At 56.4% G+C, this 57,105-nt stretch carries 52 protein-coding genes and 1 pseudogene (1 of these 53 only partly in view); 31 read left to right on the top strand and 22 right to left on the bottom strand.

All coding sequences use genetic code 11. From position 1 onward, the window contains the following. Positions 1–35 precede the first annotated feature (35 nt). Positions 36–905, top strand: coding sequence for a crotonase/enoyl-CoA hydratase family protein (locus IEX01_RS07805; protein WP_024556131.1), 870 nt, complete (start codon positions 36–38; stop codon positions 903–905). A gap of 79 nt (positions 906–984) precedes the next feature. Here the strand turns inward: IEX01_RS07805 and pdeR are convergent, their stop codons facing one another. The 11 genes from pdeR to pspF all read right to left on the bottom strand — a co-directional run bounded on the left by pdeR (position 985) and on the right by pspF (position 16,885). Then, on the bottom strand, positions 985–2,976 hold the full coding sequence (pdeR, locus tag IEX01_RS07800) for a cyclic di-GMP phosphodiesterase (RefSeq protein WP_048887456.1): 1,992 nt from the start codon (positions 2,974–2,976) through the stop codon (positions 985–987). A gap of 317 nt (positions 2,977–3,293) precedes the next feature. Further along, positions 3,294–5,228: an exoribonuclease II gene (locus IEX01_RS07795; RefSeq protein WP_188723610.1), complete on the bottom strand. Its 1,935-nt coding sequence runs from the start codon at positions 5,226–5,228 to the stop codon at positions 3,294–3,296. Between the two features lie 99 nt (positions 5,229–5,327). Further along, positions 5,328–6,482, bottom strand: coding sequence for a CMD domain-containing protein (locus IEX01_RS07790; protein WP_024560141.1), 1,155 nt, complete (start codon positions 6,480–6,482; stop codon positions 5,328–5,330). 189 nt (positions 6,483–6,671) lie between these two features. Further along, positions 6,672–7,460, bottom strand: coding sequence for an enoyl-ACP reductase FabI (gene fabI, locus IEX01_RS07785; RefSeq protein WP_024556135.1), 789 nt, complete (start codon positions 7,458–7,460; stop codon positions 6,672–6,674). Between the two features lie 388 nt (positions 7,461–7,848). Then, entirely contained in the window at positions 7,849–10,284 is a 2,436-nt protein-coding gene (locus tag IEX01_RS07780; protein WP_188723609.1) for a glucose/quinate/shikimate family membrane-bound PQQ-dependent dehydrogenase, read from the bottom strand. Between the two features lie 259 nt (positions 10,285–10,543). Next, a complete protein-coding gene (gene sapF, locus IEX01_RS07775; protein ID WP_024556137.1) occupies positions 10,544–11,350 on the bottom strand; it encodes a putrescine export ABC transporter ATP-binding protein SapF in 807 nt (268 codons plus the stop codon). A 1-nt stretch (position 11,351) separates the two neighbouring features. Continuing rightward, positions 11,352–12,344, bottom strand: coding sequence for a putrescine export ABC transporter ATP-binding protein SapD (gene sapD, locus IEX01_RS07770; RefSeq protein WP_024556138.1), 993 nt, complete (start codon positions 12,342–12,344; stop codon positions 11,352–11,354). Then, positions 12,344–13,234, bottom strand: a complete 891-nt coding sequence (gene sapC / locus IEX01_RS07765) for a putrescine export ABC transporter permease SapC (RefSeq protein WP_024556139.1) — start codon at positions 13,232–13,234, stop codon at positions 12,344–12,346. The genes sapD and sapC overlap by 1 nt, the downstream gene beginning before the upstream one ends. Then, positions 13,221–14,186, bottom strand: coding sequence for a putrescine export ABC transporter permease SapB (sapB, locus tag IEX01_RS07760; protein ID WP_188723608.1), 966 nt, complete (start codon positions 14,184–14,186; stop codon positions 13,221–13,223). Before sapB ends, sapC begins: the two co-directional genes overlap by 14 nt. Further along, complete coding sequence (gene sapA / locus IEX01_RS07755; RefSeq protein ID WP_024560143.1) at positions 14,183–15,820, bottom strand: ABC transporter substrate-binding protein SapA; 1,638 nt, start codon at positions 15,818–15,820, stop codon at positions 14,183–14,185. Before sapA ends, sapB begins: the two co-directional genes overlap by 4 nt. An 87-nt stretch (positions 15,821–15,907) precedes the next feature. Further along, the gene (gene pspF, locus IEX01_RS07750) at positions 15,908–16,885 is read right to left on the bottom strand and encodes a phage shock protein operon transcriptional activator (RefSeq protein WP_188723607.1); all 978 of its coding nucleotides are present in this window, start codon (positions 16,883–16,885) and stop codon (positions 15,908–15,910) included. A gap of 176 nt (positions 16,886–17,061) precedes the next feature. Between pspF and pspA the strand changes: the two genes are divergently transcribed. The 14 genes and pseudogenes from pspA to IEX01_RS07680 all read left to right on the top strand — a co-directional run bounded on the left by pspA (position 17,062) and on the right by IEX01_RS07680 (position 30,530). Continuing rightward, positions 17,062–17,730: a phage shock protein PspA gene (gene pspA, locus IEX01_RS07745; protein ID WP_024556143.1), complete on the top strand. Its 669-nt coding sequence runs from the start codon at positions 17,062–17,064 to the stop codon at positions 17,728–17,730. A 59-nt stretch (positions 17,731–17,789) separates the two neighbouring features. Further along, positions 17,790–18,011, top strand: a complete 222-nt coding sequence (gene pspB, locus IEX01_RS07740; RefSeq protein WP_024556144.1) for an envelope stress response membrane protein PspB — start codon at positions 17,790–17,792, stop codon at positions 18,009–18,011. Next, positions 18,011–18,370, top strand: coding sequence for an envelope stress response membrane protein PspC (gene pspC / locus IEX01_RS07735; RefSeq protein ID WP_024556145.1), 360 nt, complete (start codon positions 18,011–18,013; stop codon positions 18,368–18,370). Before pspB ends, pspC begins: the two co-directional genes overlap by 1 nt. 31 nt (positions 18,371–18,401) lie before the next feature. After that, positions 18,402–18,644, top strand: coding sequence for a phage shock protein PspD (pspD, locus tag IEX01_RS07730; protein WP_024556146.1), 243 nt, complete (start codon positions 18,402–18,404; stop codon positions 18,642–18,644). 187 nt (positions 18,645–18,831) lie between these two features. Continuing rightward, on the top strand, positions 18,832–20,514 hold the full coding sequence (locus IEX01_RS07725; RefSeq protein WP_188723606.1) for an alpha-amylase family glycosyl hydrolase: 1,683 nt from the start codon (positions 18,832–18,834) through the stop codon (positions 20,512–20,514). Between the two features lie 12 nt (positions 20,515–20,526). Continuing rightward, the gene (locus IEX01_RS07720; RefSeq protein ID WP_188723605.1) at positions 20,527–21,816 is read left to right on the top strand and encodes an ABC transporter substrate-binding protein; all 1,290 of its coding nucleotides are present in this window, start codon (positions 20,527–20,529) and stop codon (positions 21,814–21,816) included. A gap of 24 nt (positions 21,817–21,840) precedes the next feature. Continuing rightward, a complete protein-coding gene (locus IEX01_RS07715) occupies positions 21,841–22,722 on the top strand; it encodes a carbohydrate ABC transporter permease (protein ID WP_188723604.1) in 882 nt (293 codons plus the stop codon). Beyond that, positions 22,709–23,551, top strand: a complete 843-nt coding sequence (locus IEX01_RS07710; protein WP_024560148.1) for a carbohydrate ABC transporter permease — start codon at positions 22,709–22,711, stop codon at positions 23,549–23,551. The genes IEX01_RS07715 and IEX01_RS07710 overlap by 14 nt, the downstream gene beginning before the upstream one ends. A gap of 28 nt (positions 23,552–23,579) precedes the next feature. Further along, positions 23,580–24,631 (top strand): annotated as a pseudogene (gene ycjQ, locus IEX01_RS21700) (D-guloside 3-dehydrogenase). Positions 24,632–24,649: 18 nt separating this feature from the next. Further along, a complete protein-coding gene (ycjR, locus tag IEX01_RS07700) occupies positions 24,650–25,438 on the top strand; it encodes a 3-dehydro-D-guloside 4-epimerase (RefSeq protein WP_188723603.1) in 789 nt (262 codons plus the stop codon). A gap of 15 nt (positions 25,439–25,453) precedes the next feature. Continuing rightward, the gene (ycjS, locus tag IEX01_RS07695) at positions 25,454–26,506 is read left to right on the top strand and encodes a D-glucoside 3-dehydrogenase (RefSeq protein ID WP_048887463.1); all 1,053 of its coding nucleotides are present in this window, start codon (positions 25,454–25,456) and stop codon (positions 26,504–26,506) included. Further along, entirely contained in the window at positions 26,503–28,758 is a 2,256-nt protein-coding gene (locus tag IEX01_RS07690; RefSeq protein WP_188723602.1) for a glycoside hydrolase family 65 protein, read from the top strand. The genes ycjS and IEX01_RS07690 overlap by 4 nt, the downstream gene beginning before the upstream one ends. Then, complete coding sequence (gene pgmB, locus IEX01_RS07685; protein ID WP_024556154.1) at positions 28,755–29,438, top strand: beta-phosphoglucomutase; 684 nt, start codon at positions 28,755–28,757, stop codon at positions 29,436–29,438. Before IEX01_RS07690 ends, pgmB begins: the two co-directional genes overlap by 4 nt. Before the next feature lie 9 nt (positions 29,439–29,447). Further along, on the top strand, positions 29,448–30,530 hold the full coding sequence (locus tag IEX01_RS07680) for an ABC transporter ATP-binding protein (RefSeq protein WP_188723601.1): 1,083 nt from the start codon (positions 29,448–29,450) through the stop codon (positions 30,528–30,530). A gap of 53 nt (positions 30,531–30,583) precedes the next feature. On the opposite strand, the gene IEX01_RS07675 is transcribed toward IEX01_RS07680, so the two are convergent. Beyond that, entirely contained in the window at positions 30,584–31,603 is a 1,020-nt protein-coding gene (locus IEX01_RS07675; protein WP_188723600.1) for a LacI family DNA-binding transcriptional regulator, read from the bottom strand. A gap of 142 nt (positions 31,604–31,745) precedes the next feature. Then, positions 31,746–32,627 carry an alpha/beta fold hydrolase gene (locus IEX01_RS07670; protein WP_188723599.1) on the bottom strand — a complete coding sequence of 294 codons (882 nt, stop codon included), beginning with the start codon at positions 32,625–32,627 and terminating at the stop codon, positions 31,746–31,748. A gap of 273 nt (positions 32,628–32,900) precedes the next feature. On the opposite strand from IEX01_RS07670, the gene IEX01_RS07665 reads away from it, so the two are divergent. The 4 genes from IEX01_RS07665 to tyrR all read left to right on the top strand — a co-directional run bounded on the left by IEX01_RS07665 (position 32,901) and on the right by tyrR (position 37,731). Further along, positions 32,901–33,491, top strand: a complete 591-nt coding sequence (locus tag IEX01_RS07665; protein WP_188723598.1) for a CGNR zinc finger domain-containing protein — start codon at positions 32,901–32,903, stop codon at positions 33,489–33,491. A 99-nt stretch (positions 33,492–33,590) separates the two neighbouring features. Next, positions 33,591–34,988: a YcjX family GTP-binding protein gene (locus tag IEX01_RS07660; protein WP_034882076.1), complete on the top strand. Its 1,398-nt coding sequence runs from the start codon at positions 33,591–33,593 to the stop codon at positions 34,986–34,988. Continuing rightward, complete coding sequence (locus tag IEX01_RS07655) at positions 34,985–36,037, top strand: YcjF family protein (RefSeq protein WP_188723597.1); 1,053 nt, start codon at positions 34,985–34,987, stop codon at positions 36,035–36,037. Before IEX01_RS07660 ends, IEX01_RS07655 begins: the two co-directional genes overlap by 4 nt. A gap of 131 nt (positions 36,038–36,168) precedes the next feature. Further along, on the top strand, positions 36,169–37,731 hold the full coding sequence (gene tyrR / locus IEX01_RS07650; protein ID WP_028019910.1) for a transcriptional regulator TyrR: 1,563 nt from the start codon (positions 36,169–36,171) through the stop codon (positions 37,729–37,731). A gap of 64 nt (positions 37,732–37,795) precedes the next feature. Here tyrR and tpx read toward each other — a convergent pair whose 3' ends face one another. Beyond that, positions 37,796–38,302 (bottom strand): thiol peroxidase, encoded by a 507-nt coding sequence (gene tpx, locus IEX01_RS07645; RefSeq protein ID WP_024561294.1) that lies wholly within the window; start codon positions 38,300–38,302, stop codon positions 37,796–37,798. 135 nt (positions 38,303–38,437) lie between these two features. Between tpx and ycjG the strand changes: the two genes are divergently transcribed. Then, positions 38,438–39,403, top strand: a complete 966-nt coding sequence (gene ycjG / locus IEX01_RS07640; protein WP_188723596.1) for an L-Ala-D/L-Glu epimerase — start codon at positions 38,438–38,440, stop codon at positions 39,401–39,403. On the opposite strand, the gene mpaA is transcribed toward ycjG, so the two are convergent. Further along, positions 39,394–40,107 carry a murein tripeptide amidase MpaA gene (gene mpaA / locus IEX01_RS07635; RefSeq protein WP_048887470.1) on the bottom strand — a complete coding sequence of 238 codons (714 nt, stop codon included), beginning with the start codon at positions 40,105–40,107 and terminating at the stop codon, positions 39,394–39,396. The genes ycjG and mpaA overlap by 10 nt on opposite strands. A 200-nt stretch (positions 40,108–40,307) precedes the next feature. Here mpaA and IEX01_RS07630 point away from each other — a divergent pair, with 200 nt between their 5' ends. Next, on the top strand, positions 40,308–41,927 hold the full coding sequence (locus IEX01_RS07630; protein WP_188723595.1) for a peptide ABC transporter substrate-binding protein: 1,620 nt from the start codon (positions 40,308–40,310) through the stop codon (positions 41,925–41,927). A gap of 158 nt (positions 41,928–42,085) precedes the next feature. Here IEX01_RS07630 and IEX01_RS07625 read toward each other — a convergent pair whose 3' ends face one another. Both IEX01_RS07625 and IEX01_RS07620 read right to left on the bottom strand, forming a co-directional pair. Then, the gene (locus tag IEX01_RS07625; RefSeq protein WP_024561296.1) at positions 42,086–42,295 is read right to left on the bottom strand and encodes a YdgH/BhsA/McbA family protein; all 210 of its coding nucleotides are present in this window, start codon (positions 42,293–42,295) and stop codon (positions 42,086–42,088) included. A 27-nt stretch (positions 42,296–42,322) separates the two neighbouring features. After that, positions 42,323–43,252 carry an aromatic alcohol reductase gene (locus IEX01_RS07620; protein WP_188723594.1) on the bottom strand — a complete coding sequence of 310 codons (930 nt, stop codon included), beginning with the start codon at positions 43,250–43,252 and terminating at the stop codon, positions 42,323–42,325. Between the two features lie 144 nt (positions 43,253–43,396). On the opposite strand from IEX01_RS07620, the gene IEX01_RS07615 reads away from it, so the two are divergent. Then, complete coding sequence (locus IEX01_RS07615) at positions 43,397–44,311, top strand: LysR family transcriptional regulator (RefSeq protein WP_188723593.1); 915 nt, start codon at positions 43,397–43,399, stop codon at positions 44,309–44,311. Positions 44,312–44,415: 104 nt separating this feature from the next. Here IEX01_RS07615 and IEX01_RS07610 read toward each other — a convergent pair whose 3' ends face one another. Beyond that, positions 44,416–45,351: an AraC family transcriptional regulator gene (locus tag IEX01_RS07610; protein WP_188723592.1), complete on the bottom strand. Its 936-nt coding sequence runs from the start codon at positions 45,349–45,351 to the stop codon at positions 44,416–44,418. A 98-nt stretch (positions 45,352–45,449) separates the two neighbouring features. On the opposite strand from IEX01_RS07610, the gene IEX01_RS07605 reads away from it, so the two are divergent. Next, positions 45,450–46,193: an SDR family oxidoreductase gene (locus IEX01_RS07605; RefSeq protein ID WP_188723591.1), complete on the top strand. Its 744-nt coding sequence runs from the start codon at positions 45,450–45,452 to the stop codon at positions 46,191–46,193. Between the two features lie 105 nt (positions 46,194–46,298). Here the strand turns inward: IEX01_RS07605 and IEX01_RS07600 are convergent, their stop codons facing one another. After that, positions 46,299–46,517, bottom strand: a complete 219-nt coding sequence (locus tag IEX01_RS07600; RefSeq protein ID WP_024557711.1) for a KTSC domain-containing protein — start codon at positions 46,515–46,517, stop codon at positions 46,299–46,301. A 235-nt stretch (positions 46,518–46,752) separates the two neighbouring features. On the opposite strand from IEX01_RS07600, the gene IEX01_RS07595 reads away from it, so the two are divergent. The 4 genes from IEX01_RS07595 (at position 46,753) to ynaL (ending at position 49,165) form a co-directional block, all read left to right on the top strand. Then, positions 46,753–46,938, top strand: a complete 186-nt coding sequence (locus tag IEX01_RS07595; protein WP_024557710.1) for a hypothetical protein — start codon at positions 46,753–46,755, stop codon at positions 46,936–46,938. Between the two features lie 295 nt (positions 46,939–47,233). Continuing rightward, positions 47,234–47,407, top strand: a complete 174-nt coding sequence (locus IEX01_RS07590; RefSeq protein WP_071788484.1) for a GhoT/OrtT family toxin — start codon at positions 47,234–47,236, stop codon at positions 47,405–47,407. Positions 47,408–47,750: 343 nt separating this feature from the next. Continuing rightward, positions 47,751–48,734 (top strand): zinc transporter ZntB, encoded by a 984-nt coding sequence (zntB, locus tag IEX01_RS07585; RefSeq protein WP_024557709.1) that lies wholly within the window; start codon positions 47,751–47,753, stop codon positions 48,732–48,734. 278 nt (positions 48,735–49,012) lie between these two features. Next, the gene (ynaL, locus tag IEX01_RS07580) at positions 49,013–49,165 is read left to right on the top strand and encodes a proline-rich small protein YnaL (RefSeq protein ID WP_154663427.1); all 153 of its coding nucleotides are present in this window, start codon (positions 49,013–49,015) and stop codon (positions 49,163–49,165) included. A 51-nt stretch (positions 49,166–49,216) separates the two neighbouring features. Here ynaL and ttcA read toward each other — a convergent pair whose 3' ends face one another. Next, complete coding sequence (ttcA, locus tag IEX01_RS07575) at positions 49,217–50,152, bottom strand: tRNA 2-thiocytidine(32) synthetase TtcA (protein WP_188723590.1); 936 nt, start codon at positions 50,150–50,152, stop codon at positions 49,217–49,219. Positions 50,153–50,667: 515 nt separating this feature from the next. Here ttcA and cspE point away from each other — a divergent pair. The 3 genes from cspE to dbpA all read left to right on the top strand — a co-directional run bounded on the left by cspE (position 50,668) and on the right by dbpA (position 52,656). Next, positions 50,668–50,880, top strand: coding sequence for a transcription antiterminator/RNA stability regulator CspE (gene cspE, locus IEX01_RS07570; protein ID WP_024557707.1), 213 nt, complete (start codon positions 50,668–50,670; stop codon positions 50,878–50,880). 16 nt (positions 50,881–50,896) lie between these two features. After that, on the top strand, positions 50,897–51,079 hold the full coding sequence (gene ymcF, locus IEX01_RS21545; protein WP_071788483.1) for a cold shock small protein YmcF: 183 nt from the start codon (positions 50,897–50,899) through the stop codon (positions 51,077–51,079). A gap of 197 nt (positions 51,080–51,276) precedes the next feature. Continuing rightward, the gene (dbpA, locus tag IEX01_RS07565; RefSeq protein WP_188723589.1) at positions 51,277–52,656 is read left to right on the top strand and encodes an ATP-dependent RNA helicase DbpA; all 1,380 of its coding nucleotides are present in this window, start codon (positions 51,277–51,279) and stop codon (positions 52,654–52,656) included. Between the two features lie 41 nt (positions 52,657–52,697). Here dbpA and nifJ read toward each other — a convergent pair whose 3' ends face one another. Together nifJ and fumD are read right to left on the bottom strand one after the other, a co-directional pair. Continuing rightward, positions 52,698–56,228 carry a pyruvate:ferredoxin (flavodoxin) oxidoreductase gene (gene nifJ / locus IEX01_RS07560; protein WP_188723588.1) on the bottom strand — a complete coding sequence of 1,177 codons (3,531 nt, stop codon included), beginning with the start codon at positions 56,226–56,228 and terminating at the stop codon, positions 52,698–52,700. A 170-nt stretch (positions 56,229–56,398) separates the two neighbouring features. Further along, positions 56,399–56,614 carry a fumarate hydratase FumD gene (fumD, locus tag IEX01_RS07555; RefSeq protein WP_024557704.1) on the bottom strand — a complete coding sequence of 72 codons (216 nt, stop codon included), beginning with the start codon at positions 56,612–56,614 and terminating at the stop codon, positions 56,399–56,401. 282 nt (positions 56,615–56,896) lie between these two features. Here fumD and IEX01_RS07550 point away from each other — a divergent pair, with 282 nt between their 5' ends. Continuing rightward, positions 56,897–57,105: the 5' portion of a putative hemolysin gene (locus IEX01_RS07550; RefSeq protein ID WP_024557703.1), read on the top strand. Its footprint extends 58 nt past the window's final position; 209 of the gene's 267 nt are visible here — the first part of the coding sequence; it begins with the start codon at positions 56,897–56,899; the stop codon falls past the right edge of the window.

The following is a 57,105-nucleotide window of genomic DNA, read 5'->3' as shown; positions in this document are numbered from 1 at the left end:
TGCGTCTAACGCATTCACTCACATGAGGAAAGACTATGACAGTATTAAACCAACCAACTTGCAAACTCTTTACCGATACTGCTCGTTTCACCCAGTTGTCTGGTTATTATGAAGAAGAGCGCCGCACCGTCTGGATGATGCTGCGCTCGCAACCGCGCCCCTGCTTTAATCATGCGCTGATAGAAGAGATCATGAATCTTGCTTATCTGGTGCAACAAGCCGGATTCCGGGTGGACTTCTGGGTGACCGGCTCACTGGTCCCCGGCATGTACAACACGGGCGGCGATTTAGGTTTCTTCGTCGATTGCATCCAGAACGGTCGCCGCGAGGCGCTGCGGGCTTATGCCCGCGCCTGTGTGGACTGCGTGCATGCTGCATCGCGCGGTTTCGATACAGGGGCCATTTCGCTGGCGATGGTGGAGGGCAGCGCCCTGGGCGGCGGATTTGAAGCCGCGCTGGCGCACCATTTCGTTCTGGCTCAGCGGGATGCGCGGCTTGGATTTCCGGAAATTGCTTTTAACCTGTTTCCCGGTATGGGGGGATATTCGCTGGTGGCGCGTCGCGCAGGGATGAAGCTTGCCGAAGCGCTGATCTATAAAGGTGAATCCCATACGGCGGAGTGGTATGAACAGCATGGGCTGGTCGATGAATTATTTGAACCAGGCCAGGGTTATGTCGCCACGCGTACCTTCATCGATACGCTACAGCCTCGCTTAAACGGTGTCAGAGCCATGCTGCGCGCGCGTCAGCGGGTGCTGCAACTGCCGCGTTCCGAGTTGATGGATATTACTGAGGATTGGGTAGACGCGGCATTTTGCCTGGAGCCTAAAGATATCGCTTATATGGAGCGTCTGGTGCAACTGCAAAACCGCCACACCGCGTCGGTGTTGCGTAAAGTTGGCTAACCTCATAACCCGTCCCGGGTTGCTGTAGAGTGTTAACTGGCAAAGACGTCGTTGTTTGCGACGTCTTTTATGGCCGCCATTACCCCATTTTTCGCGTCTGATAGCGCTTATACCATCGTTCAAAAGCGCTCGCAGGCATGGGCTTCGCAAAGTAAAAACCCTGACGTTCTGTAACGCCGTTTTTGGTAAGAAAGGCATCCTCTTTAATGCTTTCCACCCCTTCGGCAATAACTTGCAAATTCAGCGCCTGTGCTACCGCCACGATGGCTCGCACCAGCGATTGTGAAATGGATTGCTTATGAATATCGCGCACAAAGCTCTGGTCAAGCTTGATGGCGTCTATCGGAAAGCGCGCTAACTGAGAAAGAGAAGAGTAACCAGTGCCGAAATCATCAAGGTGGATCTGCGCACCTAACTGGCTGAACTGTTCAATCACCGACAGCGCCAGTTCTTCATTCTCAATTAAACAGCTCTCAGTTAACTCCACGTCTATCGGGCAGTATTCAAAGCCAAGATCGTGCAGGGCCTGTTTCAGGTCGCTGAATATGGTTTGATCCGCCAGCTGGCGAGCAGATACGTTCACGGCTACCCGTAAATTAATTCCTTTATCGCGCCATTTCGCCACCTGGCGCACCACGTCCAGCATTACCCAGCGTCCGAGCGGCACAATCAGCCCGGACTCTTCGGCATAAGAGATAAAATCGAGCGGCGGGATAAGTCCGCGCTCTGGTGACTGCCAGCGCACCAGCGCTTCAAGACTGCGTATTTCGCCGCGCCAGGTCACTTTGGGCTGGTAGTGAATCACCAGTTGATCGTTATCCAGCGCTTTACGCAGGTTGGTATCAAGCCATAAATATTCAAACACACGCTGGTTCATCTCCGGAGAGAAGACGCAGAATTTGCCGCGCCCGCCTTCTTTTGCGGTATACATCGCGGTGTCGGCGTTACGAATAACGCTTTCCCGGTCAGTGCCGTGTTGCGGCGCCAGCGAAATCCCGAGGGAGCAGCCAGAATAAATCTCAATCAGACCGATGCGGAACGGTTTTTTCAGGCGGGTAAGAATACGTGACGCCATGGCTTCCAGCGCGCCTTGCGACGTATTGGTCGCAAGCACGATAAATTCGTCGCCGCCAAGGCGCGCCAGCAGTTGCCCATCTTCAAGACAGCTCAGAATGGCCAACGACACCGCCTGCAACAGCTGGTCGCCAAACATATGGCCATAGGCGTCGTTCACTTTCTTGAAGTTATCCAGGTCGAGATACACTACACCCACCTGCGTTTCGCCCCGCTGGGCGATGGCTTCGGTTATCATGTCATGAATGGCGTTACGATTTGGCAGCCCGGTGATAGTGTCGGTGTTAGCCAATACCCGTAAGCGTTCTTGTGCGCGACGCTCTTCGGTAATATCTGTGCCGGAGCAAATCAGGAATATTTCATTTTTACCGCTGCCGCTGTGCACAAATTTATTTCGGAATAAAAAAAGCCGCTGGCCTTTGCGCGTTTTAATCCAGCGCTCTACCTCATAAGAGTTACCATTACGGAAAAAGCCGGAAATATTACGCCTGGACGCTGCAGCTTCCGTCGGGCTCATAAAGAGTTTAAATACATTCTGGCCAATAACTTCCTGCTCTTTCATCCCGGTATATTCTTCCGAAAGCCGGTTGAAGCGCTGAATATTGCCAAGACGGTCGAGAATAACAATGACGGAATTGGCCTCAGAAACGACCTGCTCAGCAAATGAGAGGCCCTGCACCAGATCGCGGGCGACGGAGGAGGTGTCATGCCAGCTCGACGCGGTACCCGCCCATTCGCGTTTCGACACTTTGCGTCCCACCAGATGCAGCGGCACTTCGCAGCCGAAAATTGAAACTGACATCGTGACGCTGGAGGTAATAACTGTCATCGACCGGATGTGTTCCGCCTGTTCTGGCGTGAGGGTTACCACCTGACTAATATCGGAGTTTTCGCTTGCGGCCAATTGCAAAGCGTTGCTGTCGGCGGGTAAACGCCAGTACGGGCTGGTTGTCCCTAAATAACGATAAAGCAGGTTTTGCTCCTGTTCGTCTTTCATTCTTTCTCCCGACCCAACCAATAAGCGCACATGTTATTTCCCACAGGCAGGCTCTGGACAGCGAGCGCCTTCAGGAGACGCAAAACAACCTTGTTTTCATAAAAAGATAGTCAAAAAAACGTAATATTCGCAGCAGCTTATTTTACCACTCACAATCAACATGCCTTAACCTGACGTGAAGAATACCTCTTATTGTGGGCGTTTTTTGCTTTTTTTGCGTGGTCAGAAAGAGAAAAAGTGTTAATGCTCACGAAGCGGAACTAAGAAGAAGGGCTGAAGAAAGTTTCCCCGGCGCAGCCGGGGAAAAAGGGAGGGAATTATACGGCAGGACGAGCGATAACGCTGCGGGTTTCCATACGCACTTCGGCGATCGTTACGTCGATAACATCCGTCACTTTATAAACGGTTTCGCCTTTGATTTGCACGGTGCCGTTTTCCTGGCTGCAAACCAGCTCGTCACGCACGGCATGGAGGAACGGCGCCGGAATAAACGCTACGGCGCCATTATCAACAAGACGCACGCGCATGCCGCCGCGGCTGACATCGATAATCTCAGCTGCGTAACGGGTATCTGTACCCGCTTTATCATTAAGGAAGCGAGCATAGAGCCAGTCGCCGACATCGCGCTCCGCCATGCGGTTCAGGCGGCGACGTTCAGCCATCTGTACGGTCACTTCATCCTGCGGACGCTGCGCCGTTTCATTTTTAATGATGGCTTTCAGCAGGCGATGGTTCAGCATGTCACCATATTTGCGGATAGGCGAAGTCCAGGTGGCGTAAGCTTCCAGCCCCAGCCCAAAGTGCGGTCCCGGTTCGGTGCTGATTTCAGCGAACGACTGGAAGCGGCGAATACGGCTGTCGAGAAAACCTGACGGTTGCGCGTCCAGTTCGCGACGCAGTTTGCAGAAGCCGTCCAGCGTCAGCACTTCCTGCGCATCCACATGCATGCCGTGGCTCTTCAGCAGCGCCGCAAGCTGTTCAGTATTCGCGGGATCAAAGCCTGAGTGCACGTTGTAAACGCCAAAGCCCAGCGAGTCGCGCAGTACGCGAGCGGCGCAGACGTTAGCGGCGATCATCGCCTCTTCTACCATGCGGTTGGCGATACGGCGAGGTTCGGCCACGATATCCAGCACTTCGCCTTTCTCACCGAGAATAAAGCGGTAGTCGGGACGATCTTTAAAGACCAGCGCATGGTTATGACGCCATTCGCCGCGGCGCGCGCAAACAGTCTGCAACAGGCGGATCTGCTGAGCGATGGCATCGCTTTCCGGCTGCCAGTCGCCGCTGTTTTCCAGCCAGTTGGAGACATTGTCATACACCAGCTTGGCTTTCGATTCGATAGTCGCGGCGAAAAAGCGAATCTCGTCGCCAATAGCGCCATTCGCATCGATGGTCATGCGGCAGGCGAGCACCGGGCGACGTTCATTCGCGCGCAGCGAACAGAGGTCGTCAGAAAGCTCACGCGGCAGCATTGGGATATTAAAGCCCGGCAGATAGTTGGTAAAAGCGCGAATGCGCGCGGCATTATCAAGCTTGCTGCCTTCGGCAATCCAGGCGGTCGGATCGGCGATAGCCACGGTTAACTGGATGCTGCCGTCCGCCGCTTCTTCTGCAAACAAGGCATCATCCATATCTTCGGTGCTGGCGCTGTCGATTGTGACAAAGTCGAGCGCCGTCAGGTCTTCACGCACCAGGCCTTCGTCGAGCATTTCTGTCGCCACGCCATCCGGCGCTTCGCGCTCAAGGTTATGACGAGCGAGCGTCACCCACCATGGAGCGAAATGATCGTCGCTGAAGGTGATGAAATGCGTCAGCTCAGCGTAGAAGCTGCGGTCCCCTTTCAGGGGATGACGGCGCATCTGGGCGACAGCCCAGTCGCCCTGCTGGAAGTCGTGCTCCACGCCGCGGGCGGCGCGACAGGGGATAGCGTCTTTCAGTAGCGGATGATCCGGAATGATAGAAAGACGGTCGTCTTTTTTCTGCACCCGGCCAACAAAACGAGTGAGAAAGGGTTCGACAAGCTCTTCCGGCTCAGCGGATTCCTTTTCTTTTTCCGTGTGAATCACGGCGATGATACGGTCGCCATGCATCACTTTCTTCATCTGCGGCGGCGGAATGAAGTAGCTTTTCTGCGCGTCGACTTCAAGGAAGCCGAAGCCTTTATCCGTGGCTTTTACCACCCCTTCGGCGCGAGGCGTCTGGGAGTGAAGTTGCTGTTTAAGCTGCGCAAGCAGCGGGTTATCCTGAAACATAGTATGAATTTTCGTGGCCAAAAGAGCGGCTGACAGTTTTACGCGATTGCGCCCTTCGCGGCAAGCGCTCTTTGGCCTGAACGATGAATGTCTCAGCCCTCAGCGGTCGCTGCCAAGCCCCATCCTGAGGCGGTTGATCCAGCCGCACAGTCCGCCCCAGGCAAGCAGGCGCAGCGCGGCGTCGGCGCTGTAACCTTGATCGAGCAGGGGGGTTAACTGCGCGGCGCTAAAGCGATCGGGCGCTCGGGTGAGCTGCTGCACCGCCTGGATAATGGCGCGCTCGCGCGGATGATTGTGGCTCCATGCCAGCAACGCGCGCTCGCCGTTGCGTATCGCTTCCGGCAGATTGGGCTCGCCGCGCCAGCGTTGAAGCGTGTCGTTAAAACAAGCGGCGCTGCCGTTGATGCGCGCGGTCAACAACGTTACCAGCGAGCGATCCTCATCATCAAGACCGTCGCTCAGGCGTTCGCAAAGCTGGCGCAATAAATTCAGAACTTCCGCATCATAAACCAGCGTGTGCGAAAGCTCCCGCAAGGCCAGATGCGGCTGACAGGCGGCCAGCGCTTTAAGCTGGCTTTCGCTGGCATGGCTGATAGCGACAGGCGGTAAATCGGCGCGCCAGTGAGAATCTGACAGACCGAAATGCTCAGGCGCCGCATCCTGCAGCATATCCAGCCCCGGCACCCAGCGCACCGGTTGTCCCTGCAAGGCCTGGAAGATAGCGACCACTCGCGCCTGAAAACCGATAAAGCCGATTATCTGGGTAAACGTCACCCGGTCAAACCACGAAAGACCCACCTCATCAAGCTGCGCGCGCGCCGCGTCATCAATCACCGTAGGCGAAATGGCGAGCTGGCGGGCGAACTGGGTGATTTGGGTCAGGCGGCGGTTGCTTTCACGCGAGGAGTCGGGGCCCGGCTGCGGAGCAAGCAGGGCGGCGTAATGGTTACAGAGCCGCTGTACGCCCCATACCTGCGCGACGGTCAGCGCGGTGCTCAGACGGTCGTAACTGCTCAGGGTATGCAGCCTTGTCACCGCCACGCTTTCAGGGAAGAGCAGCGGAATCAGTTTTCTCGCTTCGTTAATCCATTCCAGCTGCGCAAGCGCAGGGGAGTGGGCAAGCGATAAATCAAGCAGCAGACGGTCATCCACCCAGGCGGCTTCGGGCACCAGCGGGAGCACGTCAGCCGGACAGCGGCTGGACTGGGTTTCATGATACCAGTGGCTTTTGCCGGAAAAACGGCGTGGTTCCATGGTCGTTCCTTGGTCAAAATTGGCGACCCGGAGCACCCTGAAATGCAGCACGCCGGGACAGATCACGCTGACTTATCCTGGCGTAACCGCTGGCGGCGATAAAAGAATGTTCGGTGATAATAAATATCAGAAAGGCATAAATGAAAAGGGCAGGTTAAAAACCTGCCCTTTGCGCGAATCAGCAGCGGATTATTTCAGTTCCAGCTCATTCATCGCGGCGATGCTAAAGCCGCCGTCAACGTGAACCACTTCACCGGTGATGCCGCCGGAAAGATCGGAGCAGAGGAACGCCGCGCTGTTGCCCACGTCTTCAATGGTGACGGTACGACGAATCGGCGTAACCGCTTCGCAATGCGCCAGCATTTTACGGAAGTCTTTAATACCGGAAGCCGCCAGGGTGCGGATCGGGCCCGCGGAGATGGCGTTAACGCGCACGCCTTCCGGACCCATTGCATTCGCCATGTAGCGAACGTTCGCTTCCAGAGACGCTTTCGCAAGCCCCATCACGTTATAGTTCGGGATAGCGCGCTCTGCGCCCAGGTAGGAGAGGGTCAGCAGGGCAGAGCCCGGGTTCAGCATCTCGCGGCAGGCTTTCGCCATCGCAACAAAGCTGTAGGCGCTGATGTCGTGGGCAATTTTGAAGCCTTCACGGGTTACGGCGTTAACGTAGTCGCCATCCAGCTGATCCGCCGGAGCGAAGCCGATGGAGTGTACGAAACCGTCAAATTTCGGCCAGACTTTGGCAAGCTCGGTGAACAGCGCGGTAATGCTCTCATCTTCCGCAACGTCACACGGCAGCACAATGCTGGAGTCCAGTTGAGCGGCAAACTCTTCCACGCGGCCTTTCAGCTTATCGTTCTGGTAGGTGAACGCCAGTTCAGCCCCTTCGCGACGCATAGCCTGTGCGATACCGTACGCGATGGACAGTTTGCTGGCAACGCCAGTCACCAGAATGCGCTTACCGGTAAGAAAACCCATAGCTTTAATCCTTATAGTCATTGCTTTTTTGGCTTAACAATCAGCAGGTTAACTCAGTTAAGCCAAAAGTATTCGAAATGAAGGCAAAATTATATCCCACTGAAGCCCTCCTGTGTCACGCTCTTTTTCCGGCGATTTTCGTGACTTAGGCTGAAAACGCGTCATCTTTAGCGCATTTTGTAACCTGTTCGCGCTAAGCCAGAGCGGAGCGGACATCCAGAGAGCGGCAGGACGTTCTGTACAGCGGGGGCAAAGAAGGGGCCCCTTGAAAGCACTCTGCACCGGATAAGTATACCTCAGCCGCGACCGCAGACTGATCCAACCTCAGGGTGATAAAAAAAGCCCCTCGCTGCGAGGCGAAGGGCTTTCAGGGCTGGCGGATAATGCCTTATTTATCCAGGGCGTACGCGATAACGTAATCGCCACGGTCCGGCGACTGGCGCGCGCCGCCTGCTGAAATCAGGATGTACTGCTTACCGTCTTTCGGTGAAACATAGCTCATCGGGCCGCCCTGGCTGCCGACCGGCAGACGCGCTTTCCACAGTTCTTTGCCCGTAGCGCTGTCGAATGCGCGCAGGTAGTAATCCTGCGTACCGGCGATAAACACCAGGCCGCCCTGCGTGGCGAGCGTGCCGCCAAGCGTCGGCATGCCTACCGGCATCTGCGCGCGCATTTTGATGCCGAACGGGCCGGTATCCTGCACGGTGCCGACCGGAACCTGCCACACCACTTTTTGGGTTTTCAGATCAATGGCGGAGAGGGTGCCAAACGGCGGCTTCTGGCAAGGAATGCCAAGCGGCGACATAAAGCGGTTCTTGTTTACGGCATACGGCGTGCCTTTGAGCGGCACCGCGCCCATACCGGTATTGATAGCTTCGCCGCCGTTGCTGCCGCGCGAGATAGCGCTGGTGTCAGCCGGGATCATCTGCACCCACAGACCCAGACGCATATCGTTAACGAAAATGTAGTGATTATTCGGGTCAGTCGAGAGGCTGCCCCAGTTCATGCCGCCGAGCGATCCCGGGAAGCTCAGGGACTTATCGGTACCCGGAACGGTGAAGAGGCCGTCATAACGCATCTCTTTAAATGCGATGCGGCAGGCGAGCTGGTCAAACGGCGTGGCGCCCCACATATCGGATTCTTTCAGCGTTTGCGCGCCGATCTGCGGCATGCCGACCGAGTGAGGCTGCGTTTTGGTGTACTGCTCGTTTGGAATGTTGCCTTGCTTCATCGGCAGCTCTTTGACTTCCGTCAGCGGCTTGCCTGTCAGGCGATCCAGCACGAAAATCTGGCCCGCTTTAGTGCCAAACACCACCGCAGGTTTGCTGCCGCCCTCTTTTTGCGGGAAATCCAGCAGGGTAGGCTGCATGGGAATGTCGAAGTCCCACAGGTCGTTATGAACGGTCTGGTATACCCACTTCTCTTTGCCGGTGGTGGCGTCAAGCGCGAGGATAGATGCGCCATATTTATGATCAAGCGGTGTGCGGTTGCCGCCCCACAGGTCAACAGACGAACTGCCCATCGGGATAAAGACGGTATTCATAGCCGGGTCGTAAGACATCGGCGCCCAGGAGTTCGGCGTACTGCGAGCGTAATTCTGGCCCGGCATCAGCACCGCGTTGGGGTTATCGTTGCCCGGGTCGAACGCCCAGCGCATTTCACCGGTGATGACGTCGAAACCGCGCAACACGCCGCCTGGCATGTCAGTCTGGACGTTATCCGCCACGCGGCCGCCGACAACCACCGTCGTGCCGGCAAGCGTAGGGGCTGAAGTAAGCTGGTATTTAGGATCCTGCGCGTCGCCAAGGCCCGCTTTCAAATCCACTACGCCGTGGTTGCCAAAGCCTTCACAGAACTCGCCGTTATCTGCGTTAATCGCAATCAGACGCGCATCAATGGTGTTCATCAGAATGCGGCGCTGGCAGCTGGCGTCAGCGGCCATGCTCACGGTTTTAACCGGTGTCGAGCCCGGCACGGTCGGCTGGCTCAGCGGTTTGGTCGCGTCGAAGTAAGCCAGTCCGCGGCAGCGGTTCCACACTTCCGCTTGCGCATTAATTTCGCGCTTCCAGAGTTGCTTGCCGCTGTTTGCTTCAACGGCGATAACGTTATTGTGCGGCGTGCAAAGGTAAAGCGTGTTGCCGATTTGCAGCGGCGTTTGCTGATCTTCCGCGCCGTTGCCGGTCGGGCTATCCGGAATGTCGCCGGTATGCATAGTCCAGGCGACTTTAAGATCTTTAACGTTATCACGCGTGATTTGATCGAGCGCGACAAAACGGCTGCCGCCGGGCGTGTTGCCATAATTGGCCCAGTCAGTCTGCGCGTTGTCTTTCGCAACCGGCACCAGCGGCAGCGGTTCGCCTTTAAAAGCGACGGGGGGATGCGGCAGGAACATCTGCCAGAAAGCCACCAACATGCCGAGCAGAATCAGCCCGCTGAAGGACCACGCCGCGCCGCGATGGGTCGGTTTGCCTTCACGTTTGCGAAGCGCGGGCCAGGTGGCGGCGATAAGCAGCATCAGGCCTGCCGGCACCATCAGGCGCGACACCAGCGGCCAGAAATCCCAGCCTGCATCGAACAGCGCCCAGATCAGCGTGCCAAAAAAGACCAGCGCGAACAGCGGACCGGCGGAAGACTTACGGCGAAAAAGCTGAATAGCCGCGAGCAGGGTGATTACGCCTGCTACCAGGAAGTAGGCGCTGCCGCCAAGCGACAGCAATTTGCCACCGCCAATGACAAAGAAAAGGCCGATGGCAAGCAACACCAGCCCCAGCAAAGCAGACCAGATACCCAGCGCGCGCGACGGCCGGGTGTAATTTTCAGACATAACAATTCTCCAGATAACGCGCCAGCGGTTAGCCGGGGCGAAGTACAGCGTTGGGATGTGATGGCGAGCAGACGGGCGTCTTCTGACCAGATAAAATAATTATACCACCTGGTTCATTGATGTGAATGGTGTCGGCAAAATTTGTTACGAATGAAAGTTAAATTGTTAAATGTGAAGGGTGACATGAACCGATTGGGTAAAGCGAGGGCGTTAAAAAAAGATTAAAAAAGCCCGGCGCGGTGCCGGGCGGAGAGAGGAATTAACGGTCTTTACGCCAGGCGTCGGCGGTCAGCGCCTCGCCGAAATGGCTGGCGATAAGCCGTTTTGTCAGTTCATGCAGCGGCGACGCCAGCACATCCGCCGTCGCGCCGCGCTCCACGACTTCGCCCTGATGCATCACCATCACCTGGTCGCTGATATGCTTCATCATGCCGATATGCTGCGTGACGTAAATATAGGCGATGCCCTGCTTTTCCTGCAGCTCGAGCATCAGGTTTATCAATTGCGAGCGCATCGACATATCGAGCGAAGCGAGCGCCTCGTCCGCCACAATCACTTTCGGGCGCAGGATCAGCGCGCGCGCCAGCCCCAGGCGCTGTTTCTGGCCGGGCGCAAGCATGTGCGGATAGTAGCTTGCGTGATCTTCCAGCAGCCCAACCATGCGCAGGGTTTCAATGATGCGTTTTTTTCGCGCCTGCGGCTCCAGGTCGGTGTTCAGGCGCAGCGGGAAATCAAGGATCTGCGAAATTCGCTGGCGCGGGTTAAGCGAGGTGGAGGGATCCTGGAAAATCATCCTGATGCGCTGGCTGCGAAAGGCGTAATCGCCAAAATGCAGCGGATGATCGTCAATCATCATATCGCCCGTGGTGGGCGCTATCATTCCGGCGAGCATTTTCGCAAGCGTCGATTTGCCCGAGCCGTTTTCGCCGATAATCGCCAGCGTCTGCCTTTCGCGCAGGGTAAAACTGAGCGGCTTTACCGCCTCTATGGTCTGACGATGGAACCAGCCGGTACGGTAGCGGAAGGTTTTACTGAGATTACGGATCTGTAAGAGGGTCTCGACCATTTCACTCTTTCTCCATGTTCAGGGGGAAATGGCAGGCGAAATAGTGGCCGCGCGGGCCATCGAGCCGCGGCGTTTCGATGCATTTGCGCTGAGCGTACGGGCAGCGAGGACCCAGACGGCAGCCAATCGGTAAATGCTCAAGCAAGGGAATCGCGCCAGGCAGCGTATTGAGGCGGCTTTTATGCGGCATCGGGCTGCCGAAGTCGGGGATAGCCCGGATAAGCGCCTGCGTATAAGGGTGATGCGGCATGGAAATTAAGTCTTCGCTCGGCGCGGTTTCCACCGTCTGCCCGCAGTAAAGCACATTGATGCGGTCCGCCCACTGGCTCAGCATCTGCAGGTCATGGCTGATAAGCAAAATCGTGGTGTTGTTGTTCTGATTAAGCCGGGTGAGCAAACGGAAAATTTGCGCCTGCGTCGTGGGCTCCATGGCGTTGGTCGGCTCATCGGCAATCAGCAGACGCGGCTGGTTCGCCAGCGCGATAGCTATCATCACCTTCTGGCATTCGCCCTCGGTCAATTCGTAAGGAAAACTGCGCATAGCGTCTTTGTGATCTTTTATCCCGACGCGGTGCAAAAGCTCAATGGCGCGACGCTTGCGCCAGCCGAAACGTTGCCACCAGCGTCCTTTATAAGTCCAGGCGGGAATGTTTTGCATCAGTTGGCGACCTACGCGTTCTGAGGGATCAAGACACGACTGCGGCTCCTGAAAAATCATTGATACATTATGGCCCACCAGGCGGCGGCGCTCGCGCGGCGACAGGCGCAGCAAGTCAATATCGGCAAAACGCATGCGGTCGGCTGTCACGCGCCAGGAGTCTTTCGTGACGCCGCAGATGGCTTTAGCGATAAGACTCTTCCCTGACCCCGATTCGCCCACCAGCCCGCGGATTTCGCCTTCGGCAAGGCTCAGGCTGACGCGATCTACCGCCTTAACCCAGCCTTCGGCCGTTTTGAGTTCAATCGTCAGATTACGGATATCAAGTAACGGCATTATTCCACCCCCGCATTGATGGCGCGGCGGATGCCTTCGCCCAGCAGGTTAATCATCAGGACGCTTATCATAATCGCCGCCCCTGGCAGCATGACGGTCCAGGGCGCAACGTAAATCAACTCCAGCGCATCGCCAAGCATCGCGCCCCATTCAGGCGAAGGCAGTTGGGCGCCCAGGTCGAGGAAGCCGAGCGCGGCGATATCAAGGATGGCCATTGAGAACGCGCGGGTGATTTCGGCAACCAGCACCGAGGCGGTATTCGGCAGCACTGCAAACCACAGAATATTAAAGGTGGTGGCGCCATCGAGACGCGCCGCCACAACATACTCTTTCTCCAGTTCGTCGTGCACCATGCCGTAGACCGAGCGAACGATTCGCGGCAGCAGGGCAAGCCAGACGGCGAACATTGCGTGCGTCAGGTGCGGCCCGGCGAAAGCGACCACGATTATCGCCAGCAAAAGGGAGGGGATGGAAAGCAGCGTATCCAGAATATGGTTCATGACCGCCGAGCGCAGGCCGTGGGTTGCTCCGGCAAGCACGCCGAGCGCCAGTCCGCATAAGGTGGCGGCGAGCGTCACGACAAACGCGCCGCCTACCGTGGGCGCCGCGCCGCTGAGCAGGCGGCTCAGCACGTCGCGCCCCAGGTCGTCAGTGCCCAGGAAAAACGAAACCTCGCCATAGCGCGACCACGACGGCGGCAGCAGTTGATAGCCTAAAAATTGTTGATCAATCCCATAGGGAGCGAAAAGCGAACCAAACAGGCAGAGCAGCACCAGCCCGGCGCAGCCATAAAGGCCGACCATCGCCGCCGTGTCGCCGTAAAACTTGCGCCACACGGTGCGCAGCGCGCCGGGGGGGCGCTTTTCGCTATAAACATTATCGTAAGGCATACCAGTCCTTATGTTTCAGCGGATTAGCGAGCGCGCCGAGAAGATCGGAGAGCATATTAATCAAAATGACCAGTGAGCCTATTACCATCACGCCCGCTGAAATAGCGGCATAGTCTTGCTGACGAATGGCGTTAACCAGCCACCGCCCGAGGCCTGGCCAGCTGAAGACCATTTCGGTAATCATCGCCAGCGTCAGCATGGTGGAAAACTGCAGACCAAGGCGAGGGATCACCGGCGGCAGCGCGTTATGCAGCACGTGGCGGCGTAAAATGGTGAAACGAGAAAGCCCGCGCGTGGCGGCCGCTTTAATATAGTTTTGCTCAAATACCTCCATGGTGCTGATGCGCATCAGGCGCACCACCTCGGTGGTCGGCGCTACCGCAAGCGTAATCACGGGCAGCACCATATGGCGCAGCGCGCTGACCATCATTTCGTGCCGCCACGGCGAGTCGGAAAGCCAGGCGTCGATAAGCGCAAAGCCAGTGACGTTTTTCACTTCATAAAGGAGATCAAACCGTCCTGAAACCGGCAGCCAGCCAAGCGTCAACGAGAAAAAGAGCGTAAAGAGCAGCGCCAGCCAGAAAACCGGAATTGAAAAACCCAGCAAGGCCAGCACGCTAATAAATTTATCCTGCCATTTGCCGCGCATGACGCCTGCCGCCATCCCCACCGGGATCCCCACCAGCAGCGCCAGGCCGAACGCCAGCAGGCAAAGCTCCATTGTCGCCGGGAAAACTTCACGCAGCTGCGTAGTGATAAGCTGGCCGTTAATGCTCGAGACGCCAAAATCCCAGTGCACGACGCTTTGCAGCCAGAAAAGCCAGGCATTCCAGAATGAGGCTCCCTGCAACGGGGCGTGCGGCGTGAAATAGCTCAGGCAAAATCCCACCTGGGTAAGAAAAAACAGGGTCACCAGAAGCAGCACAAGACGCCGAATGGTGTAAATAATCATGGTTTTTTTACCTCCGCGTTATCGCGGGATACGCCAGCGAAAGAGGCATTGCCAAAGGGGCTCAGCACCAGGCCTTTCATATCGTAACGGTAAGCCTGCAAACGAAGAGACGAGGCCAGCGGCAGTACCGGCAACTGGTCGGCCAGCATATGCTGCGCGGCGGTATAGGCCTCTATCCTGGAGGCCAACTGCTGCGAAGCCAGCGCTTTTTGCAGTAAGTTGTCAAACGGGCGGTTGCACCAGTGGGCATAGTTAGTCTGTGAATGAATCGCCGCACAGCTAAGCAGCGGGCGGAAAATACTGTCCGGGTCGTTGCTGTCGGTGGTCCAGCCGGCAAGCGTTAAGTCATGCGTCATATCCATCAGCCGCGCCTCCTGGAAGCGGCCTTCCACCGGCACGATTTTCACTTCGACGCCAACCTGCGCCATATCCGCCTGGATCAGTTCAGCGGTTTTGAGCGGGCTTGGGTTCCATGCCTGAGAGCTGGTCGGCACCCACAGCTGCAGCGTCAGGTCATGAATGCCCAGTTCGCGCAGCTTTTCCCGCGCGCGACGCGGATTGTACTCGGTCACTTTTGACTCATTGTCATAAGCCCAGGAGGCGCGCGGCAGAATAGAGGAAGCGGTTTCCGCGGTACCGTAGTAAATAGACTGCATCAAACGTTGGTTGTTGATGGCGAGCGCCAGCGCATGCCGTACTTCCGGGTTGTCCAGCGGCGGTTTGCTGGTGTTGAACGCCAGATAAGCGATATTCATGCCGGGACGCAGGTTCAGGCGCAGGCGCGGGTCGTCACGCAGAATGGTGAGCTGGCTGGCGGCGGGCCAGGCAAGCACGTCGCATTCGCCAGTCAGCAATTTGGAAAGACGCCCGGTGCCGCCGGAGCCTAAATCCACCACCACCTGCGGCATCAGCGGCTGGCCGCGCCAGTAGCCATCATGACGAACCAGCCGGATATACTGCCCGGCTCTGTATTCGCTCAGTTTAAAGGGGCCGGTGCCGACCGGCTCGCGGTCAAACTGCTCTTGTTTGTCGCTCGCGGTGAGTTTATCAGCGTATTCCGCGGACATGACCGAAGCGTAATGGGTCGCAAGATGCCACAGGAAAGAGGCATCCGGTTTCGCCAGGCGAAACTCTACCGTGCGGTTATCCAGTTTACGCACGCTTTGCACGCTTTCGGCAAACTGCAGGCTATCGAAATAGGGATAACTCGCGCCGTTAACCGCATGCCAGGGATGATTGCGGTTAAAGATGCGCTGGAAGCTGAATACCACATCATCCGCATTCAGCGGGCGGGTAGGGGTAAACCAGGCCGTAGACTGAAAGTGAACATTGTTACGCAGGCGGAACCGGTACGTCGCGCCGTTATCCAGCACTTCCCAGCTTTCCGCCAGTTCAGGCACCAGACGATAAGTATAAGGATCCACATCCAGTAAACGGTCATAAAGCTGGGCGGCGAGCGTATCGACAATAAGTCCGCTGCCCGCTTTCTGGGGAGTAAACGTATTGACCTGGCCGTTAACACAATAAACAAACCCGCTTTGACGAATATCGGCGGGCTGTTCAGCGGACGCAGCCAGCGTCTGGCCGCTCAGCAAGCCAAGCGTCAAAAGCAAGGGGGGTAAAATTGCACGCATATATTTTTAGGTTATGAAGGCTCTAGCCAAAGTGTATCGCACCTGACATAGCTTCGTAAAAAAAGTCTGACTGCGTAAGCGCGCCGCTCAGGCCGTCTGGTGTTTTTTCATCAGCGCCCGCAACTGATGGTAGGTCAGGCCGAGCAAGTCGGCGGCCCGTTTCTGGTTATATTTCGCCTGAGCAAGGCTCGCTTCCAGCAGCGTCTTCTCCTGGTCGTGCTGCCACTGGCGCAGATCCAGCGGCAGCGCGGGCGCGCCAGGAGAGGCGGTGGGCTCCGGGTCCGGCGCCCGGGTGCGATTGAACGGGTCAAGAATAATATTATCCACCGGCTCTTCGCTGCTGCCGTGGCGGTATACCGACCGCTCCACCACATTTTTCAGCTCGCGAATATTGCCAGGCCAGGCGTAGCCCAGCAGCGTATCTTGCGCATCGGGGCTAAAACCGGGGAAGAGCGGCAACCCAAGCTCGCGACACATCTGAATGGCGAATTGCTCCGCCAGCAGCATGATATCGCTGCGCCGCTCGCGCAGGGGAGGGAGTTGAACGACGTCGAAGGCGAGCCTGTCGAGCAGGTCGGCGCGGAATTTATCTTGCGCCACCAGGGTTGGCAGGTCTGCATTGGTGGCGCAAACCAGGCGCACATTCACCTGCAGCGGCTGGCTGCCGCCCACGCGCTCCAGTTCGCCATATTCAATCACGCGCAACAGCTTTTCCTGCACCAGCATCGGCGCGGTGGCCAGCTCGTCAAGAAACAGCGTGCCGCCATCGGCGCGCTCAAAACGCCCCGGGTGGCGTTTCTGCGCGCCCGTAAACGCGCCCGCCTCGTGGCCGAACAGCTCTGAATCAAGCAGATTTTCATTAAGCGCGGCGCAATTAAGCGAAATAAGCGGCCCTTGCCAGCGGCGGGAGAGGTAGTGCAGACGGTTAGCGATAAGTTCCTTGCCCGTGCCTCGTTCACCGATGATCAACACCGGTTTATCAAGCGGCGCCAGCTGTGAAACCTGCTCCAGCACCTCAAGAAAACTGTTCGCCTCGCCAATCAGATTATCTTTGTATTCAGCCATGATGAATTTCACCATTTGTTGGTGGATATCACCACTGTAGCCTGGTTTGCCGCAGCGGTAAAATTATCCATAACAAACAAAATCAAATGGTTGCGAAACTGGCATGCTAATTGAATTAAACAAGCAAGCAGGGCGACCGACGCCTCAATGCCTGAATAATGAAAGAGGATTATGTTATGGGTATTTTTTCTCGTTTTGCCGACATCGTGAACGCCAACATCAACTCGCTGCTGGAGAAAGCGGAAGATCCGCAAAAGCTGGTGCGCCTGATGATTCAGGAAATGGAAGATACGCTGGTTGAGGTGCGCTCCACTTCCGCTCGCGCGCTGGCGGAAAAGAAACAGCTGGCTCGTCGCATTGAGCAAGCTACCGCGCAGCAGAACGAATGGCAGGAAAAAGCCGAGCTGGCGCTGCGTAAGGATAAAGACGATCTGGCGCGCGCCGCCCTTATCGAAAAACAGAAGCTGACTGACCTTATCGCCGTACTGGAAGAGGAAGTCACTCTGGTTGACGAAACCCTGGAGCGCATGAAGAAAGAGATAGGCGAGCTTGAGAATAAACTGAGCGAAACCCGCGCGCGCCAGCAGGCGTTGACGCTGCGCCATCAGGCAGCCTCATCTTCCCGCGACGTCCGCCGTCAGCTGGATACCGGTAAAATTGATGAAGCCATGGCGCGTTTTGAATCTTTCGAGCGCCGTATCGATCAGATGGAGGCGGAAGCGGAAAGCCACCGCTTTGGTAAACAGAAATCGCTCGACCAGCAGTTCTCTGATCTGAAAGCGGACGATGAAATCAGCGCGCAGCTGGCGGCGCTTAAAGCCAGAGTTCAGCGCGACGAGCAGTAAAATAACAAAAAGGGCCGCGGCAGTGAGCTGCCGCGGCGACTCACCTGTAAGGAGTACACATGAGCGCACTTTTTCTCGCCATTCCGCTGACTATTTTCGTCTTGTTCGTGGCCCCTGTCTGGCTGTGGCTGCACTACAGCAACCGCTCTACAGGGAATCTGAACGCTAACGAACGTCAGCGGCTGGTACAGTTAACGGAAGAGTCCCGCCGGATGCGCGAGCGTATCCAGGCGCTGGAACAGATCCTGGACGCCGAAAACCCCAACTGGAGAAACAGCTAATGACGAGTGCATTTAACGGCCGCAAGCTCTGGCGCATTCCACAGCAGGGCATGCTTAAGGGAGTCTGCGCCGGGCTTGCCCACTATCTTAATGTGCCGGTTAAGCTGGTGCGGTTGATTGTTGTGCTGTCGCTCTTTTTCGGGCTCGCGTTTTTTACGGTAGTGGCTTACATCATCATGACTTTCGCGCTGGATCCAATGCCAGCCGACGCGATGGATAACGAGGCTCAGGCCACCAGCAGCGAACTGCTTGACGCCGTGGACGCCGAATTGGCGGCGGGGGAGAAGCGGCTGCGGGAGATGGAACGTTACGTCACCTCCGACGCCTTTACCCTGCGCGGAAGGTTCCGTCAGCTATAGTATTAACACAAGGGTTATACGAGGAGGGCCGATGAACGAAACATCCCGTTGGCAAAGACTTTCGCGCTCGGCGAAGCCGGGGCTGAAGCTCGCCACTAAACTTGTAGCGCTTACGGCGCTGCGCTACGGCCCGGCAGGCATTGCAGGCTGGGCGGTAAAATCGGTTGCCCGCCGTCCCGCTAAAATGTTGCTTGCATTTGCTCTGGAGCCGCTGCTGCGGCGTGCGGCAAATAAAATTTCTTCGCGCTACGTTGATAAACCCCGCCGCAAATAGCGGCGATTTTTTTGCGTCAATTATTTCTTGCCTGCGATACGCCAGTAATTTGGCGTATTTCACATTTATCACCTTTTTCTTTTTTTATTTAGGTCTTATTCCGAAAATGCGGCGGAAGGCGTGTTGACAGCTAATAAGGCCGGGAGTAGGCTCATTTTCCGTGGGACCGCTACCATGGAAAAGAAAAATGGATGCCATAAAAAACTCTCTCGCCGCGATATACGGTGAAAAATTTAAAGAAGAACACTACCTACGCTTATCAGAAAATATGAATAACGCCCGCCGGGAAATCAACGTTTCTCGTAAAAGAGGGTGGGATGAAAGCGATGTGGTATTGATTACGTATGCCGACCAGTTTAGTTCACCGGGCGAAAGTCGACTCGCTACTTTTAAACGTTTTTTTGATAATTATTTACGCTCGACTTTCTCGCATGTGCACCTTCTGCCTTTTTATCCCTGGTCTTCGGACGACGGTTTTTCGGTTATTGACTATCACCAGGTTGACCCGATTAATGGCGACTGGGATGACGTAGCACGCCTGGGACAAAGCGCCCGCCTGATGTTTGATTTTGTCTGCAACCATATGTCGGCGAAAAGCGAATGGTTTCGCAATTATCTGCACCAAAAGCCAGGCTATGAAGATTTTTTTATTGCGGTGGACCCGTCGACCGATCTTTCCGCCGTCACACGCCCGCGCGCGCTCCCTTTGTTGACGCCTTTTACGCTTGCCGACGGCCAGGTCAGACACCTCTGGACAACCTTCAGCGACGATCAGATAGACCTTAATTTCGCGAGTCCAGAAGTGCTGCTGGCGATGGTAGACGTGCTGCTGCACTACCTCAAAGAGGGGGCGCAGTATGTCCGGCTCGACGCGGTGGGTTTTATGTGGAAGACGCCAGGCACCTGTTGCATTCACCTTGAGAAAACGCATCTGCTGGTGAAACTCTTTCGCGCTATTGTGGACTATGTTGCGCCTGGTACCGTCATCATCACGGAAACAAACGTCCCGCATAAAGACAATATTTCCTACCTGGGCAACGGGCATGACGAAGCGCAGATGGTTTATCAATTCCCGCTGCCGCCGCTGGTGCTGCATGCTATTCACACGCGTAGCGCCCGCACGCTCTGCGACTGGGCCAACAGCCTTGATGCCAGCGGCGGCGACACGACCTGGTTTAATTTTCTTGCTTCCCACGACGGCATCGGGCTCAATCCGCTGCGCGGCATTCTGCCCGAGGCGGAAATCCTGGCGCTGGTGGAAGACCTGCAGGCCGAGGGCGCGCGGGTTAACTGGAAAAATAACCCGGACGGCAGCCGCAGCCCTTATGAAGTGAACGTCACGTATATGGATGCGCTTAACACCCGCGGCTGTAGCGACTCAACAAGGCTGTCCCGTTTTCTTCTGGCTCACGCGATTCTGCTGAGCTTCCCGGGCGTGTCGGCGGTTTATATTCAAAGCATTCTGGGCTCGCGCAATGACGAAGAGGGCGTGAAGCGACTGGGTTATAATCGCGCGATTAACCGTCAAAAATATACTGAGGCTGAAATAGCGCAAGCGCTAAACAGCAGTGGCAATTTACGTCATGAAACCTGGCGGCAATTAAGCCATTTAATTAATGTTCGTCGTAATCATGCCGCTTTTCATCCGGACGGTGAATTTCGTGCGGAATTACTCAGTGAGCAGCTTTTCGTTATTGTTCGCCGCGCCTTAAATGGCGAAGAGATTAAGGCAATATTTAATCTGGGAAATACGGCGCAGACGGTGTTATTAACGGAAGGCTGGCGTCGTGAATTAATAAGTGATGCCGTAATTAACGCGCCGGAAATTACCCTCAACCCCTGGCAGGCAATGTGGCTTAGCAAAGCATAAAAGGAACGCATTATGTGGAAAAATAAACGCGTGCTGTTATCAGCACTGGTGGCGTGCGCCCTGATTTCAGGTTGTAAGCAAGAGGATAACGCCACCACCATTGAATTTATGCACTCCTCCGTTGAACAGGAGCGCCAGGCGGTAATTAATCAACTCATCGCGGAGTTTGAAAGAGAAAATCCCGGCATCAGGGTTAAACCAGTGCCGGTGGAAGAGGACGCCTATAACACCAAAGTCACTACCCTCGCACGTTCAGGCTCCCTGCCTGAAGTTATCGAGATAAGCCATGACTACGCCAAGGTGATGGATAAGGAACAGCTTATCGATCGCGATGCGGTGCAGCAGGTTATTGCCGGAATTGGTGAAGGCATGTTCTATGACGGCGTATTGCGCATCGTTCGTACCGAAGATGGCAAAGCCTGGACGGGGGTGCCGATGAGCTCCTGGCTGCAGGGCGTCTGGTATCGTAAATCAGCGCTCGCCGGGGCGGGTCTGAGCGAGCCGACAGGCTGGGACTCGCTGCTGACCGCCGCCGCCAGGCTTGCTAATCCGGCGCAAAAAAAATATGGCATTGCGCTGCCAACGGCGGAAAGCGTGATGACCGAACAGGCTTTTTCCCAGTTCGCGCTTTCTAACGGCGCCAATGTGTTTAATGCCCAGGGGGAGATAACGCTCGACACGCCGGAAATGCGCGAGGCGCTCAATTATTACGGCAAACTCGCTGCACTCGCAATGCCCGGCTCTAATGACGTTATGGAAATTAAAGACGCTTTCATGAACGGCACGGCGCCGATGGCCATTTACTCCACCTACATCCTGCCCGCCGTCTTTAAAGAGGGCGACCCGAAAGATCTCGGCTTTATCGTGCCGACGCAAAAATCCTCCGCCGTTTACGGCATGGTTACCTCTCTGACCATTACCGCCGGGCAAAGCGAGGAGGAGACTGACGCCGCGGAAAAATTTATCGCTTTTATGGAGCAAGCGCCTCACGCCGCGCAGTGGGTGCTGATGTCTCCCGGCGCGGCGCTGCCGGTGAACAAAGCGGTCGTCGATACGCCCGCCTATAAGGCGAACCCGGTCATCCAGGCCTTTAGCGTGCTCACTAATGAACTGATCGCCCAGTATCCCAACGTGCAAGTCTTCGGCTCGGTTGGCGATAAGAACTTTACCCGTATGGGCGACGTAACGGGCTCCGGGGTCATCAACGAAGTGGTAAATAGCGTAACGGTCGGCCAACAGGCGCCGCAATCCGCGCTCGCGAAGGGGCAGAAGCGCCTCGTTGAACTGGTGCAGCAGCACTAATTCTCTGCACAAGGAATGACGTTCATGAAGAAAGTGCTTTCCGGCCGTTCTGATATGCCGTTCGCCATGTTCCTCCTCATGCCCAGCCTGCTGTTGCTGGGAGGGTTGGTCGCCTGGCCAATGCTATCGAATATTGAAATCAGTTTCCTGCGCCTGCCGCTGAACCCAAGGTTAATCTCGCGGTTCGTTGGCCTGGATAATTACATCAAAATACTTACCGATGCCGCGTTCTGGCATTCGCTGTGGGTGACGTTCTGGTACACCGCGCTGGTGGTGCTTGGCAGCACGACGCTTGGGCTGGCGATCGCGATTTTCTTTAACCGGGAATTCCGGCTGCGTAAAACGGCCCGTTCGCTCGTGATCCTCTCCTATGTTACGCCGTCGATTTCGCTGGTGTTCGCCTGGAAATATATGTTTAACAACGGCTATGGCGTAGTGAACTGGATCGCAGGCGACTTGCTGCACTTCTATGACGAGGCGCCGCTCTGGTTCGATAACCCTGGCAGCAGTTTTGTGCTGGTGGTGCTGTTCGCCATCTGGCGTTATTTCCCCTACGCCTTTATCTCGTTTCTCGCCATTCTTCAGACTATCGACAAATCGCTCTACGAGGCGGCGGAGATGGACGGAGCCAACGCCTGGCAACGTTTTCGCATCGTCACGCTGCCCGCCATTATGCCTGTGCTGGCGACAGTACTGACGCTTCGCACCATCTGGATGTTTTACATGTTCGCCGATGTCTATCTGTTAACGACGAAAGTCGACATTCTGGGCGTCTATCTCTACAAAACCGCCTTCGCGTTTAATGACCTCGGTAAAGCCTCGGCGATTTCAGTGGTGCTCTTCATCATCATTTTCGCTGTCATCCTCATTACCAGAAAACGGGTGAATCTCCATGGCAACAAGTAAACGTACGCTTCGCCGCATCAGCTTTTACGCCGGGCTGGCGCTCTTTCTTATCTTCACGTTGTTTCCTTTCTTCGTGATGTTGATGACCTCGTTCAAAAGCGCGAAAGAGGCGATATCGCTGCACCCGACGCTGTTCCCGCAGCACTGGACGCTGGAGCATTATGTCGACATTTTTAACCCGCTGATCTTTCCGTTTGTTACCTATTTCCGTAACAGTCTGGTGGTTTCTTTAACCGCCTCCGGCGTGGCGGTGTTTATCGGCATACTGGGCGCGTATGCGCTCTCGAAGCTGCGCTTTAAAGGACGTATGACCATCAACGCCAGCTTTTACACGGTCTATATGTTCTCGGGCATTCTGTTGGTCGTGCCCTTATTTAAAATCATCACTGCGCTTGGCATTTACGATACGCAACTTGCCATCATCCTCACCATGGTGACGCAAACTCTGCCTACCGCAGTATTCATGCTGAAAAGCTACTTCGACACCATTCCGGATGAGATTGAAGAAGCGGCGATGATGGACGGTCTTAACCGTCTGCAAATTATCTTCTACATCACGGTGCCGCTCGCGGTATCCGGTCTGATATCGGTCTTTGTCTACTGCTTTATGGTGGCCTGGAACGATTATCTGTTCGCTTCCATTTTCCTTTCCAGCGCTGGCAATTTCACGTTGCCGGTGGGACTGAATGCGCTCTTCAGCACGCCCGATTATATCTGGGGACGCATGATGGCGGCATCGCTGGTCACCGCCTTGCCGGTGGTTGTGATGTACGCGCTTTCTGAACGTTTTATTAAGAGCGGTTCGACTGACGGTGGCGTGAAGGGCTAACCGGGTCATTTTTAATACGGAGATTGAAATGAAGAAGTTGATTGCTAAAGCGCCCCGCGTTGCGGCGCTGGTGGAGTACGAAGACCGCCCGGTGGCGGCCAGTGAAGTGAAAATCCGCGTGCGCTACGGCGCGCCGAAACACGGCACCGAAGTGGTGGACTTTCGCGCCGCCAGCCCGTTTATCGATGAGCAGTTCTCTGCCGAGTGGCAACTGTTCGTGCCGCGCCCGGAAGGGGCTGCGCGAGGCATTGAATTCGGCAATTTCCAGCTTGGCAACATGGTGGTTGGCGAGATAGTCGAGTGCGGCGCTGAGGTGACGGATTACGCTCTCGGCGAGCAGGTCTGCACCTACGGCCCGCTGATGGAGACGGTTATCGTCAACGCGGTGAACAACTACAAACTGCGCAAAATGCCGCAAGGCGCATCGTGGAAAAACGCGGTTTGCTACGACCCGGCCCAGTTCGCCATGAGCGGCGTGCGCGACGCTAATGTCCGCGTGGGTGATTTCGTGGTTGTCGTGGGCCTGGGCGCGATAGGCCAGATAGCTATTCAACTGGCGAAAAAAGCGGGCGCATCCGTGGTCATCGGCGTCGACCCGATTGCGCATCGCTGCGAGATTGCCCGCCGTCACGGCGCTGATCATTGTTTAAGCCCGGTGGGAACCGATGTCGGGCTTGAGATCAAAAGCTGACCGGCAAACAGGGCGCTGACGTGATTATTGAAACCAGCGGTCACGCCGATGCGCTGCAGGCGGCGCTGCGCGGCATCGCCTATGGCGGCACTATCTCTTATGTCGCTTTCGCCAAGCCGTTCCCGGCGGGGTTCAACCTGGGGCGCGAGGCGCACTTTAACAATGCGAAAATTGTGTTTTCCCGCGCCGGCAGCGAGCCGAACCCGGACTATCCGCGCTGGAGCCGCAAACGCATCGAAGAAACCTGCTGGGAACTGCTGATGAACGGTTATCTCAATTGCGAGGATCTGATAGACCCGGTCGTTACCTTCCAGCAGAGCGCTGACAGCTATATGAAATACGTCGACCAGCACCCGGAGTTGAGCATCAAAATGGGCGTCACTTTTTAATTCATGGATGAACAAATAATGAAAATCGCTACGCAAAACCAGGCTTTTTTTCCGCAGAATATTTTAGAGAAGTTTCGCTATATCAAAGCAATGGGATTTGATGGCTTTGAGATAGACGGCAAATTGCTGGTTGATAACCTCAAAGCGGTGAAATCCGCCATTGTTGAAACCGGGCTGCCAGTCACTACCGCCTGCGGTGGCTACGACGGCTGGATCGGTGACTTCATTGAAGAGCGCCGCCTCAATGGTCTTAAGCAGATAGCCAGCATTCTGGAAGCGCTGGCGGAAGTGGGGGGCAAAGGCATTGTCGTGCCCGCCGCCTGGGGCATGTTCACCTTCCGCCTGCCGCCAATGACGTCGCCGCGAAGCCTGGAAGGGGACCGCAAAGCGGTGAGCGACTCCCTGCGTTACCTGGACGGCGTCGCGGCGCGTACCGGCACTACCGTTTTCCTCGAGCCGCTTAACCGCTACCAGGATCACATGATTAACACCCTGGTGGACGCGCGCCGCTATATCGTGGAAGGCGACTTACAGCATGTGAAAATTATTGGCGATTTTTATCACATGAATATCGAAGAGGACGATATCAGCGCCGCCTTTCACGACAACCGCGATCTGCTAGGCCATGTGCATATCGCTGATAACCACCGCTATCAGCCGGGCAGCGGCGCTATCGATTTCAAAAAGCACTTTGACCAACTGCGGGCGGATGGTTACGACGGTTACGTCGTCTATGAATGCCGCATTCGCGCGGAGGATCCCGCGGCGGCGTACCAGCAGTCGCTGAACTTTCTGCGTCAGTGTTAAGAGGCGGCGCGCAAGATGAGTGCTAACAATCCCTTGCCGCTGCGGGTCGCCATTATCGGCGCCGGTCAGGTGGCGGATAAAGTCCATGCCTCGTTTTATAGCGCGCGTAAAGAGGTGGAACTGGTGGCTGTCTGTGACAGCAACCAGCAACAGGCGCAGGCGTTCGCTGAACGCTACGCCGTTGAACACGTCTTTACCGATGCGCAGACGCTGCTGCGAGAATGTCGCCCTGATGTTGTGAGCGTCTGTTCACCGAACCGCTTTCATCACGAGCATGTCATGCAGGCGCTGGCGGCAGGCTGTCACGTCATGTGCGAAAAACCGCCCGCCATGACGCCGCAGGAAGCAGACGAGATGCGTAAGGCGTCGCGCCAGGCAGGCAGAGTGCTGGCCTACGATTTTCATCATCGCTTCGCCCTGGATTGCCAGCTGTTGCGCCAGCGCGTGGCGGCGGGGGAGCTTGGCGAGGTCTACGTCACTAACGCCCGCGCGCTCCGCCGCTGCGGCGTGCCAGGATGGGGCGTTTTTACCAATAAAGCGTTGCAGGGCGGCGGGCCGCTTATCGACATCGGCATCCATATGCTTGACGCCGCGCTGTTTGTGCTGGGCTTTCCGCAGGTGCGTCGGGTCACGGCGCATGCCTATCAGAAACTCGGCACCCGTAAAAACAGCGGCCAGTTTGGCTACTGGGATCCAGCGGCTTATACGGTGGAAGACGCTGTGTTCGCCACTCTGGAGTTCGCTCATGGCGGCATTCTGCGCCTCGAAACCTCTTTTGCGCTGAATATCATCCCGCAGTCCGTCATGAACGTAGAGTTCTGCGGCGATAAAGCGGGCGCTACGCTTTTTCCAGCGCACATATATGAAGATGTGGATGGCGACCTCGTGACGCTGTTACAGCGTGAAAAGGCGGATGACAAGCGGCATCAGCGCAGCATGGAGGCCTTTCTTGAAGCCGTGCAGGGCAAGCCGGCGCCCATTGCCGATGCTGAGCAGGGATACCTTATTCAACAACTTGTCGCCGCCATTTATCAGGCGGCGGAAACAGGGAAGTGTGTGGAATTATGAGCGACATCAGTTCGCTGGTCGAAGCACGCTTCGACCCGCAGCGGCACAACAAGTACGCCACGTTGATGGCGGCAGGCAACGGCTACCTTGGCATTCGCGCCACGCATGAAGAGGGCTACACCACCCAAACGCGCGGTATGTTTCTCGCCGGGCTTTATCATCGCGCCGGGGAAGAGGAGCCGCGCGAGCTGGTGAATCTGCCAGATGTGGTGGGGATGCATATTGAGATTGACGGTGAGATAGTCAACCTGCTTGCCGGCAAGCTGCTGAGCTATCGTCGCGAGCTGCGCTTTGCCACAGGTGAACTGCGGCGCGAGGCGGTCTGGGAATCGGTAAGCGGTCAGCGTTATACGCTGCTCTGCGAACGATTTCTCTCTCGCCACAATAACGCCCTTTTTTGCCAGCGTATTTCCATTACGCCGCACAACAGCGAATGTTGCATCAACATAGCAACGGGCATCGACGCCACGCAAACCAACGCGGGCCGCCAGCATCTGGATGAAACGCAGGTTCGCGTATTTGATCAGCAGACCATGCAGGCTATTTACCGCACCCGCAGCAAGGACGCGCACGTCGCTATCACCTGCGCCTGCCTGGTTTCGCCCCGCGCTCAGGTGAGCTTCTCCGCTAAAAACCGTCGGCTACAACAGCATAGCTTTTGCGAACTCAAGCCCGGCGAGACGCTAACGCTAGATAAGTATTGCCTGATTGAGCGGTGGCTGGATGGCGAGGTGCCAAAAGAGGCGGGCCAGACCAGCCTTGCGCAACTGAGTACCTGCATGGAGCAGGGGTATGAAGCGTTGCTTGGCGCCTCTGCCGCCGTATGGCAGGCATGGTGGCGACAATGCCGGGTAACAGTGCAGAGCGAGACGCAGGGCGATCAACGCGCGCTGGATTTCGCGCTTTATCATCTGGCGGCCATGACGCCGGTTCATGATGAGCGCAGCAGCATCGGGGCGAAGGGGTTAACGGGCGAAGGTTACAAAGGGCATGTTTTCTGGGATACGGAGGTCTTCCTGTTGCCTGTCCATCTGTACACGCAGCCGGAAATCGCGCGTCAGCTTTTGCGCTACCGCTGGTTGAACCTCGCCGGCGCCCACAATAAAGCGCAGCAGAACGGTTTTGCCGGCGCATTGTTTCCCTGGGAAAGTGGACGCACTGGCGAAGAAGAAACCCCTGCCTGGGCTGCAATTAATATCCGTACCGGGCTGCGGCAAAAAGTCGCGTCTGCACTGGCGGAGCATCACCTTGTGGCGGATATCGCCTGGGCCGTCGTGGCGTATTATCAGGCAACGGGCGATGACGCCTTTATGGCGAAAGAGGGCGTGGAGCTACTGAGAGAAACTGCGCGCTTCTGGTTAAGCCGGGCGACTGAGGTCGACGGCGCGCTCGAACTGCATGATGTCATTGGCCCGGATGAATACACGGAGCACGTGAATAACAACGCCTATACCAACTATCTCGCCTGCTACAACGTGGCGATGGCCCGCCATTTCAGCAAGCGTTTTGCTAAACCCGATGAGGCTTTCAGCAGCCAGCTGGACGATTTTCTCGCCCGCCTGAGGCTGCCGCAGCCACGCCCTGACGGCGTTATCCCACAGGACGACACGTTTTTCAGTAAACCGACTATCGATCTCACGCGCTATAAAGCGAACGCTGGCAGTCAGTCGATATTGCTGGATTACTCGCGCGCCGAAGTGAACGAGATGCAGATCCTGAAGCAGGCGGACGTGGTGATGCTGCTGTACATGCTGCCCTGGCTGTACGGTGAGCCGGTGTTGCGGGCAAACCTGGCTTATTACGAACCGCGCACCATTCATGACTCCTCGCTCAGCAAGGCGATTCATGGAATTGTCGCCGCGCGCTGCCACGAGCCTGAACAGGCGTACCGCTTCTGGCGGGAAGGGTGCCAGATAGATCTCGGCGACGCGCCGCACAGCAGCGACGACGGTATTCATGCCGCCGCCAGCGGCGCTATCTGGCTTGGCGCGGTGCAGGGGTTTGCGGGCGTCGTGGCAATGCAGGATGAATTGCACATTAACCCGGCGCTGCCGAAGGCGTGGACCAGCGTGGCGTTTCCCTGCTGCTGGCGCGGCCGCAAGCTTTACCTCACCCTGACGCACCAGCAGTTAAGCGTAGAGAGCGATGGGCCGGTCATGCTGCATGTGTGCGGCAAAGCGGTTGAAGTGGACGGCAGAGCCGATTTTTTTATCCCGGCGTCCGGGAGCGGTACCAGCCAGGAGGGCATATGAAACCGCAAGCAGTGATTTTCGATCTCGATGGCGTTATTACCGACACGGCGCACCTGCATTTTGTCGCCTGGCGCAACGTGGCGGCGGAAGTGGGCATTATGATCGATGAAAAATTCAATGCTGAGCTCAAAGGCATCAGCCGTATGGCTTCACTTGAGCGCATTTTGCGCCATGGCGGCAAAGACGCGGCGTTCGACCTGTCGGCCCGCGAGGCGCTGGCAGGGCGAAAAAACGCACTGTACGTTGATTCGCTTTCACAGCTTACCCCGCAATCCGTGCTGCCGGGCATGACTTCGCTGTTGCATACGTTAAAAGCGCAGGGGATTAAAACGGGTCTGGCTTCGGTGTCGCTCAATGCGCCGGCAATCCTGACCGCGCTGGGTCTGCAATCGCATTTCGATTTTTGCGCCGATGCAAGCAGGCTTAAACGCTCCAAGCCGGACCCGGAAATTTTTCTCGCCGCCTGCGAGGGGCTAAAGGTCGACCCGGCACGCTGTATCGGAATTGAAGATGCGCAGGCGGGCATTGAGGCGATTAACGCCAGCGGCATGCTTTCCGTGGGTATCGGCGTTGGGCTAAAGCATGCGGATCTGCTGCTGGACAGTACTGAAGAGCTTACCTGGCCGCGGCTAGAGGCTTTCTGGAACCAACAACAACGCGCTTGCGCGTCCAGCCACTGAGGGATAACTATGGCTCAGCTCTCCTTACAACATATCCAAAAAATTTATGACAACCAGGTGCATGTGGTAAAAGATTTCAACCTGGAGATTGCCGATAAAGAGTTCATTGTCTTTGTCGGCCCTTCTGGCTGCGGCAAGTCCACGACGCTTCGCATGATAGCCGGGCTTGAGGAGATAAGCGGCGGCGACTTGCTAATTGACGGCGTGAGGATGAACGATGTGCCCGCCAAGGCGCGCAACATCGCCATGGTGTTTCAGAACTACGCGCTCTACCCGCATATGACGGTTTACGACAACATGGCGTTCGGCCTGAAAATGCAAAAGATCGACCCGCAAGAAATTGACGGGCGAGTCATGTGGGCGGCGCAAATTCTGGGGCTGAAAGAGTATCTCAAGCGTAAACCCGGCGCGCTTTCCGGCGGGCAGCGCCAACGCGTGGCGCTCGGACGGGCGATTGTGCGTGAGGCGGGCGTTTTTTTAATGGATGAGCCGCTCTCAAACCTCGACGCCAAACTCCGCGTGCAGATGCGCGCAGAGATCAGCAAGCTGCACCAGAAGCTTAATACCACCATGATTTATGTGACTCATGATCAGACCGAAGCGATGACCATGGCGACACGCATCGTCATCATGAAAGAGGGTATCGTACAGCAGGTGGGGGCGCCGAAAGAGGTTTATAACCATCCGGCAAATATGTTTGTGGCGGGTTTTATTGGCTCGCCAGCCATGAACTTTGTCCGCGGCGCGATTGACGGCGATTGCTTTGTCACCGAAACGCTTAAGCTGCAGGTACCGCCGCATTTACTGAAGTCGCTCAACGATCGCGGCTATCAGCGAAAAGCAGTGGTGCTCGGCATTCGTCCGGAAGATATTCTGACGCAGCCCGGCAATGGGCAGCCTGTCTCAGCGCATATCAGCGTGGCGGAATTAACCGGAGCGGAGTTTATGCTTTATTGCACCGTCGGCGGTCATGAACTGGTGGTGCGCGCCAGCGCAGAAAAAGATTATCAGGCGGGTGAAACTATTCCGCTGTGGTTTGATATGCAAAAAAGCCACTTCTTCGATGTCGAAACAGAGTGCGTGATTAGCTAAAACCGGGCCGGGATATGCCCGGCCTTTTTAATGAATTTCAGCAGGCAGATAAGTTAATTCTCATTTCGCAGTGAACCTTTAAGCAGTATGCGGGTGGGAATAATCACTTCCGGCTGCGCTTTGCGCCCGGCAATAATATCAAAAAGCACCTCACTGCTTTTTTCCCCTAACGACTGCGTCGGCACGTTAATGCCGCCCGGCTCAGGTGTTAACGTAAGAGAGAGCATCTCATTGCCGTAACCAATAATGGAAAGTTGCTGTGCGATGACGATATTTTTCATCGCCGCCGCGCGGTAAACGCCGACCATTTTCAGGCTATCGGCAACGAAAATCGCGTCGGGCGGCGAGGGTAGCGAAAGCAGCGTTTCAGCCGCCGCCAGCGCGCTCTGCTGAGTATAACCGCCATCAACGATAAGACTGGGATCGCAATCCAGATGATGTTTTTCCAGCGCCGCCTTAAAGCCCGCCAGCCGATCAACGCTGACATGGTGGTCCAGCGGCGCGTGGAGACAGGCGAGCCGTCGATGACCACGTGCGATGAGCGCTTCGGTAAGCTTCAGGCTGTCGCCGAAATTATCGGTATCAACAGAATAAATATTGCGATAATTGCCCGCGACTTTACCAATCACCACCACAGGAACGGCGCATTTCTCCAGCTCGCTATAAAACGTGTCGTCCATGGGCGAGCTCAGCATAATAATGCCTTTAATCATCTTCTGGCGGATTTTGAGCAAACATTTATTCAGGGCGTCCTGGGGATCTTTCGACGTTTGTAAAATAACGTCGAAACCTTCCTTCTCCGCCCGGGCGGTTATGGCGTGCAGCACTTCAGAGAAAAAAGGATTGCCCGCTGTTGTTTTGGTCGAGCGCGTAGTGATGACCAGAATGGCATCAAAGCCTGCCGACGAAAGGGCGCGGGCCATAATATTTGGCTGATAGTTTAATTCTTCTATCGCTTTTAAAACGCGCTCTCGCGCCTGTGGGGAAATATTGGTTTGATTATTCAGTACGCGGGAGACGGTGGATTTAGAGACCTTCGCCACGCGGGCAATATCATAAATAGTGGGGGACATTGTCGACAGTGCTCCGTCACTTCGTCAAAACGGGAACATCTTACGTAAGCGTATAAAAGATGTCCATTCGCAAAGCGGACTGCCGGGAGGCACAGAGAAAAATGAGGCAATAGCCGCTACGCGGGAGCGGCTATTTTGAGGTTTATCGCTTTTCGCCGCCAATCACTTCGCGAATGCAGCTGGCTATCTGCTCAACGTGCGTTTCCAACGCGAAATGGCCGGTATCCAGCAGCTCCACCACGGCGTTGGGGTTATCGCGTTGATACGCATGCGCGCCCGGGGGAATGAAAAAGGGATCGTGCTCGCCCCAGATTATCAGGGAAGGAAGCTGGCGCTGGCGGAAAAAAGCCTGGAAATCAGGATAGCGTTTAAGGTTGTTCGCATAATCCAGAAACAGATCGAGTTGAATCTCTTTATTTCCAGGGCGTTCAAGCAGCAGGGCGTCCAGCTGCCAGGTCTCCGGCGCCACCCGTTCCGGGTTCTTCACGCCATGCAGATATTGCCAGCGGATCCCTTCCAGATTCAGCACGGCGTCATGCACAAGCTGGCGATTTTCCGCCGACGGCGTATCCCAGTAAGCACGAATCGGCGCCCAGGCGTCTCCCAGCCCTTCAAGGTAGGCGTTGCCGTTTTGTGAAACCAGACCGGTTACCCGCTCCGGGTAATTCAGCGCCAGGCGCAACCCGGCAGGCGCGCCGTAATCAAACACGTAAAGGGCATAACGTTCCAGCCCCAGCGCATCTACAAATGCGGTCAGCGTCTCGCCGAAGGCGTCGAAGGTGTAGCGATAATTCCGCTCAGTCGGCACTTCCGTAAACCCGAAGCCGGGAAGATCGGGGGCGACCAGATGAAATTTGTCAGCCAGCAGCGGGATCAGCTCACGAAACTGATGCGATGAGCTGGCGAAACCGTGGAGCAGCAACAGCGTTGGGTTAGAAGGCGCGCCGGCTTCTCGATAGAACACGCGAATGCCGTCTGCTTCAGTGAATTGATAACGTACCGGGTAATGCTGGTTCATCGTCATGGCCTCTTATGTAACTATTAAAAATCAGTTTAGCGGTTACTCCATGTCAGTATGACGAACCTTTGTAACCAGTCAAACTAATTTTTAAGGGTTTCAAAGAGGGTTCCAGTCTTATCCGGCAATCAACCGTCCTGCATCCTTACTTTTTCCTCGTGTTAATTGTTTGATACTGAACGATGTCTGGCGGGATAAGCGCCTGCGGAATATCTTGTAACTGCTAAACCAGGTTTTTGAGGTTACAATAGCCCTTTGTTGTTACGCAGGAGGTTGGCCGTGAATTCTCTCTTTCCCGCACCGTTCGCTAACGGACCGCTCTTTCTGGCGGATCACGGCGCGCTGGATTTTCTTAATACGGTGGCGCTGGCAGAGGGGCAACGGCATGACTTCTGGCAGCGTGACGACGATGTAAAAGCCTGGCTGGCGCAATCCGGCCTGGTCGCGCTGCCGGATGAAACCCCTTTCGAACCGGGTGCGCTTTTGCATGAAGCGCGTGAGCTGCGCGAAACAATCAGAACGCTGGTGGCACAGAAAAAGGCGGGCGAGGCGGTCAATCCGGCGCCGCTTAATCGCTATCTGGCTTCAGCCAATAGTCATCAGCAACTGGTGACGGGAGAGGATGGCGCGCTGCGCATTGAGCGGATCTATGCCAGCCAGACGCCTGCGCAATTACTCGCGCCTGTCGCGGAGCTGGCGGCGTCGCTGCTGGCTGAGCCCCAGTTCGAGCTGGTGCGGGAATGCGAGCATCCTGAGTGCTGCCTCTGGTTTTATGACAGAACGAAATCCCACCGCCGCCGCTGGTGCAGCATGGCGCTCTGCGGCAACCGGGCGAAAGTCGCCAGGTTCAGGCAGCAAAAGCGAGGCTAGGGCGGAACGCTGCGCGCAGCGGCGCCGACGCGGGTTTATAACGGCCTTAGCTGTTAATATTACAGCCATTCCTGAGTATTTGCGGACGCCATAACAATGATGCAGCGATTCAGAAACGAAATGCAGTCTCTGGTTAACCGCGGCGTGGATCGCCATTTGCGGCTGGCCGTCACCGGCCTTAGCCGTAGCGGTAAAACCGCTTTTATCACCTCGCTGGTGAATCAACTCTTGTCAGTCAACAGCGGAGCCAGGCTACCGCTCTTCAGCGCCGTGCGCGAAGAGCGCCTGCTCGGCGTAAAGCGCGTGCCGCAACGGGATCTCGGCGTGCCACGTTTTGCCTATGACGAAGGTCTGGCGCAGCTTTACGGCGAGCCGCCCGCCTGGCCGACACCTACCCGCGGCGTCAGCGAAATGCGTCTGGCGCTGCGCTTTCGCTCGCGGGAATCTCTGCTGCGCCATTTTAAAGAAACCTCGACGCTTTATCTGGAAATTGTCGATTATCCCGGCGAGTGGCTGCTCGATTTGCCAATGCTGGCGCAGGATTACCTCAGCTGGTCGCGGCAAATGACCGGGCTGCTTAAAGGCGACCGTGAAGTCTGGTCCCGCCGCTGGCGCGCGCTGTGCGAAGGGCTGGACCCGCTGGCGCAGGCGGATGAAAACCGGCTGGCGGAAATTTCACAGGCGTGGACGGACTATTTGCTGGCCTGCAAGCGTGAAGGGCTGCACTTCATTCAGCCGGGGCGCTTCGTGCTGCCAGGCGACATGGCGGGCGCGCCGGCGCTGCAGTTTTTTCCCTGGCCCGATGTGGACGCCGTGGGAGAGTCAAAGCTGGCGCAGGCGGATAAATCGACCAACATCGGGATGCTGCGCGAGCGCTTCAACTATTACTGTGAGAAAGTGGTGAAGGGGTTCTATAAAAACCATTTTTTACGCTTCGATCGCCAGATTGTACTGGTGGATTGTTTGCAGCCGCTCAACAGCGGGCCGCAGGCCTTCAACGACATGCGCCTTGCGCTGACGCAACTGATGCAGAGTTTTCACTATGGTCAGCGCACCCTGTTTCGCCGCCTCTTTTCACCCGTGATTGATAAGCTGCTGTTCGCCGCGACCAAGGCGGATCACGTTACGGTAGACCAGCACGCTAATCTGGTGTCGCTGTTGCAACAGCTGGTGCAGGATGCCTGGCAAAACGCCGCGTTTGAGGGCATCAGCATGGACTGCATGGGGCTTGCTTCCGTGCAGGCGACGCAAAGCGGGCTGGTCGATCATCATGGTGAGAAGATCCCGGCGCTGCGCGGGCACCGTTTGAGCGACGGCGCGCCGCTTACCTTTTATCCCGGAGAGGTGCCGCCGCGCCTGCCTGGGAGCGCATTCTGGGAAAGCCAGGGTTTTCAGTTTGAGAATTTTCGCCCGCAGGTGATGGATGTCGATCAGCCGCTGCCGCACATCCGGCTCGACGCCGCGCTGGAGTTTTTAACAGGAGACAAACTGCGATGAGCGATCCGATTAAACCGCGCATTGATTTTGCGCAGCCGCTGGAAGCCGAGAAGCGCGAACAGCTGAAAGCCGCCCGCGCTTTTAACGAGCCAGAAGCGGAGAAATTTATCCCGGCGGCGACCGGCGAAGTCCCGGAAGAGGGGCAGGCGGAGGCGGTGGTGGAAGCAGCATTGCGGCCCCGGCGCAGCATCTGGCGGCGGATGGTGACCGCCGGACTGGCGCTCTTCGGCGCAAGCGTCGTGGCGCAGGGCGTACAGTGGACGATAAACGCCTGGCAAACCCAGGACTGGATAGCGCTTGGCGGCTGTGCCGCAGGCGGACTTATCGTGGCGGCGGGCGTCGGTTCGCTAGCCACCGAGTGGCGCAGGTTATGGCGATTGCGCCAGCGCGCTGATGAGCGCGACGAAGCGCGGGAACTGCTGCATAGCCAGAGTATGGGCAAAGGGCGCGCCTTCTGCGAGAAGCTTGCCGCGCAGGCGGGGCTGGATCAAGGACACCCGGCGATGCAGCGCTGGTATGCGACGCTTCACGAAACCCATAGCGATCGCGAAGTGGTCACTCTGTATGCCCATCTGGTGCAGCCGGTGCTGGACAGCCAGGCGCGGCGCGAAATCAGCCGCTCGGCGGCAGAATCGACGCTGATGATTGCGGTCAGCCCGCTGGCGCTGGTGGACATGGCGTTTATCGCCTGGCGCAATCTGCGGCTTATCAACCGCCTCGCCGCCATTTACGGCATCGAACTGGGCTACTTTAGCCGTATCCGGCTATTTCGCCTGGTGCTGTTGAATATCGCCTTCGCCGGCGCGAGCGAACTGGCGCGCGAGATTGGTATGGACTGGCTTTCGCAGGATCTCGCCGCCCGGCTTTCCGCCAGAGCGGCGCAGGGTATTGGCGCAGGGCTCTTAACCGCCCGGCTCGGCATCAAAACGATGGAGCTTTGCCGTCCGTTGCCCTGGCTTGACGATGACAAACCCCGCCTGGGCGATTTCCGCCGTCAGCTTCTGACGCAGCTCAAAGAGACGATGCAAAAAGGCAAGGGCGGCGCGTGATGCCGCCCCGTTTACAGCCAGGCGCCCGTTTTTCCGTTACTCTGTAAATATTTGTTGACAGAATGTTCCGCACATCCTTCTTCTGAAGTATCATTCAGTTATTCGTTGGCTTTATACGTGTAGGTGCACTGATGCGTCTGGAAGTATTTTGTGAAGACCGCCTTGGTCTGACCCGCGAGCTGCTGGATCTTCTGGTGCTGCGCAATATTGATTTACGCGGAATTGAAATTGACCCTGTCGGGCGGATCTACCTGAATTTCGCCGAGCTGGAGTTCTCTGCCTTCAGCGACCTGATGACGGAAATCCGTCGTATTCCCGGCGTAACGGACGTCAGAAAAGTCCCCTGGATGCCTTCCGAGCGCGAGCACCGCTCGTTAAGCGCGCTGCTGGAAGCGTTGCCGGAACCGGTCTTTTCACTGGATATGAAAAGCAAGCTGGAGCTTGCCAACCCGGCGAGCTGCGCGCTCTTTAACCAGAATGAAGAGCGGCTTCGCAACCATAACGCCGCCGCGTTGATTAACGGCTTTAACTTCCAGCGCTGGCTGGAAAGCAACCCTGAAGGGTCGCACACCGAGCACGTAGTCATCAATGGACAAAACTTTCTGATGGAAATCACCCCTGTGCACCTGGATGACGACGGCGGCGGTAGCGTGTTGACGGGCGCGGTGGTGATGCTGCGCTCAACGGTGCGCATGGGGCGCCAGTTGCAGAACATTTCAAGCCAGGATCTCAACGCGTTCAGCCATATCATCGCCGTCAGCCCGAAAATGCGTCAGGTGGTGGAGCAGGCGCGCAAAATGGCGATGCTCAACGCGCCGCTGCTGATAGTGGGCGACACAGGGACCGGTAAAGACCTGCTGGCGCACGCCTGCCATCAGGCGAGCCCGCGCGCGGGCAAACCTTACCTTGCGCTTAACTGCGCTTCAATCCCGGAAGATGTGGTGGAAAGTGAGCTGTTTGGCCATGCGCCGGGCGCTTACGCTAACGCCGTGGAAGGAAAAAAAGGCTTTTTTGAGCAGGCTAACGGCGGCTCGGTGCTGCTGGACGAGATAGGCGAGATGTCCCCGCGCATGCAGGCGAAGCTGCTGCGTTTTCTTAATGACGGCACATTCCGCCGGGTGGGCGAAGAGCACGAGGTGCATGTAGACGTGCGCGTCATTTGCGCCACGCAAAAAAACCTGGTGGAACTGGTGCAGAAAGGGGCGTTCCGCGAAGATCTTTATTACCGGTTGAATGTCCTGACCCTTAACCTGCCGCCGCTGCGCGATCGTCCGCAGGACATCATGCCGCTGACGGAGATGTTTGTTGCCCGCTTTGCCGACGAGCAGGGAATCGCACGACCCAAACTGGCACACGATCTGAGTACGGTGATGACGCGCTACGGCTGGCCGGGCAACGTTCGCCAGTTGAAAAACGCCGTCTATCGTGGGCTTGCCCAGCTTGAAGGGTATGAACTGCGCCCGCAGGATATTTTGCTGCCCGATTTTGACGCCGCCGCGCTGCCAGTGGGCGAAGAGGCGATGGAAGGCTCGCTTGACGATATTACCCGCCGCTTCGAACGTTCGGTGCTGGTCCAGCTTTATCGCACCTATCCCAGCACCCGGAAACTCGCTCGCCGCCTTGGCGTTTCGCATACGGCAATCGCTAACAAGCTGCGCGAATACGGCCTGAGCCAGCGCAAAGGCGAAGAATAAAAAAACCTCCCGCAGGAGGTTTTTCTGATTAAACCCCTCTGAGAGGGGTTTTTTTATGTGGCGATTACGCCTTCAGTGCATCCAGCGCCGCGTCGTAGTTCGGCTCGTGGGTGATTTCATTCACCAGCTCGCTGAAGACCACCTCGTCGTTTTCGTTGATAACCAGCACGGCACGCGCGGTCAGGCCTTTGAGCGCGCCTTCGCTGATGCCCACGCCGTAAGCCTGCTGGAACTCCGGGTTACGCAGGGTGGAGAGGGTGATAACGTTGCTCAGGCCTTCCGCGCCGCAGAAGCGAGACTGGGCGAACGGCAGGTCGGCGGAGATGCACAGCACCACGGTGTTCTCCATATCGGTCGCCAGCTGGTTGAACTTGCGTACAGAGGCCGCGCAGACGCCGGTATCAATGCTCGGGAAAATGTTCAGTACTTTGCGCTTACCGGCAAACTGGCTCAGCGCGACATCAGACAGATCTTTGGCGACCAGGCTAAACGGCTGCGCCTTGCTGCCTGCCTGCGGGATCTGGCCTGCTACGGAAACCGGGTTGCCCTGAAAATAGACGACTTGTGACATGATTATCTTCCTGTTTACATATAGTTAACGTCGCCGCTAGTTTAAGTCATGATTACCGCCTTGAATATAAAAAACTGAACGGCAGGGCAACTTTCTCCTCGCTATACTGAGGCAAAGCCCGATGCGAGGAAAATAATGAGAAGCGTAAAAGTCTATCAGGAAGCCTGGCCCCTGCACTCCCCCTTTGTCATTGCCCGGGGCAGCCGTAATGAGGCGACCGTTGTAGTGGTGGAATTGGTGGAAGAGGGCATTAAAGCCGCAGGGGAATGCACCCCTTACCCGCGTTACGGCGAGAGCGTGGATTCCGTCATGGCGCAGATCATGGCGGTAGGGCCGCAGCTGGAGGCGGGGCTCGACCGCGCGGGGCTGCAAACGCTTCTGCCCGCAGGGGCGGCCCGCAATGCGATAGACAGCGCGCTCTGGGATCTTGAGGCGCGGCGCAGCGGTCTGAACCTGTCTGCGCTGCTGCACATCGCGATGCCGCAGGCTATCACCACGGCCCAGACCGTTTCTATCGGCACGCCGGATCAGATGGCGGCGAGCGCGGCGGCGCTGTGGGAGAAAGGGGCGCGGCTGCTGAAAGTGAAACTCGACGATCATCTGCTTACCGAACGTATCGTCGCCATTCGCGAAGCGGCGCCGCAGGCGCTATTAATCGTCGATGCCAACGAATCCTGGCGCAGCGAGGGGCTGGCGGCCCGCTGCCAGTTGCTGGCGGATCTCGGCGTAGCGATGCTTGAGCAACCTTTGCCAGCGAACGACGATAAGGGGCTGGAAACCTTTATTCATCCACTGCCCATTTGCGCCGATGAAAGCTGCCACACGCGCGAAAGCCTGCCGGGGCTCGCAGGGCGTTACGAGATGGTCAACATCAAACTTGATAAAACCGGTGGCCTGACGGAAGCGCTGGCGCTGGCGCAGCAGGCGAAGGCGCAGGGATTCGGCCTTATGCTGGGCTGCATGCTTTGCACTTCCCGGGCCATCAGCGCCGCATTGCCACTGGCGCCGCTGGTGCGCTTCGCCGACCTCGACGGTCCCACCTGGCTTGCGGTGGATGTCGAGCCCTCCCTTAACTTCACGACCGGCACGCTTCATCTTTGAGGTTGCCAGTGCAGCAGCGCTGTCATGGGCGCCAGATAGCGCTCGGTGGCTTCGTCAGCGGAGATAGCCGGAAACTCCGCCGTAATGCAGGGCAGATCCATGTCGGCGCACCAGCTGCCAAACGAGCCTGGCGTTTCGTACCCGACGCTGCCTACCAGCGGCAGGGCGAAGGCGCTGGCAAGCCACTCGCCAAGCGGGCTACGCGCCGGGTCTTCAATGCAGCCCAGCGGATCGTGAAACGAGACTATCCAGGCGGGTTTACTCTGATGAATGAGCTGACAAAGCGCGGCGGTTTCCGGCTCGGAGGCGGGGTGTTCGCCGGTGGAGAGCGTGACGTCGCGCGCCTCGGCGGCGCTGTTCCAGCGATAAACCGTCTCGCCCGGCTTCCAGTTGGCGGCGGGGAAGTTACGGTTGAGATCCACCCCGCGCGCGTTAGCGCGCAGGCCAAGCTGGCACCCGTCCGGGTTCACCGCCAGCACCACCGAATGCAAACGGTGGCTTGATTCCAGCGTGCGAAGCGCGCAGGAGAGCGTCACCATCGCCGCGTTTTCATCGCCATGCGTGCCGGCAATAATAAGCCCGCTCTGCGCGCTGGGCTGCGTGGCGGGAAACCAGAGCAGCGGAGCGCCGAGCACGGAAGCGCCGTAGCGTTCCGCGCCGGGCGGCAGTGGCCCGCGCTGCGGGCGAGGACGTAAAGCGGTCATGGAGTACCTTAATCTGGTGGCGGGGTTTCTGGCAGTGTTGTGCAAAACTACTGATAATTCAACCTGCTCCTCTATCTGGTTTCGCTTCCGGCGAGCGTGCAAAAAGCGCACGTGCGGTTTGCAATTGCTGCCGATAACCCAAATAATTCGCCAACACGAAACCCAATGACGGGTTGCGCTAACTAACGAGAGGGGATCGCATGAAGTTTCCTGTTTATCTTTCCGCAGGCGCACTTTGGGTGGCCGGTACGCTATCTGTCGCCTGGGCTGCACAAGTGCCGCCTGGCGTGAACCTGGCACAGCGCCAGGAACTGGTGCGCCATATCAAAGATGAACCCGCGACGCTGGACCCGGCAAAGGTTGTCGGTCTGCCGGAAATTCAGGTGCTTCGCGATCTTTTTGAAGGCCTGGTCAACCAGAATGAAAAAGGCGAACTCTCGCCCGGGGTGGCGACAAAGTGGCAGAGCATCGACAACCGTATCTGGACCTTCACCTTAAGGGATGACGCGCGCTGGTCCGATGGCACGCCGGTCACGGCGCAGGATTTCGTCTACAGCTGGCGGCGCCTGGTTGATCCTAAAACGACCTCTTCTTTCGCCTGGCTTGCGGCGCTTGGCGGCATCACTAACGCGCAGGCGATAATCGACGGCAAAATGCCTGCGGATAAGCTCGGTGTCAGCGCGGTGGATGCGCGTACGCTGAAGGTGCAGCTGGATAAGCCGGTGCCTTATTTCCCGAATCTTACCGCTAACGTCGCGCTTTATCCGGTGCCGGGCGCCGTAATCGAAAAGCAGGGCGCTGACTGGACTCGTCCCGGCAACCTGGTAGGTAATGGCGCCTTTGTGCTGGCCGAGCGGGTAGTCAATGAAAAACTGGTGGTCGTTCCTAATAAAAACTACTGGGATAACGGCAAAACGGTGTTGAAAAAGGTCACGTTCTTGCCAATAAACCAGGAATCCGCCGCCACCAAACGCTACCTTGCAGGCGATATCGACATTACTGAGTCTTTCCCGAAAAACCTTTACCAGAAACTTTTAAAGCAGATCCCGGGCCAGGTTTATACGCCGCCGCAGCTGGGCACCTATTATTACGCCTTCAATACGCAAAAAGGCCCAACCGCGGACAGGCGCGTTCGTCTAGCGCTGAGCATGAGTATCGATCGCCGTCTGATTGCCGAAAAAGTGCTGGGCACCGGCGAAAAGCCCGCCTGGCGATTTACGCCGGACGTGACGGCTGGATTTAAGCCCGCGGTCGGCATGATGGAAGAGACCAGCCAGCAGGAGTTAAACCTGCAGGCGAAAACGCTGTTGCAGGCGGCGGGGTACGGCCCTGGTCGTCCGCTTAAGCTGACGCTGCTGTACAACACCTCTGAAAACCATCAGAAAATAGCCATCGCTGTGGCGTCGATGTGGAAGAAGAATCTGGGCGTTGATGTGAAGCTGCAAAACCAGGAGTGGAAAACGTATATCGACAGCCGCAACACCGGTAACTTTGACGTGATTCGCGCCTCCTGGGTGGGGGACTATAATGAACCGTCCACCTTTCTTTCGCTCCTGACCTCAACGCACAGCGGCAACATTGCCCGCTTTAAAGATCCCGCTTACGACAAGGTGCTTGAGCAGGCGAGCCTTGAGAGCGACACAAAGGCGCGTAATGCGGACTATAACGAGGCGGAAAATATTATCGCCAGCCAGGCTCCGATTGCGCCCATTTATCAATACACCAACGGACGCCTGATTAAGCCCTGGGTTAAAGGTTATCCCATCACTAACCCGGAAGATGTCGCCTACAGCCGCACGATGTACCTTATTAAGCATTAAGGAGCAGCGCTGCGCAGGCTTGCGACGAGGCGCTTCTCTTCCTGGTGGAAGCGCCAGCCAAACGCAGGCGGTATTCCGTTTGGCAGGCAAAGGTTTGATTTAATCCAGGGCAAAGAAGATAGCGGGAAGCACGAGGGGCGATGGCGCCCCTCGCGTATTTATGACGTGGTTATTTTCGCAGTGATATGCGCTTTGTTACCCATTCGCGCCTCAATGATTTTATATGACGCGCCCTTTTCGTTTTGCGCCAACTGACGAATTTTGCTTTCCGCTTCCTCAAGCGTACCGCCGGTTGCAGTAACGGTTTGTGCATATAAGGAAAAGGGCAAGAGAAGATAAACCAGTAACAGCGTGATAACGGTTTTCACGGCGTGGCTCCTGAACAGAAAAGTGAGTTAAATTAACGCCCTGAGCCAGGACTCAATATCCTGGGTTGGGAAATTATTCCGTACATTCCAGGTTTCATTTAATGGCCACCACACACCCTCTCCCCGGGCGAAAGCCGCCCGATAGCGGAGCATCGGGTCATCCGGGTTCAAATGCAGCGCATTCTGAAGCGCTGGCAGCGTAAAAACGGTTCTGGAAAAGGATTGCTGCGTTACCCGCTCGACCGTTTCCGCCAGTTTTCCGTAGGAGGTCGTTTCACCCGCCACAAATACCACTTCGTTTGCAATACGAGGTTGATGGAAATAAATGGCGCTGGTCAGTCGGCCTATATCCGCAGGTGACGTGACGGTGATTTGGGTTTCCCAGCCGCCCAGCGCATTGATCGTTTTTTTAGCTAAGTTCACGACATCAAAGGCGGGTTCAAAGAGAAAACTGGTAAACATTCCGGTTGAAATAATGACCCATTCCGTTGCGTTCTGTGCGCGCAATAACGTCCTGACATCATACTGTTCGTCCCAGACGGGCTGGCCGCTTCCTTTACCGACGACATCGTAATTAACGCCAAACTGCCAGGGGAAATAGCGTTTAACGCCCGCTTCAAGCACTGCGCGCGTGATCCTGATTTGTGTGCCCGCTCCGGCGACAAAGCCCATGCAATTGATGACCGTATCAAATGCTTTCATCTGCGCTGATAGTGTTTGAGTGGTGCTGGCCGCAATATCCAGCGCAATAAACTCTGCGCCCGCGTCAGCATATTTCTGATGCACAGCCGATCGTAGTTTGCCCTGGTTATCCCATGAGCCGGGCGAGACAATGACAGCGACGCTGCTCATCATGGCCCTTGCCGCCGGCACAAGCGTATCCAGAACGGCAGCGCCCAATTGTCCTGCCCCCAGCACTAATATTTTTTCGCCTGCAGTAGAATTATGTTGTTGCATCAGGAACCCTCTCTCTTTCAGGCAGCAAGGTTACTGCGTGTAGGGTAAGTTTACGGCGAGGGTTTTCATTCGATAAGCTGGCAGGCATGGGTTAGATTGTTCGCTTAAATGGCACAATTGCCGCCTTCGGGTGCAGGAGAGACGATGGATAAGCTTGAATCAATGAAGGTCTATGTTTCGGTGGTGGATACCCAAAGTTTCGCCAGAGCGGCGGAAGTGCTGGGACTTCCACGCTCGACCGTGTCGCGAGTGATTAAGGAGCTGGAATCCTGGCTTGGCATTCAGCTTTTACAGCGCACCACCCGCAAACTCAGCGTGACCGCCGATGGGCGCACTTACTACGAAGAATGCAGACGGATCCTGACTGATATCGCGACCATGGAGTCCTCCTTCCCGGGCCTGTCTTCCCAACCCAAAGGCCGCTTTAAGGTGGGGATGCCGCAATCTCTCGCCCGGCACTGTTTCATCCCCCGTCTCCAGTCATTTTTGCGCCAATACCCCGAACTGGAGCTGATGCTTTGTTCAAGTGACAACGTGGAGGACATCATACAGGAAGGGTATGACTGCGTTATCCGCACCGGAAGAATCGAGGATTCAACCACGCTGGTGGCCCGTCCGCTCGCGAATTTTAAATGGGCGGTGCTGGCTTCCCCAAACTACCTTGACGCGCATGGCAAACCAGAAACGTTAGACGAGCTGGAAAGGCATCGCGCAGTGGGGTACCTGAACCATCGCACCGGACGCACTACCGAATGGTTTTTTACGCTGGAGGAGGGCGATCGCGCTATCCGTATGAAAGAGACGCTGGTGGTCGACGATACGGATGCCTACATCCAGGCAGGAATAGCGGGTATCGGCTTAATTCGCGCCGCCAGCTACCTGGTCGCCCCGTATCTGAAGAGCGGGGAGCTCGTTGCCTGCCTGGATAATTACGCGTTTGATCTACCTTTATCGCTGGTATATCCGCAAACCCGCTACCTTCCGCCGGCAGTGCGCGCATTTTATGACTGGAGCCGAACCGTATTGAATCAATCCGTGACTCATGAAGTAAGAGAATGACTGGGTGAGGCATCAGGCACGCGGTTGACTGGCGAATGAGGCGCCCGTTTGGCGTTTAGCAAACAACCCGCCCGCGCGGGAAGCAGTCAACAGAAGACGCAAAATCAGACGGTAGACCCTGAGTTGTTTACATCAGTGTGTTTCCCGCTGCGTTGCTGAGCATATCTTCCTGGCGGAAGGCCGACATGGCGGGTAAACGCCACGCTGAACGCGCTGGCGGAGTTATAACCAATGTGTTCCGCCACCGCAGAGATACTGACGCCAGACCGGCAAAGCAACTGCATGGCAAGCGTCATTCGCCACGACTGGAGATATCCCATCGGCGTGATGCCCGTCATTGCCGTGAAACGCTCGAACAAGGTTGAGCGCGATAAGGCGCAGCCGCTTGCCAGTTCCTTTACCGTCCAGCGGCGGGCCGGCTGCTGGTGTATGAGCCGTATCGCCTGCGCGATGCGGGGATCAGCCAGGCCGCGCATCAGGCCAGGCGTGGCAAGCGTTTCTGTTGAGCGGATAGCCTCAATAAAAAGCAATTCAATAATTCGGGCAAGAATGAAATCTTTTCCAGAACGCTGCGCCTGCGCTTCATCTCTGAGCAGGGCGACGAGCAGCGCCAGACGCTTTTCATCGCGCGCTAAAACAAACTCTGGCAGAAGCGAAACCAGCAGACCGGCATCCGATGAATCAGACACACAGTGTCCTAGCAACGCCAGCACTTGCGCAGGCGCGTGCAGATCCCCAAGCCTGAAATGCCCGTCTGCCACCTTTACCGGGAGCGTGTCTTCAGCATCGGCAGCAGGAGGGATAATGCTGGTCAATGCGAAATGGTAAGCCGCCGGTATCAAAACAAAATCACCGGCATTCAGCGTGAGCGGGTCATGATGTTCTAACTCAAGCCGACAGGCCCCCTCAAGAACGGCGCAGTAAAACGGCTGCCCCTGCTCTGAACGCCGCACTCGCCAGGCATCTGTACCAGTAATGGTTTTGGACAGCGCCGCCCTGAGCTTAAGCATGGCGATCACTTCCGCTAATGGGTCGGTCATTTCCGGACTCTCGCTAAAGAAACAGGGATTCCTGAATATATATCGTCCAGCGGCAGGCGTCTATTATTCGTACAGGCACATCACTGACTGGAGTACACATGAAAACGGTTATGATTACCGGCTGTTCATCAGGGTTTGGTCTCGAAACAGCACATTATTTTTTAGCGCAAGGCTGGAACGTTATCGCCACCATGCGCGAACCCACAGAAAACTTTCTGCCCTCGGGCGAACGTTTACGTCTGCTGCGCCTGGACGTGACAAATCAGGAGAGCATCAATCGGGCTATCGCTGAGGCCGGGCATATTGACGTACTGGTAAACAATGCGGGCGTCGGCATGCTAAATGCGCTGGAGGGCGTTTCTGCGGATACCGTGAGGGAAGTGTTTGAAACCAATACGCTTGGGACGATTGCGATGACCCGCGCCGTACTCCCGCAGTTCAGAGAGCGACGCGCAGGTGTGGTTATCAACGTGACTTCCGCTGTCACCCTCAAGCCGCTGCCTCTGCTTGCGGTTTACTCCGCCAGCAAGGCGGCGGTGAACGCTTTCACCGAATCTCTGGCCATGGAAGTCAGTCCGTTCAATATCCGCGTGGGGCTTATCCTGCCGGGACGCTCGCCAGCGACCCGTTTTGGTGAAAATGCCCAACGCATCATGGGCACTATTCCTGCGGATTACAGGGAGCTGAGCCAGCGTGTATTTAACGGTATGGCTGAAAGCGAAAGGGTTACGCATCCTGCGGATGTCGCAAAAGCAATCTGGCAGATGGCAAACGATCCTGCTGCGCCGATGCGCCTCCCGGCAGGCGAGGATGCGCTGGAAATGGCAGGCCTGCTTGCGTAAGTTAAAAGCATTGAAACAGCGAGCCTGGTTTATAAACCGCTTTGCCGTGCCAGCGCATCCTGTTGCGCGGCTCAGGGTTAACGACAGGCCGACTGGCGTCATTTTTTAACCGCCTTCGACGCGCCGGAAGGGGTATCGCTCCCGGATGGCGCGATCGAAATAGCGCCCTTTTGATGGCGCACGCATCAGTTGCGCCCAGGTCTGCTGCGGCACGTTAAGATAGTGATAAACGGTGCCGTTGCGAAAGGCGATTTCCAGCACCCGGTTATCCATGTCATAGCCCACCGAATCAAGACTCGAAGAGACCACATTCTCTCGTTGCAATGCATTATCTCCACAGGGGTAATGTAAATAGTATAAATGCAGAAAGAGGCGTCAGAAATTCATCTGGCAGGAGAGTGATATGGGGATGAAATAAGCCAAAAGAAGCGGTTAAAATAAAAAAAGCTCCAGCGTAACGAGAGAAGATTTGCAAAAAATAAATTGGACAACGTCCCGGTAAAATAACACGACCTGGCTATACTCAGTGCTCCTGATACAGGTTTTTATGGGGGTGTGTATGACAGACCGTCCTGATTATGATGAGCCTTTACCGGATGACGAATCCGTACCGCTGGATGATGATGAGCCATTAGACGATCCGCTGGATGAGGATGATGACTATATCGACTCGCCAGAGGATGGCGCGGATGATATCGACCCGCTTGATGATGACGAAGATATCGATGATACGCGCCCGTTATGAGGCTTAAATGCCGAATAATCAGCCGCCTGCGGGCGGCTTTTTTATGTCGCCAGGGAAATGGCTTCCTCCGTGAAGCCGCGATCCCCTGGTGTTGGGATAAGGTCACACTCAGCAAAGTCTGATCACAATTGCGCTTCTGGCAAGCGTAGCCGAAGCTTTTAGGATTTGTACCATACGTATGGTCTGAAAAGTGACGAATGCAGGCGGGGCGTGGGAAAAGGGCGATAAAAAAGTTGATCTGCGTCATAAAAAGTCGCATAGTTCAGCGCCACAAATGCTTACCTTTTGCAACTCCATGACACTCTATCAACATATGCTTATCTTTTACGCCGTAGTGGCGCTGGTCGCTGCGGTCATCACGTTTTTCATCGCTAAAGACCGGATGCGCATCAAGCTGCTGAGCGCGGCGCTGGTAGGAGCGACCTGGCCGATGAGTTTTCCTGTCGCGCTGCTGGTAGCGTTATTCTGACCGGGCGACCCTTGCGGTTGCCTGGCCGCTGACTTTCTTTTTTGCCCATCAGTTCATCCTTAATCTGGTCGCGCCCTTAAGCCGCTGCGTAATTATGCTGCGGTGGGGTAGTGCTATTCGAAACGGTATTTTCTCTCTTTCTTTTACTCGCCTGAATAAGCGAAGCGTAAAACCAGAAGAGTAAGTTCACTTATTTTTGCCGGGACCTGATTTAATAATCATAAGCAAAAAGAAAGCGCCGAACAGCGTATTGACATGATGTTAAACAGTATCAGACGAAGCGGGTTGCTTCGCGACGCAACGTGGCTAGACTGAGTGAATTGTTATTGCGTAAGGAGGCAAGGTGGACGCAATTAAAGGATCGGATGTGAATGTGCCGGATGCGGTTTTCGCCTGGATGCTGGACGGCAAGGGCGGCGTAAGACCGCTCGACGATGATGAAATAATCGATAAAGACCATCCCTGCTGGTTGCACCTTAACTACACCAACCCGGAAAGCGCGCAGTGGCTCGCCACGACGCCCTTGCTGCCGAACGCCGTGCGCGATGCGCTGGCGGGAGAGAGCTTGCGGCCGCGAGTCACGCGCATGGGGGAGGGAACGCTTATTACGCTACGCTGCATCAACGGCAGCACCGATGAACGCCCCGACCAGCTTGTGGCGATGCGCCTGTACATGGACGAACGGCTGATTGTCTCAACGCGTCAGCGCAAAGTCCTGGCGCTGGATGATGTGGTAAATGACCTGAATGAGGGCTCCGGTCCGACGGACGGCGGCAGCTGGCTTGTGGATATTTGCGATGCGCTGACCGATCACGCCAGCGAATTTATCGAAGAGCTGCACGATAAAATTATCGATCTCGAAGATAACTTACTCGACCAGCAGGTACCGCCGCGCGGTCATCTTGCCCTGTTGCGTAAGCAGCTCATCGTGATGAGGCGCTACATGACGCCGCAACGCGACGTCTATTCCCGCCTCGCCAGCGAGCGTTTTAACTGGATGAGCGATGACCATCGTCGCCGTATGCAGGATATTTCGGACCGGCTTGGCAGGGGGCTTGATGAAATCGACGCCTGTATCGCCCGTACGGCCGTGATGTCTGATGAAATTTCCCAGCTGATGCAGGAGTCGCTGGCGCGCCGCAGCTATACCATGTCGCTGATGGCGATGGTGTTTCTGCCCAGCACCTTTTTAACCGGTCTGTTTGGCGTTAACCTCGGCGGCATTCCCGGCGGCGAATGGCACTTCGGCTTTAGCCTGTTCTGTATGCTGTTGGTGGTATTGATAGGCGGCGTTACGTGGTGGTTACATCGCAGTAAATGGCTGTAAATATTAACTATTTTAACAAAATATAAACATGAAAAGGCGGTTTAACTTGAGCCATATCAAAACATGCGCTCTCTTTTCGGGGCATTATCTCTCTCGCAGGTGAATGCAACGTCAAGCGATGGGCGTTGCGCTCCATATTGTCTTACTTCCTTTTTTGAATTACTGCATAGCACAATTGATTCGTACGACGCCGACTGAATAAGTCGGCTTTTTTTTGCCTCTTTATCCTGAGCCACTACGCTTAAAGGGACAGCATCTCCCACTTTCAGGAGGCAAGCATGAACGATGATTTTGCGCGACGCATGAGCGACCCTGTACCCACCGACCCGGTGCCCGTACCCGATCCTATCCCTAAACCGCAGCCCATTCCTGACCCGCCGCTTGAGCCAGACCCGAAACCGATTGTCGATCCGCCGCCGCATATGCGCTAAGCGCGTTGAAAAATGTGCCCCGCAGAATGCGGGGCACAAATAAAGAAGAGATTATTTGATTTCGAGCACGTCAAGACGCAGGGCAAGCGGATCGTTGTCCTCTTCTTCCGGCTGCCAGCCGACTGGCTGCATCGGGATCGCTTCACGGTCGAAGGCGAGATCGCCGCCGGCCACCACTTCCGCGCCGTGCTGAAGGCCTTTGAAGTCGAAAAGCGCTGTATCGCACAGGTGTGAAGGCACCACGTTCTGCATCGCGCTGAACATGGTTTCGATGCGGCCCGGATAGCGCTTGTCCCAGTCGCGCAGCATATCGGCAATCACCTGGCGCTGCAGATTCGGCTGCGACCCGCAGAGGTTGCACGGAATAATCGGGAAGCCTTTCGCTGTAGAAAAGCGTTCGATATCTTTCTCGCGGCAGTAGGCGAGGGGACGAATGACGATATGTTTGCCGTCATCACTCATCAGCTTCGGCGGCATGCCTTTCATCTTGCCGCCGTAGAACATATTCAAAAACAGCGTCTGCAGAATATCGTCGCGGTGATGGCCCAGCGCGATTTTCGTCGCGCCAAGCTCGGTCGCGGTACGGTAGAGAATGCCGCGGCGCAGGCGGGAACAGAGTGAACAGGTGGTTTTCCCTTCCGGGATCTTCTCTTTCACGATGCCGTAAGTGTTCTCTTCGACAATTTTGTATTCCACGCCAAGAGAATCAAGGTATTGCGGCAGAATATGCTCCGGGAAGCCTGGCTGTTTCTGGTCAAGGTTTACCGCGACCAGACTGAAATTCACCGGCGCGCTCTGTTGCAGATTGCGCAGGATCTCCAGCATGGTATAGCTGTCTTTGCCGCCAGAAAGGCAAACCATAATGCGGTCGCCTTCTTCAATCATGTTGAAATCGGCGATGGCTTCGCCTACGTTGCGGCGCAGGCGCTTCTGAAGCTTGTTGAGGTTATACTGCTCTTTTTTGCTAATTTCTTGATTCTCTGACATTTATTCGTTGTCCACGTTGACAGGTGACGCCAGGATAACAACAGGGCCCAGCGTGCGAGTATGGCGTTAAGCGCAGGTTCAGGCCAGTGGGCTTCACCTTTATAAGGTAAACGCCGGCGGGTTTTCGCGGCGTCCTGCTGCTGCACTCAGTGTGGCGTGTATGGTACGGATTACGGCGGCGAATGCCAGCGCGTTTTACTGCTTAAGCAACAACTTGTTGACAGGGAAATCAAAGACAGCGCTTCGTTTTTTGCCTGGCGGCGGTTGCGGCGAAGAAAAGCATAAAGCGAAGCGCCAGAAAACAATTTAAATATAATGCTTGCGTAAAAAAGAAGGGCGTGCGTTAATAGCGTCCTCGGTTTGATATACAGACCCGATCATAAGCAGTTAGTAAAGCAGTTCTCTCTCAGGCGTTATCCTTCGATACCTCTCCTCTTTGAGTCTCCACTTAAGCTCTGATTAAATTCTGTCTCAGACCTCATTCGCCGGAAGGCTACAATCAAAAAGGTAAAATTATGTCTACTAAAATGACTGGTATCGTTAAATGGTTCAACTCCGAGAAAGGCTTTGGCTTTATTTCTCCGGTTGACGGCAGCAAAGACGTTTTCGTGCATTTTTCTGCAATTCAGAGCGACGCATACCGCACGCTGGAAGAAGGTCAGAAAGTTGAGTTCTCTGTTGAGCAAGGCCAGAAAGGCCCGGCAGCAGCGAACGTGGTTGCTCTTTAAGGACGCCACTAAACTTATGCATTTTAAATGTCCATGCTGCCAGGGATCGCAGTACCGGACGTCGCATTTTGACGTATCGGAAAAGAATCCGTATGGCGCCAAATGTATTTTTTGCAAATCGAATATGCAGGTGAGCATGCAGCCCACGGAATATAAGCGTACTGCAATAATGCAAAACGGTTATCGCGCTGCGCTGTAAATTTATTTGTCCGGGAATAAACTTCACGTTATTTCCATAAAATAAGTAAACAGCCACCTGTAATAAAACCCGCCCTGTGCGGGTTTTTTGCATTTATACAAATACCTTACACGTAAAATCCAGATGCGATTCAACGCGCAAAGCGCGACGCTTTATGCGAGGATACGCGCTTTACGCTTTCTTATGAGCAGAGATTTATGACCCAGGCTTCGTTTTCATCCCTTAACGCACTTCCCCCCGAGCAGCTTAGCAACCTTGAGGCGCTGGGCTACCATACCATGACGCCGGTTCAGGCGGCCTCGCTGCCGGCGATTCTTGCGGGCAGCGACGTGCGGGCGCAGGCGAAAACGGGCAGCGGTAAAACCGCCGCTTTCGGCCTGGGCGTGCTGGCGCGTATGGATGCCTCGCGTTTTTCCACCCAGTCGCTGATCCTGTGCCCGACGCGTGAGCTGGCGGATCAGGTGGCGAATGCGCTGCGCCGTCTGGCGCGCCATCTGCCAAACGTAAAAGTGCTGACGCTTTGCGGCGGCCAGCCGTTCAATATTCAGCGCGATTCGCTCGCCCACGCGCCGCACATTATTGTCGCCACGCCTGGCCGACTGCTGGAGCATCTGGCAAAAGGCACCGTTAAGCTTGACGAGCTCCATACGCTGGTGCTGGATGAGGCGGACCGTATGCTTGATATGGGCTTTAGCGATGACATTGACGAGGTTATCCGCTTTAGCCCGCAACATCGCCAGACGCTGCTCTTTTCCGCCACCTGGCCTGCGGCTATCGCCGCGGTGAGCGAAAGGGTACAGCGCAACCCGGTAACGATTGATATCGACAGCGTCGAGGCCTTGCCCGCCGTTGAGCAACGTTTCTTTGAAGTGGCCGGGCGCGAGAAAATCTCCCTGCTGCAAACGCTGCTCAGCGAACGTCAGCCCGCTTCCTGCGTGGTTTTTTGCAATACCCGCAAAGCCTGCCAGGAGGTATGCGACGCGCTCAACGCCAGCGAGCAGAGCGCGCTGGCGCTGCATGGCGTTATGGAGCAACGCGACCGCGACCAGACGCTGGTGCGCTTTGCCAACGGCAGCAGCCGCGTGCTGGTGGCGACTGACGTGGCGGCCCGCGGCCTGGATATTAAGGCTCTGGAGATGGTTATCAACTTTGAGCTCGCCTGGGAGCCGCAGGTGCACGTGCATCGCATCGGCCGCACCGCCCGTGCGGGGGAGCAGGGGCTGGCAGTCAGCTTCTGCGCCCCGGAAGAGATTGCGCGGGCCAATGCGCTGGCGGATATGCTCAAGCTTGATATCGACTGGCAAACGCCGCCCGCGCGCCGCATAGTGAAGCCGCTGGAAGCGGAAATGGCGACGCTGTGCATCGATGGCGGCAAAAAAGCCAAAATGCGTCCGGGCGACGTGCTCGGCGCGCTGACGGGTGATGTGGGCTTAAGCGCGGCGGATATCGGCAAGATAGACGTTTATCCGGTACATGTTTACGTGGCGGTGCGTCAGGCGCAGGCACGTAAAGCGTACAAGCAACTGCAGCAGGGCAAAATCAAGGGCAAAAGCTGCCGCGTGCGCTTCCTGAGCTGATATCTTTCCTGTAAAAAAGGCCGCTTTCGCGGCCTTTTTACTTACTCGGTGCTGGTTCTTTCCGCCTTGCCCGCCATTTGCGCCAGGAAGTCGTAGCGCTTTTGCAGGTCAGCGGCGGCGTCCTTCCACAGCTGCTCCGCCACGTCGGGCTGTTGCGCGTTCAGGCGACGGAAGCGTTGCTCGGCAAGCAGCGTTTCCGCCAGCGCATCGGAAGGCGGACGCGAATCGAGCGCCAGCGGCAGCTTGCCCTCCTCAGCGCGGCGCGGGTCGAAGCGGTAGAGCGGCCAGAAGCCGGTCGCGGTGAGCTGTCGCATCTGGTCATGGCTCAGCGCCAGATCGTAGCCGTGCTCTTCGCAGGGGCTGTAAGCGATGATAAGTGAAGGACCAGGGTACGCCTCCGCTTCCTGTATCGCCTTCACCGTCTGGTTAAGCTGCGCGCCAAGCGAGATTTGCGCTACATAAACATGGCCGTACATCATCATGCTGACGCCCAGATCCTTACGGGCTTTACGCTTGCCATGCTCGCCAAATTTTGTGACGGCGCCGAGCGGCGTCGCTTTCGACGCCTGGCCGCCGGTATTGGAGTAACACTGGGTATCGAGTACGAGGATATTAACGTTTTCAGTCAGGCTCAGAACATGGTCAAGACCGCCAAAACCGATATCGTACGCCCAGCCATCGCCGCCGATAAGCCAGATTGATTTTTCCACCAGCGCATCGGCATCGGTCAGAAGCTGTTGCGCATCGACGTCATCGATATTCGCCAGCTGCTGGCGCAGCGCGGCTACCTGTTCCCGGCGCACTGGTGGCGTCGCCTCAGCGCGCAGTTGCGCGTTCAGCTCGGGAGTAAGCCTGTCGGCAAACTTATCCAGCAGGCGCATCACTCGCGCTTTGTGCTGGTCTACCGTCAGGCGAAAGCCAAGCCCAAACTCCGCGTTATCTTCGAAGAGTGAATTCGCCCATGCCGGGCCGCGGCCGTTGGCATCGGTGGTGTAAGGCGTGGAGGGCAGGTTGCCGCCATAAATCGAGGAGCAGCCGGTGGCGTTGGCAATCAGCAAGCGGTCGCCGTAAAGCTGGGTCAGCAGCTTAATGTAGGGCGTTTCGCCGCAGCCGGAACAGGCGCCGGAGTATTCAAACAGCGGCGTAATCAGCTGCGAGGTACGAATATCGATGCGCTCAAGCGCGGTGCGGTCGATCTCCGGCAGGCTGAGGAAAAAGTCGTAATGCACTTTCTCTTCTTCCACATGCTCAAGGCGGGACATCATGTTGATGGCCTTAACCTCCGGGTTTTCACGATCTTTCGCCGGGCACACTTCCACGCAGAGGTTGCAGCCGGTGCAATCTTCAGGCGCAACCTGCAATACATATTTCTGGCCGCGCATATCGCGAGATTTCACATCCAGCGAATTCAGCGAGGCCGGGGCGTCACTCATTGCTTCAGGGGAAACCACTTTGGCGCGTATCGCCGAATGCGGACAGGCGGCGACACAGTGGTTGCACTGGGTGCAAAGTTCAGGTTTCCAGATGGGGATCGCTTCCGCGATATTGCGTTTTTCCCAGCGGGTGGTGCCGAGCGGCCAGGTGCCGTCTGGCGGCAGCGCGGAGACCGGCAACGCGTCGCCAAGGCCCGCCAGCATGGCGGCGGTAACGGTTTTGACAAAATCGGGCGCGGCGTCGGAAACGACCGGCGGACGCAGCGGGCTTTGCGGGTTAACCGCTTCACGGCTGACCTCAAACAGCGATTCGCGGGCCAGCGCCAGCGCCTGCCAGTTGCGCTCCACCAGCTCCTGGCCTTTGCTGCTGTAGCTTTTGGCAATCGCGGCCTGCAGCGCCTGTAGCGCGGCGTCGCCGGGCAGGATCTGCGTGAGGTGGAAAAACGCCATCTGCATAACGGTGTTAATGCGCGCGCCAAGGCCGCACTCGCGGGCGATTTTCGCCGCGTTAACCACGTACACTTTCGCGTGTTTATGGTTCAGTACCGCCTGCACCTCTTGCGGAAGCCGGCGCCACACTTCATCCGGCGCATAAGGCGTATTGATAAGGAAAATGCCGCCGGGTTTTAGCCGTTCGGCCATCTGGTATTTATCGATAAACTGCAGCTGGTGGCAGCCGACAAAATCTGCCTGGTTCACCAGATAGGCGGAGTTGATCGGCCGCTCGCTGACCCGCAGGTGGGAAACCGTCAGGCCGCCCGCTTTTTTCGAGTCGTAGACAAAATAGCCCTGCGCGTAAAATGGCGTAGCGTTACCGATGATCTTAATGTTGTTTTTGGTGGCGGAAACGCTGCCGTCGCTGCCAAGCCCGTAAAACAGCGCCTCCAGCCTTGCGTGAGAAGGCAGTGTGTTTTCCGGCAATGGTAAAGAAAGATGAGTCACGTCATCGTAAATCCCCACCGTAAAGCGCGCTTTCGGCTGCTGCGCCTTCAGCTCGGTAAACACCGCCAGCGCGCACTCCGGGCCGAACTCTTTTGAGGAAAGCCCGTAACGTCCGCCAATGACGCGCGGCAGGGTTTCGCGCTCGCCTGCGTTGAACGCTTCGGCAAGCGCAGTCATCACATCAAGATAAAGCGGCTCCGCCTGCGCGCCAGGCTCTTTGGTGCGATCGAGCACCGCAATGCGCTTCGCGCTTTGCGGCAATGCCGCCAGTAAATGCTTTGCGCTGAAAGGGCGGTAAAGGCGTACTTTCAGCACGCCCACTTTTTCGCCCTGCGTCAGCAGTTCGTCCACCACCTCTTCGCAGGTGCCGATAGCGGATCCCATTACAACGATAACGCGTTCCGCCTGCGGATGGCCGTAATAGTCAAACGGGCGATAGTGACGACCCGTGGCCTGCGCAAAGTCGTTCATCGCCGTTTCAACATGATCGTAAACGGCGTTGTACCACGGGTTGGTCGCTTCGCGGGACTGGAAGTAAGTGTCGGGGTTGGCGGAGGTGCCGCGGATCACTGGATGCTCCGGGTTCAGCGCGCGGGCGCGGTGAGCGTCGATCTCCGCCTGCGGCATCAGGCTGCGGATGGTGTCGTCCGCCAGCGGCACGATTTTGTTAATTTCATGCGAAGTGCGAAAGCCATCAAAGAAATGGATAAACGGCACGCGGCTTTTCAGGGTGGCGACATGGGAAATCAGCGCAAAGTCCTGCGCTTCCTGCACGCTGCTCGCGCAAAGCATCGCGCAGCCGGTCTGGCGTACCGCCATCACGTCGGAATGGTCGCCGAAAATCGACAACGCATGGGTCGCGACCGTGCGCGCCGCCACGTGCAGCACGAAAGGGGTAAGCTGGCCCGCAAGCTTATAGAGCGTCGGGATCATCAACAACAACCCCTGGGAAGAGGTAAACGAGGTGGAGAGGGCGCCGGTTTGCAGCGCGCCGTGCACCGTGGCGATGGCCCCGGCCTCGGACTGCATCTCCACCACGCGCGGCGTATCGCCCCAGACGTTTTTGAGGCCGTTGCCCGCCCAGGCGTCCGCCTGTTCCGCCATGGTCGAACTGGGGGTGATGGGGTAAATGGCGATGACTTCACTGGTGCGAAACGCCACCGAAGCAACCGCGCCATTGCCGTCGATTGTGATCATAAGTGATCCTTAGAGTGCGCAAAATTGAGGGATGCGTGATACGGCGACGCACCCTGTCGTAATACCTCAATTTTAGCAAAGCGCCAGGCCAGACATTTTCACTTTTGTGTACTGTGTCAGTCAGATGGTAAAAAAACCGTGAAATTATCAGGGAAAACAGGCACGCCGCGCTAAACCTCATACCCCAACGCGCGGATCACCGCTTCCATCGCCTCTTGCGTCAGCTCAGAGCGCTTTACTTTCTGGTTCGCTAAGGCAGTACGCACGACGCCCGCAATAACAATATGTTTAGGCTCCTGGCCGAGGTCGCGCATCTCCAGCACCACTTTGCCCACCACCCGACACATTTCCTGATACAGCGCTTCATCTCTACGTATTTTATCCATATCCGCCTCGTTTTATGGGGGTTTACAGGCAGCATAACATCCGCGAAGCGTAAAGCTAAACAGCGAAGAAATCAGCCCGTTGCCGCATATTGACCGCAGTGAAAAAGCAAACTTTCGCTCTTCGCGCCTTGTCTTGCGCGTGTGAACAAGCGAAACGGCTGAAGAAGTAGAATTGCTAAAAAATGTGTTTAAGCGAGCAAAAGCCGCGATCAGAGGCTCGACGCTGGCGGTCAAGGTGGCCTATGATGCTGGAGTTTTTCAGGTCATCGAAAGGGGAGAATCATGCGTGCAGCGTTTTTAGTGGGGTGTGCCGCGTTAGTTTTATCGGCATGCAGTAGCGAACCCGAACAGCAGGCGACGGCGGCTCACGTTTCGCCCGGCCTGCGTGCGGCGATGTCCGACTCCGGGCAGGCCAACTGCGCAATGGTGGGCGGGTCGCTCTCTGTTGCGCGCCAGTTAGATGGTTCCGCTATCGGCATGTGCGCGCTGCC

Origin of the sequence: Franconibacter daqui (assembly GCF_014644275.1) — a bacterium.
GTDB classification, from domain to species: Bacteria; Pseudomonadota; Gammaproteobacteria; order Enterobacterales; family Enterobacteriaceae; genus Franconibacter; species Franconibacter pulveris.
This window is presented reverse-complemented; position numbering and strand designations above follow the sequence as displayed.

Bases quoted from the DNA above. Each gene is read 5' to 3' on its own strand.
- IEX01_RS07805 (WP_024556131.1), top strand. From the start codon at position 36: ATGACAGTATTAAACCAACCAACTTGCAAACTCTTTACCGATACTGCT.
- pdeR (WP_048887456.1), bottom strand. From the start codon at position 2,976: ATGAAAGACGAACAGGAGCAAAACCTGCTTTATCGTTATTTAGGGACA.
- IEX01_RS07795 (WP_188723610.1), bottom strand. From the start codon at position 5,228: ATGTTTCAGGATAACCCGCTGCTTGCGCAGCTTAAACAGCAACTTCAC.
- IEX01_RS07790 (WP_024560141.1), bottom strand. From the start codon at position 6,482: ATGGAACCACGCCGTTTTTCCGGCAAAAGCCACTGGTATCATGAAACC.
- fabI (WP_024556135.1), bottom strand. From the start codon at position 7,460: ATGGGTTTTCTTACCGGTAAGCGCATTCTGGTGACTGGCGTTGCCAGC.
- IEX01_RS07780 (WP_188723609.1), bottom strand. From the start codon at position 10,284: ATGTCTGAAAATTACACCCGGCCGTCGCGCGCGCTGGGTATCTGGTCT.
- sapF (WP_024556137.1), bottom strand. From the start codon at position 11,350: ATGGTCGAGACCCTCTTACAGATCCGTAATCTCAGTAAAACCTTCCGC.
- sapD (WP_024556138.1), bottom strand. From the start codon at position 12,344: ATGCCGTTACTTGATATCCGTAATCTGACGATTGAACTCAAAACGGCC.
- sapC (WP_024556139.1), bottom strand. From the start codon at position 13,234: ATGCCTTACGATAATGTTTATAGCGAAAAGCGCCCCCCCGGCGCGCTG.
- sapB (WP_188723608.1), bottom strand. From the start codon at position 14,186: ATGATTATTTACACCATTCGGCGTCTTGTGCTGCTTCTGGTGACCCTG.
- sapA (WP_024560143.1), bottom strand. From the start codon at position 15,820: ATGCGTGCAATTTTACCCCCCTTGCTTTTGACGCTTGGCTTGCTGAGC.
- pspF (WP_188723607.1), bottom strand. From the start codon at position 16,885: ATGGCTGAATACAAAGATAATCTGATTGGCGAGGCGAACAGTTTTCTT.
- pspA (WP_024556143.1), top strand. From the start codon at position 17,062: ATGGGTATTTTTTCTCGTTTTGCCGACATCGTGAACGCCAACATCAAC.
- pspB (WP_024556144.1), top strand. From the start codon at position 17,790: ATGAGCGCACTTTTTCTCGCCATTCCGCTGACTATTTTCGTCTTGTTC.
- pspC (WP_024556145.1), top strand. From the start codon at position 18,011: ATGACGAGTGCATTTAACGGCCGCAAGCTCTGGCGCATTCCACAGCAG.
- pspD (WP_024556146.1), top strand. From the start codon at position 18,402: ATGAACGAAACATCCCGTTGGCAAAGACTTTCGCGCTCGGCGAAGCCG.
- IEX01_RS07725 (WP_188723606.1), top strand. From the start codon at position 18,832: ATGGATGCCATAAAAAACTCTCTCGCCGCGATATACGGTGAAAAATTT.
- IEX01_RS07720 (WP_188723605.1), top strand. From the start codon at position 20,527: ATGTGGAAAAATAAACGCGTGCTGTTATCAGCACTGGTGGCGTGCGCC.
- IEX01_RS07715 (WP_188723604.1), top strand. From the start codon at position 21,841: ATGAAGAAAGTGCTTTCCGGCCGTTCTGATATGCCGTTCGCCATGTTC.
- IEX01_RS07710 (WP_024560148.1), top strand. From the start codon at position 22,709: ATGGCAACAAGTAAACGTACGCTTCGCCGCATCAGCTTTTACGCCGGG.
- ycjR (WP_188723603.1), top strand. From the start codon at position 24,650: ATGAAAATCGCTACGCAAAACCAGGCTTTTTTTCCGCAGAATATTTTA.
- ycjS (WP_048887463.1), top strand. From the start codon at position 25,454: ATGAGTGCTAACAATCCCTTGCCGCTGCGGGTCGCCATTATCGGCGCC.
- IEX01_RS07690 (WP_188723602.1), top strand. From the start codon at position 26,503: ATGAGCGACATCAGTTCGCTGGTCGAAGCACGCTTCGACCCGCAGCGG.
- pgmB (WP_024556154.1), top strand. From the start codon at position 28,755: ATGAAACCGCAAGCAGTGATTTTCGATCTCGATGGCGTTATTACCGAC.
- IEX01_RS07680 (WP_188723601.1), top strand. From the start codon at position 29,448: ATGGCTCAGCTCTCCTTACAACATATCCAAAAAATTTATGACAACCAG.
- IEX01_RS07675 (WP_188723600.1), bottom strand. From the start codon at position 31,603: ATGTCCCCCACTATTTATGATATTGCCCGCGTGGCGAAGGTCTCTAAA.
- IEX01_RS07670 (WP_188723599.1), bottom strand. From the start codon at position 32,627: ATGACGATGAACCAGCATTACCCGGTACGTTATCAATTCACTGAAGCA.
- IEX01_RS07660 (WP_034882076.1), top strand. From the start codon at position 33,591: ATGCAGCGATTCAGAAACGAAATGCAGTCTCTGGTTAACCGCGGCGTG.
- IEX01_RS07655 (WP_188723597.1), top strand. From the start codon at position 34,985: ATGAGCGATCCGATTAAACCGCGCATTGATTTTGCGCAGCCGCTGGAA.
- tyrR (WP_028019910.1), top strand. From the start codon at position 36,169: ATGCGTCTGGAAGTATTTTGTGAAGACCGCCTTGGTCTGACCCGCGAG.
- tpx (WP_024561294.1), bottom strand. From the start codon at position 38,302: ATGTCACAAGTCGTCTATTTTCAGGGCAACCCGGTTTCCGTAGCAGGC.
- ycjG (WP_188723596.1), top strand. From the start codon at position 38,438: ATGAGAAGCGTAAAAGTCTATCAGGAAGCCTGGCCCCTGCACTCCCCC.
- mpaA (WP_048887470.1), bottom strand. From the start codon at position 40,107: ATGACCGCTTTACGTCCTCGCCCGCAGCGCGGGCCACTGCCGCCCGGC.
- IEX01_RS07630 (WP_188723595.1), top strand. From the start codon at position 40,308: ATGAAGTTTCCTGTTTATCTTTCCGCAGGCGCACTTTGGGTGGCCGGT.
- IEX01_RS07620 (WP_188723594.1), bottom strand. From the start codon at position 43,252: ATGCAACAACATAATTCTACTGCAGGCGAAAAAATATTAGTGCTGGGG.
- IEX01_RS07615 (WP_188723593.1), top strand. From the start codon at position 43,397: ATGGATAAGCTTGAATCAATGAAGGTCTATGTTTCGGTGGTGGATACC.
- IEX01_RS07610 (WP_188723592.1), bottom strand. From the start codon at position 45,351: ATGACCGACCCATTAGCGGAAGTGATCGCCATGCTTAAGCTCAGGGCG.
- IEX01_RS07605 (WP_188723591.1), top strand. From the start codon at position 45,450: ATGAAAACGGTTATGATTACCGGCTGTTCATCAGGGTTTGGTCTCGAA.
- IEX01_RS07595 (WP_024557710.1), top strand. From the start codon at position 46,753: ATGACAGACCGTCCTGATTATGATGAGCCTTTACCGGATGACGAATCC.
- IEX01_RS07590 (WP_071788484.1), top strand. From the start codon at position 47,234: ATGACACTCTATCAACATATGCTTATCTTTTACGCCGTAGTGGCGCTG.
- ynaL (WP_154663427.1), top strand. From the start codon at position 49,013: ATGAACGATGATTTTGCGCGACGCATGAGCGACCCTGTACCCACCGAC.
- ttcA (WP_188723590.1), bottom strand. From the start codon at position 50,152: ATGTCAGAGAATCAAGAAATTAGCAAAAAAGAGCAGTATAACCTCAAC.
- cspE (WP_024557707.1), top strand. From the start codon at position 50,668: ATGTCTACTAAAATGACTGGTATCGTTAAATGGTTCAACTCCGAGAAA.
- ymcF (WP_071788483.1), top strand. From the start codon at position 50,897: ATGCATTTTAAATGTCCATGCTGCCAGGGATCGCAGTACCGGACGTCG.
- dbpA (WP_188723589.1), top strand. From the start codon at position 51,277: ATGACCCAGGCTTCGTTTTCATCCCTTAACGCACTTCCCCCCGAGCAG.
- nifJ (WP_188723588.1), bottom strand. From the start codon at position 56,228: ATGATCACAATCGACGGCAATGGCGCGGTTGCTTCGGTGGCGTTTCGC.
- fumD (WP_024557704.1), bottom strand. From the start codon at position 56,614: ATGGATAAAATACGTAGAGATGAAGCGCTGTATCAGGAAATGTGTCGG.